The following is a 43,901-nucleotide window of genomic DNA, read 5'->3' as shown; positions in this document are numbered from 1 at the left end:
AAATTGGTTGCGCGGGATGCCGGCCGAGCCGGTGCTGATGCGAGCTGGTTACCGAATGGATCGGTCTGGCCGATCAGGCGAGCGAGTTCGGCAAGAGGATCGTTGTCGGTCTTTTGCTGGGCGTAGGTTGCGCGGGTCTCTTCGTCATCCGCCGGGAAGGGTCGGTCGTGGTATCGATCGGTCATGTGATGTCGCGTCCCATTCGGGAAAGCCGCCAAAACCCGCTTACGCAGACGATAAGCCGCTCTCAAAAGCCGCTACAGATCCCCAATCTGACCGGCCGTCCCCTATCGCATCTCGTCCGGCGCTGTGACGCCGAGAATGGCAAGCCCCGATGCCAGTACCGAGACGACGCCCTGAACCATCGCCAGTCGCGCCCTGCTAATCTCTGCATCATTATTGATAATGAAGCGTAAATGAGGCGCATCACGCCCGCGCGTCCAGTGTGCGTGAAATTCACTGGCCAGCTCGTACAGGTAGAACGCGACGCGGTGCGGCTCGTGCGCCAGCGCCGCGGCTTCCACGGTTCGCGGAAACAGCGCCAGCCGGCGAAGCAGATCGAGTTCGGCCGGGTCGGTCAGCCGCTCGACCGCGGCATCCTTCAGGAACGCAATCCGTGCATCGGTCGCCTCCGGTAGATCCGGGAACAGTTCGCGAGCATTGCGGAAGATCGAGTGGCCCCGGGCATGACCGTACTGCACGTAGAACACCGGGTTGTCCTTGGACTGCTCGATGACCTTGGCGAGGTCGAAATCGAGCACCGCGTCGTTTTTCCGGAACAGCATCATGAAGCGGACGGCATCCGAGCCGACTTCATCCACCACTTCACGAAGCGTCACGAAATCGCCGGCCCGCTTGGACATTTTCACGGGCTCGCCATTGCGTAGCAGGCGAACCAGCTGGACGATCTTGACGTCGAGCGTGCCCTTCCCGGCGGTAACGGCCTGCACGGCAGCCTGCATCCGCTTGATGTAACCGCCATGGTCGGCGCCCAGCACGTCGACCAGGGTCGGACAGCCGGCATCGAACTTCACCTTGTGATATGCGATATCGGAGGCGAAGTACGTATAGGAGCCGTCCGACTTCAGCAGGGGCCGGTCGACATCATCACCATACGCCGTGGCGCGGAACAGCGTCTGCTCGCGGTCTTCGTAATCGTCCACCGGCGCGCCCTTTGGCGGCGGCAGCCGGCCTTGGTACACGTCGCCCTTGGCGCGCAGGAAATCGATGGTGTCCGCAACCCGATTGCGCTCGCCTTCGATGAGCGACCTTTCGGAGAAGAACACCTCGTGGGTGATCGAAAGAGCGGCGAGATCGCCCTTGATCATCTCCATCATCATCGCGATCGACTTGGCGCGAACGATCGGAAGCCACTGCGGCTCAGGCATTTCTTTCAACGCCGAGCCGTGCTCGGCCTTCAGCGCCTGTCCGACCGGCACCAGGTAATCGCCCGGATACAGTCCTTCCGGAATCTCGCCGATAGTCTCCCCCAGCGCCTCGCGGTAACGCAAGAACGCGGAGCGGGCCAGGACGTCGACCTGCGCGCCGGCATCGTTGATGTAGTACTCGCGGGTGACGTTGTAACCGGCGGAGTCCAGCAGATTGGCCAGTGCGTCGCCGAACACGGCGCCGCGGCAATGGCCGACGTGCATCGGGCCGGTCGGATTGGCGGAGACGTATTCGATGTTCACCCTCTCGCCGTTTCCAATCCCGGAGCGTCCATAACCATCGCCAGCCGCCAGGACGTCCCGCAGCGCCTGTGCCCACACGGCCGTCTTGAGGGTCAGATTGATGAAGCCAGGGCCGGCAATCGCCACCTCGGCGATCTGCTCTTCAGCCCGCAGCTTCTCGGCGATCTTGTCGGCGAGATCGCGCGGCTTGGCCTTGGCGTCCTTGGCCAGCACCATCGCGGCGTTGGTCGCCATGTCGCCGTGGGAGGCGTCCTTCGGCGGCTCGACCACGATGCGCACAAGATCGATCCCGGCCGGCAGAGCCCCCTCGCCGATCAGTGCGGCGCAGGCCGCGTGCACGCGCGACAGAACATGGGCGAAGAGATGCGTGGACGTGGTTTGATCGGACATGTCTGCAATGGGATTGAAAGGCGGCCATTTGGCCGGTCCGGCGCCGCCTAACGCAATTCCGGGGTCGAGTCAAAGAGCCGCTGATGCTCGTTCAAGGCGTATCGGTCCGTCATGCCGGCGATGAAGTTGCGGATGCGGCGGAAGCGGTCAGCCTCGCACTCGGCCACAGGCCCGTCGGCCGGTAGCCAGTCGGACGGCAGATCGGCCGGATGGTCGCAATAGCGCTGGAACAGGTCTGCGACGATCGCCTCGGCATCGCGCATCACCGCCATCACCCGCTCGGCGCGATACATATGCGTCCAGAGGAAGGCCTTGATCTCCTTTTCGGCCGCCGTGATCTCCGCCGGGAATGCGACCATCGCGGTCGCGGCTTGGCGCACCTGCTCGGGCGATCGCGGCGCTGCCGCTGTCAGCCGCCGAATCGTCTCGGCCGTGACGGCCCGGATCAATTGCGAGATCAGTTCCCGCACCAGCTCGGCACCCCTCCGGCTCTCTGCCAGACCGGGATACCGACGATCGATATCGGCGATGATGTCGGCCGCCAATGGCACGGCGCGCACGTCGTCCACCCGGAACAGCCCGGCCCGCAGGCCGTCATCGATGTCGTGGGCATCATAGGCGATATCGTCGGCGATCGCCGCCACCTGGGCTTCGAGCGACGCGAAGCTCCACAGTTCGAGATCGACGCGCGCGTTGAATTCAGCGATCCCCGCAGGCACGCCACGCTCGGCGTAGCGCGGCAGCGGCCGGCCAGACCTGTCGGTCAGCGGACCGTTGTGCTTGACCACCCCCTCCAGCGTCTCCCAGGTCAGATTGAGCCCGTCGAACTCCGGATAGCGATGCTCCAGCGCGGTCAGCACCCTCAGCGTCTGGGCGTTGTGATCGAACCCGCCGTGATCGCGCAGGCAGGCATCCAGCGCGCGCTCGCCGGCGTGGCCAAACGGCGGATGGCCGAGGTCGTGCGCCAGCGCCAGCGTCTCGGTGAGGTCCTCGTCGAGCCCGAGCTGACGCGCGATCGCCCGCGCGATCTGGGCGACCTCGAGACTATGGGTTAGCCGGGTGCGGTAGTGATCGCCCTCGTGGAAGACGAACACCTGGGTCTTGTGCTTGAGCCGGCGGAACGCGTTGGAGTGGATCACGCGGTCGCAATCGCGCCGGAACGCGCTGCGGTTGCTGCTCGCCGGTTCGGCGAATTGCCGGCCGCGGCTGCGGTCCGGATCGCAGCCATAGGCTGCGCGAGGAGCTGCCATCCCGACCGACACGCTGAAGCTATCCCTGACCCGTTTGATTCTCGATTGCAGTGCACTTAACTATGGCTTGCATGGAAATCCAATGACGGCACAATCCCTGTTCGGGATATGGAGCAACAGATGACCGACACCAGCGTCACCATCAGCGAGCGCGCGGCGCGCCGGATCGGCGAAATCCTCAAGGGCGAAGGCGCCGGCGCGATGCTTCGCATCAGCGTCGAAGGCGGCGGCTGCTCCGGTTTCCAGTACAAGTTCGACGTGGATCGCGCCAAGACCGACGACGACCTCGTTATTGCGCGCGACGGCGCTGTGGTGCTGGTCGATTCCGCATCGGTCCCGTTTCTGACCGGCTCCGAGGTCGACTTCGTCGACGACCTGATCGGCGCATCGTTCCGGGTCAACAATCCCAATGCGACCGCGTCCTGCGGCTGCGGGACCAGCTTCTCGATCTGAGCGCGGCACCCCTCGCCCGCGGCTTCCGCACGTATTCGCCGGGAGACCTCGGTCAGAGATCTCCCGGCTGCAGATGGCCGAACGAGCTGGGTTGCGCCCGGCTTACCAACCCCGGCGGCTGCCTACGAGAACGTGCCCGTGGTGCCCGCCAGATTGGTACACATCGTTCCCTTGAACGGGCCGTTGGTCGGACCGACCTGATACTCCTTGAAGACGGCCAGGCCGCCCGGATTGCTGAGGTTGGTGATCGTCGTCGGCAGATCGAAGTTGGCGGCGTTGCCGGTCGAAATCACGCCGGTGCCGGCTTCGTTCTTCACCACCGCGTTGGGTGACAGCGCCGCCAGCAGCCCGTTGGAGGTCACGGCCTTCTCGACCAGACCGAACGTACCGTCGGCCAGCGAGCTCACCGCCATGTTCTTCACCGTCCAAGTGCCGTCGACATTGTAGGTCACGTTGAACGTCGTGAAGCCCGGCGTCGCGTCGCAGAGCGCGGCGTTGATCGACGAACTGGTGAAGTTCATCACCGTGCCGGCCGTGTAGCTGCCGGTCTGCACGTAGAACTTGATGATCGGCTGACAGTCGAGATTGTTGTTCGGCTGAACCGTCACGAAGTTCGACAGCGTGATCGCTCCGGACAGCGACTGAACCGCGGAGCCCGCATTGTAGTTGGTGAGCACCGGGTTGAAGGTCGGCGTGACGATACGAAACGATCCGGCCTGCGGGCCGGCGGTATAGGCTGGAACGGACAGCCCCAGCGACGGCGACACCGTCATGTTGGTCGTGTTGTTGGTCTGTGGACCGCCGGACGCCGAAGTGAGGTTGATGGCCTGGATCGCCGCCAGTTGACCGGACGGCTGCCCGACCTGCGGCGGCTGCACCTGCTGCTGGACGCCCGCATAGTACTGCAGGATCATCGTGAAGGTGAGGACCGCCCCCGATGTGCTGTAGGGCAGCAAGGCCTGACTATACAGGCTGTTGGTGTAGACCTGCTGACCGCCGGAATACGCGGCGGGCTGCTGGAAGAAGAAGAAGTTCTGCAGCACGTTGCTGTTGTTGGTGACGTTGATCGTAATCGTCGTCGGCATTTTGACCTCCTGCCGGATCGATCCGGCCCCAGGTTACCGCTGGCCTGAATCAACCAGCCACTACAACTTATGCGTGCATGTCGTGGCGAGCGAAGACTTCTTCTTGCGCTCGGGGCAACCGACAGCCGAGGTCGCTTGCGCCCGATGCAAGGAACACTAAGGACGCTTTTCCTGGATCAGAACGGACTGAACGAAAGCGGCGAGTAGCGCTTTGGACTGATCGCTCAAGGCCGCTTCGGCCTGTCGCATAGTTGAGAGAAATCCGGATTCTGGACGCCCTGGACATGTCGCATCCGACGCCGGAGCGCCGATGGCGCCGTCACCGTTCAAGAACCAATCAAGGGAAATATCCAGAGCGCGACACAGCAGCACGACGTGCTCGACGGACATCGGCGCGTTGTTTTTCCAGCGGGTGATGGTGCTTTCGTTGACGCCGATCGCAAATGCCAGCGCGTGCTGCTTGGTCATGCCGCGCAGCCGCATCGCCTGCACCATCCTCTCACCGCGGCTGGACATCCGACGCCCTGCAGACACATACGCCACAACCTGGACGTGCATATCCTATTCCGAGGCGAAATCAGACTCGTGAACATACGAGGATGCGGCAAGGCACCGTCGCCACCATACGCGGCTTCACCGATTACTCCGCCGCGGTCGCGTGAGGTCGGACATCCTCGCTGACATCTTCGAGTTGCGGCTCGAGCCCACGCTTCAGGCGACGATCGATCTTGTCGAGATAGATGTAGATCACCGGGGTGATGAACAGCGTCAGCAATTGCGACAGCAGCAGGCCGCCGACCACTGCGACGCCGAGCGGCTGGCGCAGTTCGGCGCCGGCACCCGCCCCCAATGCGATCGGCAGCGTGCCGAAGATTGCCGACAGCGTCGTCATCATAATCGGTCGGAAGCGCAGCAGCGCCGCCTCGCGGATCGCGAGTTCGGCCGACAGCCCGACGCGGCGCCGCTCCAATGCGAAGTCGACCATCATGATGGCGTTCTTCTTGACGATGCCGACCAGCATGACGATGCCGATCATCGCGATCACCGACAGCTCCATGTTGAACAGCATCAGCGTCAGGATCGCGCCGATGCCGGCCGACGGCAGGCCGGAAATGATCGTGATCGGATGGATGAAGCTCTCGTAGAGGATGCCAAGGATGACGAAAGCGGCGAACACCGCGGCGAGGATCAGCACGCCCTGCCCGCGCAGGCTCTCCTGGAACACCTGCGCAGTGCCGGAGAAGCCGGTAAAGATAGTCGCCGGCAAATTCGCCTCGCGCTCCACCTGGGTGATGCGATCGACCGCTTCGCCAAGCGAGTGGCCTTGCGCGAGATTGAACGAGATCGTCACCGCGGGCTGCTGGCCCTGGTGATTGATCTGCAGTGCGCCGATGCTCGGCACCATCCGCGCCACGGCTTCGATCGGAATGGTCTGGTTGTTGGCCGTCTTCAGATACAGCTTCGACAGATCGTTCGGATCGACGCGAAACTGCGGCTGCACCTCGAGGATGATCTGGTAATCGTTGGTCGGCGTGTAGATCGTGCCGATCTGCCGCGAGCCGTAGGCGTTATAGAGCTGGTTGCGGACCTGATCGACAGTGATGCCGTAAACCGCGGCTTTCTCGCGATCGATCTCGACGGTCATCTGCGGGTTGCGGATGTAGAGGTCGGTGGTGACGTCGAGCAGGCCCGGCAGCTTGGCGATCTTGTCGCGCATCTCGGGCGCGAGCCGATACAGCGCCTCAGTGTCGCTCCCCTGCATCACGTACTGGTATTGGCTCTTCGAAATACGTCCGCCGATGTTGAGGTTCTGGATGCTCTGGAAGAACGCTTGGATGCCGGGCACCTGAGCTGCCTGCTGGCGCAACCGCGAAATCACCTTCGGCGCGGGATCGCGTTCCTTGATTGGTTTCAGGCCGACAAACAGCCGGCCGTAATTGGCCGTGGGATTCGGACCGCCGGCGCCGACCGTGCTGTTGATGTAGTCGACCGCCGGATCTTCGCGGAGGATCTGCACCAGCGCGAGCTGCCGCTCCTTCATCGCCTCGAACGAGGTGTCTGTCGCAGCCTCGGTGACGCCGATCAGGAAGCCGGTGTCCTCCTGCGGAAAGAACCCCTTCGGCACCACCATGTACAGATAGATCGTGCCGCCGAGCGTCGCGAAGGTCACCAGCAGCATCAGGAATTTGTGCGCCAGCACCTTGTCGAGCGCCCATTCGTAGCCGCGCAGCCAACCGGCGAACATCGCCTCGAAACCGCGCAGCACGATGTTCTCACGCTTGGCCGGATCGTGCGCCTTGAGCATCCGCGCGCACAACATCGGCGTCAGCGTCAGCGACACGAAGCCGGACACCAGGATGGCGATCGAGATCGTCACCGCGAACTCGCGGAACACCCGGCCGACGATACCGCCCATCAGCAGCACCGGGATGAACACCGCGATCAGCGACAGCGTGATCGAGATGATAGTGAAGCCGATCTCGCGCGCGCCCTTCAGCGCCGCCTCGAACGGCCGCATGCCGTCCTCGATGTGCCGCATGATGTTCTCGAGCATGACGATGGCGTCGTCGACCACGAAGCCGACCGACAGCGTCAGCGCCAGCAGCGTCATGTTGTTGATCGAGAAGTCGAGCAGGTACATCACGGCGAAGGTGCCGAGCAGCGAGATCGGCACCGCCAGCGCCGGGATGAAGGTCGCCGAGGCCTTGCGCAGGAACAGGAAGATCACCAGCACGACCAGCACCACGGCGATCGCCAGCGTCTCCTGGACGTCGAACACCGCCTGCCGGACCGAAACGGAACGATCCATCGTCACCGTCATCTCGACCGACGGCGGGATCTGGGCACGTAGCGACGGCAACCGCTCGCGCACCAGATCGACCACCGCGACGGTGTTGGCGTCGGGCTGCTTCTGGATCGCCAGCACGATGGCGCGGTCGTCGTTGAGCCAGGTGGCGAGCCGGTCGTTCTCGACGCTGTCGTAGATCCGCGCGACTTCGTCCAGCTTGACCGGCGAGCCATTGCGCCATGCCACCACGATCTGGCGATAGTCGGCGGCCTTGTCCATCTGACCGGAGGCCTGCAGCACGAAGTCCTGCTTCGGACCGCTCATGGTGCCGACCGGGGTTGAAGAATTGGCGCGTGCGACGGCGGCACGAATGTCTTCGAGCGATAGGCCACGCGCGGCCGCCGCTTCAGGATCGGCCTGCACCCGAACGGCGAATTTCTGCGGCCCGTAAATCACCACCTGGGCGACGCCGGGGATCTGCGACAGCGCCTGGCCGATGGTGATGTCGCCGTATTCGTTGACGGCCGACAGCGGCAGCGTCGCCGAACTCAGCGCCACGAACAGCACCGGAAATTCCGCGGGGTTCACTTTGCGGAAGCTCGGCGGCGTCGTCATCTCGATCGGCAGGCGCCGCTGCGCGATGGTCAGCGCGGTCTGCACGTCGAGCGCGGCCGCGTCGATGTTGCGGCCGAGATCGAACTGGATGGTGATGACCGAGGTGCCTTGCGACGAGTTCGACGACATCGACGAGATGCCGGCAATGGTCGAGAGCTGGCGCTCGATAATGCCCGCGACCGACGCCGCCATGGTGTCCGCGCTGGCGCCCGGCAGCGTCGCCGTCACCGCAATGGTCGGGAAGTCGACCTTGGGCAGCGCCGACACCGGCAGCAGCCGATAGCCGAACAGGCCGAACACGATCAGCGACGCGGTGATCAGCGTCGTCATCACCGGCCGGCGGATGCACAGCTCGGAGAGCGTCATATCAGGCTCCGGCCTTGCGGCTGCGCGGCTCGACCTTGGTGCCCTCGGATAGCAGCAGCTGGCCATCGGTGACGACATTCTCGCCGCCCGACAGACCTTCGGTGATCACGCTCTCGCCCATGTGGGTCCGGCTGACGCTGACGTGCTGCACATGGGCCACGCCGTCGCGAACCACGAACACGAAGTTTCCGCTCTGGCTGCGCTGGACCGCCACGGTCGGCACTGTGACGGCGTCCTCGCTTCGCACCGTCAGTCTGGTGTTGACGAGGGTGCCCGGCCACAGCGTCTCGTTGCCGTTGTCCATGATGCCGCGAACCGTCACCATGCCGGTGGTCGCATCGACCGTGTTCTCGACCATCGCGACCGTGCCCTGCTCCGACCGGCCGCTACCGGGGATGGTGGCCGTGACGCTAGCCGTATTTGCCTTCATCGCATCGCGCAGATCGCCGAGCACACGCTGCGGCACAGCGAACGCGACGTAAACGGGGGCCATCTGATTGATGGTCGCGAGCGGCGCCGTATCCGCGGGACGGACGAAGTTGCCGACCTTCACGTTGGCTGCGCTGATGCGGCCGGCAAACGGCGCGCGGATCAGCGTGTAGCTCTTCTGAACCCGCAAATTGTCGAGCGCCGATTGTGCAGCTTTGATCGTGCCGGCGAGAATGTCTGCCTGGGTCTTGGCATTGTCGAGATTGACCTGCGTGGTCGCTCCCTTCCCGATCAGATCGTTGAAGCGGCGCAGATCACGTTCGGCGCCGGCAAGCTGGGCGCGATCGCGTGCGAGGTTTCCTTCCGCCTGTTCGATCTGGGCGTCGATCTGTCGCGCGTCGAGCGTGAACAGCAGATCGCCTTCGTTGACCCGCGCCCCATCTTCGAAATGCACACTGACGATCGTGGTCTCCAGCCGCGACTTCAAGGCGACGCTAGAGATGGGGACCACCATTCCGATCGCATCGACATCGACAGGAACGGACTTGCGCACGGCCTTGGCTGCATCGACGGCGACCACCCGGGCTGGTGGCGCCATCTTGGTCGCGGCTTGCTGAGACGACCAATAGGGCCGCAATTCGTAAGCTGCAAAGCCGCCGGCGGCGAGCAAGATGGCGATGATGATCCAGCGTCGCTTCGTCATGACACTCCGTGTCAGCCCGTTGCGGGGCCGCACCGTTGCCCGTCCCCGCTCCCTTGAATTTAGCACTCGATTTTACAAAGACTTATCACAGCGGGCGGCGCCATGGTATGCCAGCCGCCGGATATATTGCCACGGGTACCTTGATGCGGATTGCGACCTGGAACGTGAACTCGGTGCGGCAGCGGCTGGACCACCTGCTGACCTGGCTGCAGGACTGCCAGCCGGACGTGGTCTGCCTGCAGGAGATCAAATGCGTCGACGAGGCGTTTCCGCGCGAGCCGATCGAGGCCCTCGGCTACAACGTCGTCACCCACGGCCAGAAGACGTTCAACGGCGTCGCGCTGCTGTCGAAGCATCCGCTCGAAGAAGCCACGCCGCGGCTCGCTGGTGACGAATCCGACGTCCATGCCCGCTTCCTCGAGGGCGTCATCTCGCTGAAGCGCGGAGTCGTCCGTGTTGCCTGTCTCTATCTGCCTAACGGCAACCCGGTGGGGAGCGACAAATATCCCTACAAGCTGAGCTGGATGTCGCGACTTCTTCAGTACTCGAAGGAGCGGATGAAGACGGAAGAGCCGCTGATCCTCGCCGGCGACTTCAACGTCATCCCGCAGCCCGAGGACGTGCACAACCCGGCCGCTTGGGTCGACGACGCGCTGTTCCGGCCGGAGACCCGCGAGAGCTTCCAGGCCCTGCTCGGCCTCGGTCTCACCGACGCCCTCCGCGCCACTACGGACGCGCCGGGGCAGTACACTTTCTGGGATTATCAGGCGGGCGCCTGGCAGAAGAACTGGGGCATCCGCATCGATCACCTGCTGCTGTCGCCGCAAGCCGCCGACCGCCTGCAGGGCGTCGGCATCGATAGCTATGTGAGGAATTGGGAGAAGCCGTCCGACCATGTGCCGGTGTGGGCGGATCTGGATTTGGAGACGGCGTAAGGTGTCTGACCTGCCTTGACGTTCCCCGGACGCTGCGCAGCGCCGCTGTTGCGGCGTGGTGCGCTGCAGATACGGGGGCCTGGTTAGTTTAGGCAGCAACCGGGGTCCCGGATCTGCGGCGCAGCGCTTCGCGCTGCACCTTGTCCGGGACACGGTTGTTAGTTTCTGGACAGTTTAAGCGAGACGCGACGCCCTCGACCGCGGCCTCAGTCCCGTCGCCCCTGCACCCAGTGCTCGAGCATCTGCAGGGCCATGGCGCGATCGTCGTCCGAGGCCTTGGCGAAGGCGCGGTTGTAGCTGTCCTTGATCCAGGTCTCTTCCGGCGCGGCGCTGTCGCGCGCCAGGGTCAGCCACATCAGACCGCGAGCGGCCTGCCGCGGCAGCTTTTCGCCGTTGAACAACAGCTGCCCGAGCATCGCCTGGGCCTGATGCTGGCCCTTCTGAGCGGCGAGGCCAAGCCAGCGCGCCCCGTAGCGGAAGTCGCGCGGCATGCCGATGCCGTCGATGTACAGCCGGGCCAGATCGTATTGCGCGTCGGCATTGCCGAAATACGACGCGGCGTAGGAAAACATCTCCCGCGCCCGCTCCGGGTCGCGCTTGATCTTCGAGTTCGGGATGCCGTCGAGATAATAGCGGCCGAGCGCCACGAAGGCGTTGGCGACCACAGCGGCCTGCGGCGCCGACGGGCTGTCTTCGGCGTGGGCATTGGCGATCTTGCTGAAATAGTCGAACGCCCGCAGATCGTCCTGCGCGACGCCGTTGCCGTCTGCATACATCCGGCCGAGCCGCCATTGAGCGATCGGGTGACCGCCTTCTGCAGCGTATTGCAGCGCGGTCAGAGACGTCGTGGTGGTTTCGGCCGGGATCGCCTTCTTCAGCGCCGGAGCCGTGCCCGGCTGTGACGAGGCGACCGGGATCGCGGTATTCTCCGGGTTCACCGGGGTGCCCTCGAAGGCAGACGCCGGCGTCAGGGCAGCCGTAGCGCCCATCACCCACGCGACACAAACCGTACGCTTAAACATCCGCATAGCAATGCTTCTCGACCGCCCGGCCCGGACGGGTCATAGCGCCGACGAAGGCGGGTCCGACCTGCTGGGCATATTCCGAAAGCGCATCCGACGTCTCATCTGTCGCTCCAGCAGTCCATTTGGACGGGCACGGTGCGAAGGCGTCGGTCAAATTCGTGTCAACGGTTGCGTCTGGCGCAGTGCGAGAGGCCCGCGTGGCAACCGAGTCGTCATACGCGCGCAGGGGCGCAGAGACATCGCGCCCCAAGTGGCGGGCGGGCCCGGACGACGGCAGGTTCGACATTCCCGCGACCTTCACAATCGCACCTTCTGGCGCGAGATTTCCCTTCAGCCCGACGCGGCTGGTCAAAAGGACCGGACGCTGCGTCTGCCGCACCAGCTCTCGATGCGGAGTCCACGTCACGAACTTCAGATCTTCGAGGATCGTCCGGCCAGTGGTGGTCAGGCGGTCGCCGTGAAGGAAGTCATGATCAAGCTGGGTCTTCATCAGGAGCGGTATGCTGCCAACATCTGCTCTGTCTTTGGCGACATCACGGCCAGCCGGCTGCAAATCCGCGATATATGGTGTCTTTTTGAAGACTACGGCGGCAGCAGATCGGTCGGTGCTGATACGAAGTTGTCGAGCGGTCGCCTTGTGCTGCGTTGCAGCGTTAGATTGCGTAGCGGCGGATGACACGGGATCGCAGCCGAGCCCAGCGTGCACCGCCAATTCGGCGGTATACCGCTTAGCAAGCTTCGACCTGGGACCCGTCTTCGCGTCCATCCTTGACCCGCACCCCCGGCCGTTCTCGACCGACGCCAATACCGAAAAACCACCGACCTGAGCCCATGCCTTCATGAGCCTGTCTTGGGACGATGGTCTCATTGACCGGTGTGGCTAAAAAGCGGCGCGCGCAAGAGCCACCGTCAAAGACGGTTAAATGATCCGGAACTGTTGCGTAGCCGCAACAAACGTTGCGCGGGGGCCACCACTAATCGGTCGGCTAACGGAGGTTGGGACGGGCGCGCAGCGCTGCAGCCTCAGGCGTTCAGCACCTTGCCGTAAGCGTCGAGCACGGCTTCCTTCATCATCTCCGACAGAGTCGGATGCGGGAAGACGGTGTGCATCAGCTCCTCCTCGGTGGTCTCGAGGTTCATCGCCACGACGTAGCCCTGGATCAGCTCGGTGACTTCCGCCCCGATCATGTGGGCCCCGATCAACTGGCCGGTCTTCTTGTCGAAGATCACCTTCACCAGCCCCTGGTCCTCGCCGAGTGCGATGGCTTTGCCGTTGGCGGTGAATGGGAAGCGGCCGACCCGGATGTCGCGCCCCTGCTCCTTCGCCTTGGCCTCAGTGAGGCCCACGGAGGCAATCTGCGGGTTGCAGTAAGTGCAGCCCGGGATCAGGCTCTTATCGAGCGGATGGGGGTGCAGGCCCTTGATCGCCTCGACACAGACCACGCCCTCATGCTCGGCCTTGTGCGCCAGCATCGGCGGTCCGGCGATGTCGCCGATCGCGTAGATCCCCGGCACGTTGGTCTTGCCAAGCCCGTCAGTGACGATGGTGCCGCGTTCGATCTTCACCCCGAGCTTCTCCAGCCCGAGATTCTCGACATTGCCGACGACGCCGACCGCCGAAATCACCCGCTCGAATTCCTCGGTGAACGGCTTGCCGTCACCCGCATCGATGGTGGCGACGACGCTGTCGGCCTTCTTGTCGAGCTTGGTGACCTTGGTGCCGGACAAAATCCGGATGCCCTGCTTCTCGAACCGCTTGCGCGCCAGCGTGGCGATCTCGGCGTCCTCGACCGGCAGAATTTGCGGCAGCACCTCGACCACGGTCACCTTGGAGCCCATGGTGTGGAAGAACGAGGCGAACTCGATGCCGATCGCGCCGGAGCCGACCACAAGCAGCGACTTCGGCATCTTCTCGGGCACCATCGCCTCGAAATAGGTCCAGATCAGCTTCTTGTCCGGCTCGAGCCCGGGCAACGCCCGCGGCCGCGCGCCGGTGGCGATGATGATGTGCTTGGCCTGATAGCTGCCCGGGCCGATCGTGCCCTTCGGGGCTTCGGTCTTCGAGGCCGTGACGGTGATCTTGCCGGGCGCGTCGATCGTCGCCTGGCCCCAGATCACCGAAACCTTGTTCTTCTTCATCAGAAAGCCAACGCCGTCGTTGAGGCGCTTCGACACCCCGCGCGAGCGCTGCACCACGGCCTTCGGATCGTAGCTGATATTGTCGGCCGACAGCCCGTAGTCCTTGGCGTGCTGCATGTAGTGATAGATCTCGGCCGAGCGCAGCAGCGCCTTGGTCGGGATGCAGCCCCAGTTCAGGCAGATGCCGCCGAGATGCGTCTTCTCGACGATCGCGGTCTTGAACCCGAGCTGCGCCGCCCGGATCGCCGCGACATAGCCGCCGGGACCGGAGCCGATGATGATGACGTCGAAGGAGGTGTCGGACATGGCAGCCTTGGAAGCTTAGACGATCATCATCACGGGATTTTCGATCAGCGCCTTGAAGGCGCCGAGCAGTTCTGAGCCGAGCGCGCCGTCGACGGCGCGGTGATCGGTCGACAGCGTCACGCTCATCACCGTGGCGATTTCGATCTTGCCGGCCTTCACGACCGGACGCTGCTCGCCGGCCCCGACCGCCAGGATCGTCGCATGCGGCGGGTTGATCACTGCGGCGAAATCCTTGATGCCGTACATGCCGAGGTTGGACACCGCGGTCGAGCCGCCCTGATACTCTTCGGGCTTGAGCCGGCGATTGCGGGCGCGGGCGGCGAAATCCTTCATCTCGCGCGAGATCGTCGACACCGATTTCAGATGCGCGTCGCGCACCACCGGCGTGATCAGGCCGCCGGGGATCGACACCGCCACGCCGACGTCGGAGCCCTGATGCTTGAGCATCGCGCCCTCGGTCCAGGTGACGTTGGCGTCGGGCACGCGCTGCAGCGCCATCGCCAGTGCCTTAATGACGAAGTCGTTGACCGACAGCTTGTAGGCCGGCTTGCCGTCCTTGTCCTTCGGCGCCTGCGCGTTGATCTGCTCCCGCGCGAGCATCAAGGCGTCGAGGTTGCAGTCCATCGTCAGATAGAAGTGCGGGATGGTCTGCTTGGCCTGCACTAGGCGCTGCGCGATAATCTTGCGCATGCTGTCGTGCGGCACTTCCTCGTAGCTGCCGTCCTTGAAGAAGGCACGGATCTGCTGATCCGACATCGACGGCGCGATCGCCGGCGCCGTGCCGGAAGCCGGCGCAGCCGCAGGCGCCTTCAGGCCTCCCCCGGCCTTCGCCTGCTCGACATCGCGCGCGACGACGCGGCCGTGCGGGCCGGTGCCGTTGATCCGCGACAGCTCGATGCCGGCGTCCTTGGCGAGCCGCCGCGCCAGTGGCGACGAGAACACGCGCGCGCCGTTGCTCGTGGCTGCGTCCTTCGAGATGGGCGCTTTCGCACCCTCCTCAGGACGAGGAGCTGTATTTGTTGCTGGCTTCGTCGCAGTCGCTGTCTTGCCGCTCGCACTGCCCTCATCCTGAGGAGCCCGCGCAGCGGGCGTCTCGAAGGATGCCGCGGGCTTGGGCGCGTCGTCGGCTTTGGCCACGTCCTGCTTCGGCGCGGCTTTGCCGGCCCCTGCTCCCGCCGCCTTGACGTCCTCGCCGTCGCCGGCGAGCACCGCGATCACGTCATTGACGGGCACGTCCTGCGTGCCCTCAGGCACCAGGATCTTGGCGATCGTGCCTTCATCGACCGCTTCGACTTCCATCGTCGCCTTGTCGGTCTCGATCTCGGCGATGACGTCGCCGCTCTTGACCTTGTCGCCCTCCTTCTTCAGCCACTTCGCAAGGTTGCCCTTCTCCATGGTCGGCGACAGCGCGGGCATCAGAATGTTGATCGGCATGGCGAAACCTTATTGCGGCCGTTCGGTCGTGCTGCCCATGTCGGACGGGCGCGCGATCTCGGACTCGAACATCTCGACGATGCGCTCCAGCGCTTCGTCCTCGGTGTAGTTGCTCTCGCGCGAATAGGCGCGCGCGGCATGACGTGCGATGTCGACGAGCAGCAGCCCCCACATCTCGGGCTCCTCGAAGGCGCGCATGAACGCGATCGACAGGCCGCCGTCGAGCACAAAGGCGCGTAGCACCTCGGTGGCGTCCTCGCGGCCCTCGACGTCGGGCGGCAGCGGCTGTTGCTTCGGACCAGCCATCGGCGGTTACCGATAACAGACGGCCTTCGCCGCCTCGACGACTTCGGCCACGCTCGGCAGCGCCAGCTTTTCGAGATTGGCGGCGTAGGGCATCGGCACATCCTTGCCCGACACGCGCGTCACCGGCGCGTCCAAGTAATCGAACGCGTGCTCCATGATCCGGGCGGCGAGCTCGGCCCCGACGCCGTTCTGCTGCCAGCCCTCCTCGATCGTTACCGCGCGGCCGGTCTTCTTGACCGAGGCGACGATCGTCTCGGTGTCGAGCGGCCGCAGCGTGCGCAGATCGATCACTTCGGCATCGATCCCCTCGCCCGCCAGCTCCACCGCAGCTTTCAGCGCATAGGTCATGCCGTGCGACCACGAGATCAGCGTCACCTGCGAGCCCTCACGCACGACGCGGGCCTTGCCGATCGGAATCACGTAGTCGTCGAGCTTCGGCACTTCGCCGGATTGCCCGTACAGCATCTCGTGCTCGAGGAAGATCACCGGATTGGGATCGCGGATCGCGGCCTTGAGCAGGCCCTTCGCATCGGCGGCCGAATACGGCGCCACGACCTTCAGGCCGGGAATTTGCGAATACCAGGACGAGTAGTCCTGGCTGTGCTGCGCGGCGACGCGCGAAGCCGCGCCGTTCGGACCGCGGAACACGATCGAGCAGCCGAGCTGGCCGCCGGACATGTACAGCGTCTTGGCCGCCGAGTTGATGATCTGGTCGATCGCCTGCATGGCGAAGTTGAAGGTCATGAACTCGACGATCGGCTTCAGCCCCGCCATCGCGGCGCCGACGCCGACGCCGGCGAATCCGTGCTCGGTGATGGGCGTGTCGATCACCCGGCGGTCGCCGAATTCCTGCAGCAGACCCTGCGTGACCTTGTAGGCGCCCTGATACTCGGCAACTTCTTCGCCCATCACGAACACGTCGGCGTCGCGGCGCATCTCTTCGGCCATCGCGTCGCGCAGCGCTTCGCGGATGGTCTGCGTCACCATCTCGGTGCCGGCCGGAATGTCGGGATCGGCCGCGGCCGAGACGGTCGGCGCTTCCGGTGCGTGCTGCGCGGGCGCGGCAGCGGACTTCGCCTGAGCGGGTTCCGGCTCGGACGACGGCGGCGCCGACTGCGCGGCCTTGTTCTGCGCTGCCGGATCGGCGGCCTTGTCGGCGTCCGCTGCGCTTTCGCCGTCACCCAGGATGGTGGCGATCGGGGTGTTCACCGCGACGTCGTTGGTGCCTTCGGGGACCAGGATCTTGCCGAGCGTGCCTTCATCGGCGGCTTCGACTTCCATCGTCGCCTTGTCGGTCTCGATCTCCGCGATCACGTCGCCGCTCTTGACCTGGTCGCCTTCCTTCTTGAGCCATTTCGAGAGGTTGCCCTTCTCCATGGTCGGCGACAGCGCGGGCATCAGAATTTGAGTAGGCATCGGGGCTCCGCAGTCAGATCGTGCGCGGGATCGCCGCAAGGCGGCAGGAAAGCGTGGCCGGCGCGTGAACGCCGGCGCGACGGTCAGCGATACACATCGGTGTAGAGTTCCGAAGGATCGGGCTCGGGATCATTCTGTGCAAAGTCGGCCGACTCGTTGACGATCTTGCGAACCTCGGCGTCGATCTTCTTGAGATCGTCCTCGGTCATGTCGAGCTTCAGCAGGCGCTGGCGCACCTGCTCGATCGGATCCTGATCGTTGCGGATCTTGTCGACCTCTTCGCGGGTCCGGTACTTCGCCGGATCGGACATCGAGTGCCCGCGATAGCGATAGGTCTGCATCTCGAGGATGTAGGGGCCGTTGCCAGCGCGGCAATGCGCGACCGCCTTGTCGCCCGCTGCCTTGACGGCGCGGACGTCCATGCCGTCGACCTGCTCGCCCGGAATGTTGAACGACACGCCGCGCTTGGAGAAGTCGGTCTGCGCCGACGAGCGCGTCACCGACGTGCCCATCGCGTAGCGGTTGTTCTCGATGACGTAGACCACGGGGAGCTTCCACAGCTCCGCCATGTTGAAGCTCTCGTAAACCTGTCCCTGATTGGACGCGCCGTCGCCGAAATACGCGAGACAGACATTGCCGTTGTCGCGGTAGCGGTTGGCGAAGGCGATGCCGGTGCCGAGCGAGACCTGCGCGCCGACGATGCCGTGGCCGCCGTAGAAATGCTTCTCCATGCTGAACATGTGCATGGAGCCGCCCTTGCCTTTGGAGTAGCCGCCGCGGCGTCCGGTCAGCTCCGCCATCACGCCCTTCGGGTCCATCTCGCAAGCGAGCATGTGGCCGTGGTCGCGATAGCCGGTGATTACCTGATCACCCTCGCGCAGCGCCATCTGCATGCCGACGACGACGGCTTCCTGGCCGATGTAGAGGTGGCAGAACCCGCCGATCGCACCCATGCCGTAGAGCTGGCCGGCTTTCTCTTCGAAGCGGCGGATCAGCAGCATGTCACGAAACGCGTGCAGCTCCTGTTCCTTGGAGAAGTCCGGGACCCGCGGTTTGGTCGGCGCGGACGAATTGTCCAGCCCCGTCTCTTTCGCGGCGCTCTTCTTTGGTGCGGCCATGGCGTTTCCGATGAGAGAGTAGATCAGCCTCTCTACCGTAACTTATTCCGCTGTGAAAGGAGCCGCGTGCCGCAGCACGCAAATCCTTGTGCCGCAGTGCAACGACGTGAAATTTTCGCGATCGTTTATCTTGGTTTTTGGAATATGAGACTCAGCGGGTCGGATTCATCCGAACCAGATCCGCGGGATGCGCGAAGTCGAGCTGATAGCGCACGCGTTCGTCGAGCATATCGGGATCGAGTCGATCCGACCGCAGCAGCGCCACGCGCTTCTCGCCCTCGGCGCGCTCCGCCCGGAGCCGCACGAGTTCGGACGTCAGCGCGATGATTTCCTGGTCGAGCTCCTGCTGCGCCGTCAGTCCGTAACGACCCGTATAGGCGTTCATGCCGAAATACGCGATCGCCGCCGAGGCGATGGCGTACAGCGCGATACCGACCAGGATGGACTTGAGGCGACTGCGGGTAACCATGGGTCAACCATGCCCCGGCGCGGTTAATGTGGCACTAACAGCGCATCGCCGGCGGCATAGCCGATATACCGCGAACCGATCGGCGCGCGCCCGCATGGCAGGCGCACGCCCGTGATCGACTATTTGGATTGCTGCGCCACCCAGGCGGCGAAGGCGTCGATGTACTTCTGCAGAAATTCGCGCGTCGAATCCTTTACCAGATCGCCCTGCTCGTTGAAGGCATCGCCCATGCCGCCGACATAGGCCTCTGGCTGCTGCAACACCGGCATGTTGAGGAACGTCAGGCACTGCCGCAAATGGTGGTTGGCACCGAATGCGCCCATCGCCCCCGGCGAGTTCGACACCACGCCCGCCGGCTTCTTGTCGAACGCGCTCTGGCCGTACGGCCGCGAGCCGACGTCGATGGCGTTCTTCAGCACGCCCGGAATCGAACGGTTGTATTCCGGGGTCACGAACAGCACCGCGTCGGCGCTCTTGATCGTTTTCCGGAAAGCCACCCAGTCGGCCGGCGCCTGCGCTTCGAGATCCTGATTGTAGAACGACAGGCCGTGCAGCGTGACGATGTCGAGCTTGAGCGTCGCGGGAGCGAGCTTTTGGAGCGCCTCGCCGAGGCGCAGCGAGAAGCCGTTCTTGCGCAAGCTGCCGATGACGACGGCCACGCGATACGGATTGGGCATAGGTCTATCCTGATTGTGAACGAAGGTCCGGAGGGGTCGGAACCCTAGCGCGAGGTGGGCAGCGCGGGCACTACAACCTAGGCCCTCCGCGCTGAACTGACGAAGTTGTGATCCCTACTCCGCCGCGTCGGCAGACTTGCCCAGCACCTCGTCATTGTGCGCGCCAAGCTTCGGCGTGTTCAGCACCGGATGCGGCCGCTCGCCGTCGAACATGATCGGCAAGCCAGCGACTTTCAGGCCTGTGTCCGGCATGGTCCGGATCATATCGGCCGCTGCGAACTGCTCGGTCGCCGCGAGTTCGGGGATGTCGTTGACCGGGCTGACCGGCACGCCGGCGCGCTTCAGCGCGCTGAGCCACTCCGCCGACGACCGCGAAGCCATCACCGGCTGCATAAGACCGACCAGCTCGTGCCGGTGCGCGGCTCGGTCGCGTACGCGGGCAAACCGCGCATCCGTGCTCCACTCGGGATGGCCGAGCACGTCGGCGCATTTGGCGAACAGCCGGTCGTTGCCGGCGGCGATCACGATCGGCCGGTCGGCGGTCTCGAACACCTGATACGGTGCCAGCGTCGCGCTGGCGGTGCCGTGCCGCGGCGGCGCCTCGCCGGAGAACAGATAGCCGTTGAGTTGCGTCCCGACCCAAGAGATCGCGCTGTCGAACAGCGACGTGTCGATGACGCAGCCTTTGCCGGTGACGGCGCGCTGCTGCAGCGCCGCCAGCGCGCCGATAACACACCATTGCGCCGTCGCGCAGTCGTTGATCGCCGGCGCGCAGAACGCCGGCGGATCGTCCGGGCGGCCGGTCAGCGACATCACCCCGCCATAAGCCTGCAGCAGCGGATCGAAGCCGGGCTCCTTGCTCAGCGGCCCGGTCTTTCCGAACGCCCACACCGAGCAATAGATCAGCCGCGGGTTGATCGCGCACATCACGTCCGGCCCGATGCCGCAGGAGGCGACCACGCCGGAGCGCAGGTTCTGGATCAGGATGTCGGCGTCCTTCACCATCTCCTTCAGCCGCGCGACGTCGTCCGGGCTCTTGATGTCCAGCGTCACCGACCGCTTGTTGCGGTTGAAGCCGTGGAAGAACAGCGAGTCGCCCTCGACGAAGGGAGGGCCCCAGTGCCGGGCGTCGTCGCCGCCGTCGTGCTTCTCGACCTTGATCACGTCGGCGCCCATGTCACCGAGGATCATGCCGGCCATCGGCCCGGCGATCGCCTGAGCGATCTCGATCACCTTGATCCCGGCAAGCGGTCCAGCCATCTGCGTCTCCAAATTATACGGTCGATCCGTCGATCCGCGCGTGGCACTGTTTCCGTGCCCTGGATTGAAATTGCAAGCCTGTCGCAGCAGCGGGACCCTGCCATGATCAGTGCCGAATTCCTGCTCACCTCGTTGATCGTGGTCGCCTCGCCCGGAACCGGCGTGCTCTACACGCTTGCGGCGGGTCTCTCACGCGGACCGCGCGCCAGCGTCATCGCAGCGTTCGGTTCGACCATCGGGATTGTCCCGCATATGGCGGCTGCGATCCTCGGCCTCGCCGCCCTGCTCCACACCAGCGCCGTGGCGTTCCAGACCTTCAAATATCTGGACGTGGCCTATCTGCTGTATATGGCCTGGAAGACGCTCGGCGAACGCGGACCGCTCAGTGTCGAGACGGACGTCGGCGCGCCGTCGGCCTTGCAGATGACGGTAACCGGCGTGCTGATCAACATCCTCAATCCGAAGCTGTCGATCTTCTTCCTCGCCTTCCTGCCGCAATTCGTGTCCGCCGACGACGCGCATCCGCTCGGCCGCATGGTCGAACTGAGCGCCATCTTCATGCTGATGACCTTCTTGGTGTTCGTGATCTACGGCCTATTCGCCGCCTGGCTCCGCGACCACGTCATCACGCGTCCTCGCGTTCTGACCTGGATGCGCCGCAGCTTTGCCGCCGCCTTCGTGGCGTTGGGCGCGAAGCTGGCGACAGCGGAGCGCTGACGCCCGTTATTGAGCTGATCGCCTCACGGCCGTCATGCCCAGGCTTATCCCGGGCATCCACGTCCCACTGAAGTTCAATAGAGACAGGCGTGGATGGCCGGGATGAGCACGGCCATGACGAACGATAGGACAGTTACTATCGCTCGCGTTGTCAGGTCCGCGCGCGGATCTCGTTGAGCAGGAAATTGCCGACGCGCTTGCCACGGTTGCGTAGGACTTTCAGCACGCCCTGATCGACGAAGTACGTCAGCAGGATGCTGTCGCGCGTCTCAACGCCCGCCGGCACGGTGTCGGCCGAGTGCCAGGTGTGCTTGTCGACCGCGAAGGCATAGCCGGAATTCGGCGCGAACTTCATCTGCCGCGTCTTCGGCATCGAGCCGTCCGGCAGCACGTCGTGGAAGATCGTGCCGATGTCGGTGTGGGCTTCGTCGCGCGGCAGATAGAGCTGCACGGTGATGCCCTTCCAATGCGTATCCGTGTGCGGCGTGATCTTGTAGCCCGGGACGTCGCGCGTCAGGATCGGAATGGGAAACATCCCGACATCTTGGGCCTGTTGACCGAAGCGATGCTCCAGCGCCGGCGCCAGCTTGCGCCGGAATGCGTTCTTGACCGGCTCAGAGCACAGCGCATCGCCGACCATGCGCCAGATCGAGCGCTGATGCGGCGGCAGATGGCGGATATATTCCGGAAACAGATCGATCTTCACGCGGGTGTGGGTCCCGTCGGCAAGATCGTTGCCTTTGCTACGGCCGTGCATTGGCCGATAGTCGTTACTCCGCGGCAGCGCCTGAAGCATTGCGGCATAAACCAGTGCCGGAAAAATTCCGACAAATTCGAGGTGATAGAATGGCTCCATCACCACGGCCGCCTGCTCGATCGCGCCGACGATGTGGTTGATCAACGCAGCAGTCGCCTCCGTCAGTTCCGACGGACGCCGTTCAGCCATCTGATCCATGAAATCCCCGCTGGGCTGCTTCGCCTAGTTGAGACTAGCTAGCAACTGCGATCAGCACCAGCGGATTTCACGCTTTGATGGCAGCTATGCGTTCGGGGTGATCAGGAATTTCTCCCCCGTCGCCCGCTTGTTGTACGCGGCAACCGCGTCGAGGCTCAGCGCCTCCTGGAGCGACACGGTCCGGGTGTAATGGCTGGCGAAAGTCGTCTTGATCTCCGCCGCCACCCGCGCCCGCAGCTTCCCCGCGTCGGCTGCGCCGATCTTCTGCAGGAACGGAAACAGCAACCAGCCGCCGACGCCCCAGATCATGCCGAAGTTTCGGACGATCTCGGTCGGCCGGGTATCGAGGCCGCCATAGATGTAGACCTGCTTCATCACGCTGGAGCCGTAGCGGCTGTACGGTCCCGTCGCAGTCTTGGCGATCGCCGCTTCCATGCAGGACAGGATTTGCCCGGCAAGTCTGCCGCCGCCGATGGCATCAAACGCGATGGTGGCGCCGGTCTTCACCAGCGCATCGGTCAGGTCGTCCATGAAAGACGGCGCCGTCGAGTCGACTACGTACTTGGCGCCGATATCCCGCAGCAGCTTGGCCTGCGCGTCACTACGCACGATGTTGACCAGATCGATGCCGTCCTTGAGGCAGATCCGGTTCAACATCTGGCCGAGATTCGACGCAGCCGCGGTGTGAACCAGTGCCTTGTGACCTTCCCGCTTCATCGTCTCGGTCATCCCAAGCGCGGTCAGCGGATTGACGAAGCAGGACGCGCCTTCGGCCGCCGTCGTGCCGTCCGCGAGCTTCAGGCAATCGGCGGCCTTCATCGTCCTGTACTGCGCGTACATCGCGCCGCCGATCATCGCCACAGTCTTGCCGAGCAGCGCCTGAGCCGCCTCCGAGGTGCCGGCCTTGATCACCGTGCCGGCGCCTTCATTACCGACCGGCATCGACTCGTCGAGCCGGCCGGCCATCGCCTTCATCGCCGCCTGGGGCACCTTCGCGGTGATCACCGGCGCATCCGGCGTCCCCGACGCCTTGGCGGTGGACATGTCGGCGGCGCCGAACAGCAGGCCGAGATCGGACGGATTGATCGGCGTGGCTTCGACCCGAACCACGACCTCGTCGGGGCCGGGTTCCGGGATGCTCACCGGCACCAGCGAAACTTCGAGGTCGCCGCTCGCCTTGATCAGCGAGCGCAGTTGCAGTCCGGTCGTCTCACTCACGCGTTGTCTCCTGCTTGTCGTTAGCGCGGCCGCACCTTGGGGCAGCCACGTACGAGGTTCAAGACGAAGCAGGCCCGGCACCGATAAAAAGCCGATTGTGACCTCGATGTTACATACACCAGCGGGCGAAGCTGTCAGACTTTCCGGCATATTCGGTAGTTATTTTTTGAACGAGTTGTTTCGATGCTTCGGCTTGGGATCACAAGCTTGTTCGCATTATGTGTCGCCGGATGCTCGATCCATCCGCTGCCCGAAGACGTGACCGGCCGCGATTTTCGCACCAGCGAGATCGTGCATCACATCCGCTGCGAAGCCAGAGCCGCCATCAAGTCGGCGATCGTCGATTACTTCCACCACACCGGGCAACACGACCTTGCCGAGATCGCCCACCGCCTGAAATCAGGCGAAACGCCGTTCGAGCAATTCAGCCAACGGATCGCGAGCCTGCCCGAGCCGGCGCGTAGCAACATTGTCAAGTATCAGAACGCCGCGATTACTTATGACTTCACCTTCGACATCACCGAGCAGAATACACTCGGCGCGGAGGCCGACGTCGTCAGCGTGTTCAGCCGCGGCGTGTTCAGCGTCGGTCCGAAGGGCACGAACGACCTGCAGCGCCAGACCGTCAGGATCTTCCGCGCCAATGACACTTTCGGCGAATTGATGCTGATCCCGTCGCGGCGCTGCACCGACGACGGCTCTCCGGAAAATTTGCTCTACCCGGTCGCCGGCACCATCGGCCTTGCCGAGATGATCGAGACCTTCGTCGATCTCAATCAGTTCCAGAAGCTCACCGGCAAGGAAAACAAGGTCCCGACCCTCACCGACACGTTCAAGTTCCAGACCACTTTTGCCGGCTCGGTCGGACCGCAGGTGACGCTGGCTCCGCTCGGTCAGCGCACCTATCTGGCCGGAGCGTCCGTGACCGCGGCCGCGATGCGCAAGGACATCCACCAGGTCATCGTGGCACTGGCACTGCCGCCGCCGGCCCGTGGCGCGTCGCCGAGCCCCAGCCTGCTGGGCGGCGGACCGCAGCGCGCTCCCACCACTGCGATTGATCAAAGCAACGTCGCGGCCGACATCGCGATCCAGCGCAGCATCATCAACAAGCTGGGCAACTCACCCTGACCGAGCCGACAGGAGGCCTGTCATGACCGCCGCAGAAGATCCGTCCTACGACGTCGCGATTCAGAAAGTGCTCGAGGTCATGAAGGCGATCGTCGACGCCAAGCTCGAGCCGGAATTCCTGCACGAGTGTCTGACGCTCGAAGCCGACAGGTTCGTCATTGTCAGTCCGAAGATCGTCGGCCTGGTGAAGGATTTCCTTGCCCGGCACGGACTCGAGCACGACCTGCAGCACGATCCCAGGCTGTCTCGGTCAGCGACGAAATCGCTGACCGAAGAAACCTGCTTCGAGCACCGCAAGTAGCGGCGAGATAAGCGTTCGCGTCTTAGCGGAACGCCTTCAGGGCGGCCTTGCCAGCGTAGTGCGCGCTGGAGCCGAGTTCCTGCTCGATGCGCAGGAGCTGGTTGTACTTCGCGGTGCGGTCGGCGCGGGCCAGCGAGCCGGTCTTGATCTGCCCGCAATTAGTGGCGACGGCGAGATCGGCGATGGTCGAGTCCTCGGTCTCGCCCGAGCGATGCGACATCACCGCGGTGTAGCCGGCCTTGTGGGCCATTTCGACCGAGGCGAGCGTCTCGGTCAGCGTACCGATCTGGTTGACCTTGATCAGAATGGAGTTGGCGCGGCCGTTCTTGATGCCGTCGGCGAGCCGCGTGACGTTGGTGACGAACAGATCATCGCCGACCAGCTGGCACTTGGAGCCGATCAGATCTGTCAGTTCCTTCCAGCCGTCCATGTCGTCCTCGCTCATGCCGTCTTCGATCGACACGATCGGGTAGCGCGAAACGAGATCGGCCAGATACTTGGCCTGCTCGGAGCGCGAGCGCGTCTTGTTCTCGCCGCCATAGACGTAGTTGCCGTCCTTGAAGAACTCGGTGGCGGCGCAGTCGAGCGCCAGCATCACGTCGTCGCCGGCCTTGTAGCCAGCCTTGCCAATCGCCGAGACGACGAAGTCGAGCGCCGCATCCGCCGACGGCAGGTTCGGCGCGAAGCCACCTTCGTCGCCGACATTGGTGTTGTGGCCGGCCTTCTTCAGCTCGCCCTTCAGGGTGTGGAAGATTTCAGAGCCGGCGCGCAGCGCGTCCGCGAAGGTCGGCGCGCCGACCGGCCTGCTCATGAATTCCTGGAAGTCGATCGGATTGTCCGCATGCACGCCGCCGTTGATGATGTTCATCATCGGCACCGGCAGCGTCCGCGCCGAGGTGCCGCCGACATAGCGGTACAGCGGCAGGTCGTAAGACGACGCCGCGGCCTTGGCGACTGCGAGCGAAACGCCGAGGATGGCGTTGGCACCGAGCCGGCCCTTGTTCGGGGTGCCGTCGAGCTCGATCATGGTCTGGTCGATCTGCACCTGGGCTTCGGCGTCCATGCCGCCCAGCGCGTCGAACAGCTCGCCGTTGACGGCTTCGACCGCCTTCAGCACGCCCTTGCCGAGATAGCGGGCCTTGTCGCCGTCGCGCAGCTCGACCGCCTCGTGGGCACCCGTGGACGCGCCCGACGGCACCGCGGCGCGGCCGACCGAACCGTCCTCCAGCACGACGTCGACCTCGACGGTCGGATTGCCGCGGCTGTCGAGAATTTCACGGCCGATGATGTCGACGATGGCAGTCATGGATGCCTCTTGGGAGGTTGGGAGGGAGGGGATTTGGCGCCGCTTCTACAGCATGGGACCGGCTCGGAAAAGGCCGCCGGAGCGCTCGCGACGAACAGCCAAGCCGCCTTCGCGGTACAATTCCCCTCCGCCGGAAAATGCTTTAGAGGTCGCCCGAACGGAGCTCCCATGTCCAAGACCCCTCGCAAGACCTCGAAGCCCGCCGGGCTGCAGCTCGGCCGCGCCGTCGAATGGCCCGCCAGCCCGGATGCGGCCCAGCTCGACCGCGTTCCCAATCCGCAGGCGGGCACCGATTATCTGGTCCGCTTCACCGCGCCCGAATTCACCTCGCTGTGCCCGGTCACCGGCCAGCCCGACTTCGCACATCTGGTGATCGACTACGTGCCGGGTGCCTGGCTGGTGGAGTCGAAAGCGCTGAAGCTGTATCTCGCCAGTTTCCGCAATCACGGCGGCTTCCACGAGGACTGCACGGTGTCGGTCGGCAAGCGGATCGTGGACGCGATCAAGCCGAAATGGCTCCGCATCGGCGGCTACTGGTATCCGCGCGGCGGCATCCCGATCGACGTATTCTGGCAGACCGGCAAATTGCCGAACGGCGTCTGGGTGCCGGATCAGGGCGTGCAGCCCTATCGCGGCCGGGGATAATGGCCTCGTGCGCAGGCGCAAAGTGCCGCCTGGGCGGTGAGCTGCGCCCTGCCTTTGGCATTGCGCCACTGCGCCAGACGGCGTAATAAATCGCAGCTTCTTCTATCGTCTGAAGAGGCTGACATGAACGATTTGTATTCGTGGATTGCGGATCAGCACCACGGCCTGCACACCTTCAAATCCTTTCAGGACAAGCTCGCGCAATTCGCCGAGCATCAACCCGAGCAGCGTGGTCTATGCCGGGTTCTCACTCATCTCGTCCAGGGTTACATCGAAGCGTTCGATGAGGCGCCCGTCCCGGCCGCCATCGCCAGCGATGCCCATCACCGCCTGACGCAATTGGTGTCGAGCTTGGACCTGAATGGCGACGCCGACCGCCGTCTGTCGGACATCAATCGCGTTGCGAGTTGTGCGCTCTGGCCGGCGCCCGGCAGCACCGTATCGATAGGCCAGCGCCGGCCGGCCTGACCATCGTCGCTACCAGCTCTGCCAGCCTGGATAGGGCTGCGGCTGCGGGTAGGCATTGCGGCCGCCCCGCAGGCGGGGATTGCGCGGCTGCGGTTCGGGATCTTGTCCGAAGAAGAACGTGCCGAAGCCGCCATCGTCCCAGCCGTTGTCGCGATCGGCGACCAGCACATCCTGCGTCGGCTTGCGGGTGATGAACCCGCCCTGCGGCTGATGGCTCAGCACCGCGACGAACTCGGTGCGGTAGTTGGTTTCCGCGCTCAGCGGTTCGTCCGAGATCACGATGGAGCTGCGCGGCAGAACGGTCGGCCCGATCCGGTCCATCACGTCCTGCGGAAGGGTGATGCGATCGAGCGCCTCGCTCGCCGTGTCGGTGCCGTCGATGCTGACCGCGCTCCAGCGGAGATGATCGCCGCTGCGTGCCATCGCGGTGAATACGTGCGTCCCGATCGGCCGCTCAGGATCACGGATGGTGACCGGAACCTCGATCGATGTGTCGAACACTTCACCGCCGCCGTCCGGCGCCGGCTTGTGCGTATTGCGGCGGACGTACAGCTTCTGGGTGTCCCGGCTGATGTAGATCGAGACCGGCTCGAGGGCGAGCTTGGCGTCGGTCGCCAGCCGCTCGGCTTCCGTCTTTTTCGCAGCGGCCGCCTTGGCGGCGTCCTTGGTTGCCTCGGCAACTGCGCGCTTCGACTCGGCATCGGCCTTGGCCGTTTCGAGCTGAGCCGCCGCTTCGCCGGCCTGCTGCGCGGCCTTCTGCTGCAGCTCTTCGCTGCGCGCCCTCGCCTCGTCGGTCTTCGCTCCGGCGAGCAGCCGGTCGGCCCGCTTCAAGTCGGCATCGGCGCGGGCCTTCTGTTTCGTCAGCTTGGCGAGCGTCGCCTTCAAGGGCGCCACCTCGCGTGCGGCCGCGACTGCCGCCTTCTTGGCCTCCGCGGCTGCGGTAGCGGCCTGTTCGGCTTCTCGCGCCGACGCATCGACGCGTCCGGGCGCCGCCGCCAGCGCTTCGGGCTTCGGCTGCGGCAACGCCGGATGGGAGATCTCGACCGGGGCGGCGTCGCTTGGCGAGATGATCACCCGCATCCCGATCCGCGTCTTGTCGAACAGCTTATCGGCAAAACCGAACGGCATGCGGACGCAACCATGCGAGGCCGCATAACCGGGCAGCGGGCCTCCGTGCAACGCGATGCCGTTCCAGGTGATGCGCTGCATGTTCGGCATCCACGCATCGTCGTACATCGTCGAGTGGTGGTCCTTGTCCTTCTCGACAATGGCGAAAATTCCGGCCGGAGTCTCGCGACCGCTGGTGCCGGTCGAAACCGGCGCGCGGAAGATCCAGCCGTCGGCGTCGTAGAACGTCACCTGCTGCGACTTGATCGACACGATCGCCATGATCGGCTCGCCTGCTTCACGCGGCGCGACAGCTTCGATCGACGCAGCAGGCCGACCGCGCTTGGCGGCCTCCGCTGGTCCTGGTGCGGCCAAGATCGAGATCGCAACACCCGCAATCATCGCGGCTGTTGTGATCCGCAGCCGCGCACTCGCGAGCAGCACTGTCTTCGATCGATTCAACAAACGCGACCTCGATTGTTAGTGAGCCCGATTGCACGCTGTGCAGCATCACGTCCGATTCGGCCCGGACGGTTTGATTGTAGTCGCAATCCGCGCCAGACCGACAGCCACTTCGTCTCTGCATCAGGATCACGGACCGGCGAGGATCGTTGCCGGCGTACTAACCACATCCGTCTTTCCGATGCGTGAAGAAGTGATTGGCCCCCAATCTCTCTCTGCGACGTTCCGTCCCTCGATTTGCAGGAACCCCTCGGGCACGAGGACGTTGGCTGACCTTCATCCATTTTTCCATGCGGAGCGTGATCTTGAACCGGCGGCAAGTTTTGACCGGCCTTGCGGCCTTGCCGCTGCTGCATTCGGAAGCGGGCAAGAGCGCAGCCAATGCGTCCGATCCGTCCGATGCCTTCAGCCCGTGGATCGTTCGCCAATTGGCGCGCGACCTCGCCGGCAAGCCCTTCCAGCCACCAGACGGCCAGCTTCCGGCTTCGCTCTCGGACCTCGGATATGACGCCTATCGGACGATTCAGTTCAATCCTGAACGGGCGTTGTGGCGAGGTGAAGATCTGCCGTTTCAGGTGCAGTTCTTTCATCGCGGTTTTCTCTACAAGAACCGCGTGACGATCTACGAAGTGGCCGACGGACGGACGCGGCAGATTCCCTATCGTGCCGGAGACTTCCGCTTCGCCCAGACTCCGGCGCCCGCCGCCGACGCCGAGCTCGGTTTTGCCGGATTTCGCATTCATGCGCCGATTCAGGATCCGCACCGGCATGACGAGTTCTGCGTATTTCTTGGCGCGGCGTATTTCCGCGCGGTCGCGAAGGGCCAGCGTTACGGCCTGTCGGCACGAGGACTCTCGATCGACACCGGGCAGCCGTCCGGCGAAGAATTTCCTTTGTTCAAAACATTCTGGCTCGAACGTCCGGCACTGGGAGCATCGTCGGTGGTCGTTCACGCCCTGCTCGACAGCAAGAGCGTGACCGGCGCGTATCGATTCACCATCCGGCCCGGTGAAACGACGGTGTTCGATGTCGAGATGGTGCTGTATCCGCGCGTCGATCTGCAACATGTCGGCCTCGCGCCGATGACCAGCATGTTCTTCTTCGGCCCCAACGATCATGGCGATATCCCGGATTTCCGAAGTGCCGTGCACGACTCCGACGGGCTCGCGGTGTTCAACGGTCGCGGCGAACAGCTATGGCGACCACTCTCCAACCCGCGCGATCTGCAGATCAGCGCGTTCGCCGATCGCGATCCCCGCGGCTACGGCCTGATGCAGCGCGAGAAGAGCTTCGCCGCCTATCATGATCTCGAGTCCCGGTTCGATCTTCGTCCGAGCCTGTGGGCCGAACCGATCGGCGACTGGACGGAGGGCGCCGTCAAGCTGATCGAGATCCCCACCCGCGAGGAAGTCCACGACAACATCGCCGCGTTCTGGGAGCCCAAGGTGCCGCTGCGCGCCAAAGGCGAGCACAGCTACACCTATCGTTTGCACTGGGGACCGGACGCGCCAAAGCCGAGTTCGCTGGCGCGGTTCACCCGAACCGGCATCAGCGTGCGCGGCGACAATCACCGCCTCTTCGTGCTCGATATCGAGGGCGACAAACTCAACGAAGCGGATCTCGATCTCGTTCGGAGCGAAGTGTCGGCCGACAAGGGCGAGATCCGCAACATCGTCGTGCAGAGCAATCCCGTCTCGGGTGGCTGGCGGCTCAGTTTCGATCTGATGTCGGCTCCGCCTCCCGTCGAACTACGTGCGTCGCTGATGCAGGGCGACCAGGCGCTCACCGAAGTCTGGCTTTATCGATGGACAACGTGATCCGGCCGCACGCGCACGATCGCCGCCTGCTGCTCGATCCGTTGCCTGCCGATGCGCCTCTGGCGATGCCGACGCAATCGCTGTCGCAACTGCGGCCGCGCACTGGCGTTCGCGCGGCCGTGCGTAGCCCGGAATGGCGCCGCGTTCTGATCATGCTCGCAACGGCCGCACTGACGGCGGCTGGCGTCTACGAGATGGTTCAGGTGCTGAAGATCGGCGGCATCACGATTCTCGAAGGGATTATTCTGGCGCTGTTCACTGCGCTGTTCGCCTGGGTGTCCTTGTCGTTCGTCTCCGCCGTGGCCGGTTTCACGGCGTTGTGCTGCGGTTGGCGCGACGCGCTCGGCGTAGATGCGGAGGGCCCGCTGCCGAAGGCCCGCCATCGCGTCGCGATGTTGCTGCCGACCTATAACGAGGATCCGCACACCGTGTTCGCGCGGCTGCAGGCGACACGGGTCTCCGTCGATCTCACCGGCCAGGGAGAACAATTCGACTGGTTCGTGCTGAGCGACTCGACCGATCCGGCCATATGGGCCGCTGAGGAAGAATGTTTCCTCGCTCTCGCCGAGAGCAGCGAGCGCCTGTTCTATCGCCACCGACCGGACAATCGCGCGCGGAAATCCGGCAACATCGAGGATTGGGTGACGCGCTTCGGGGCCGCTTACGATTCCATGGTGGTGCTCGACGCCGACAGTGTGATGACGGGTCATGCCCTTGTCCGGCTCGCCGCTGCGATGGAGCGTCATCCCGAGGTCGGGCTGATTCAGACGCTGCCCGTCATCGTCAACGCTCGGACGCTGTTCGCGCGCGTCCAGCAATTTGCCGGCCGAATGTACGGACCGATGATCGCCGCAGGCGTGGCGTGGTGGTACGGCTCCGAAAGCAATTACTGGGGTCACAACGCCATCATTCGAGTCGAGGCCTTCGCCGCTAGCGCGGGTCTGCCGACACTGCCGGGCCGCAAGCCGTTCGGCGGCGACATTCTCAGTCACGATTTCGTCGAAGCCGCCCTGCTCCGCCGCGCCGGATGGCGCATCCATATGGCGCCGACGCTGTCCGGCAGTTACGAAGAATGTCCCCCGTCGCTGCTGGATTTCGCCGCCCGCGACCGTCGCTGGTGTCAGGGCAATCTGCAGCACGCAAGACTGCTGCCGGCGCGTGGCCTGCACTGGGTCTCGCGGCTGCATTTCCTCACCGGCATCGGCGCCTACGTGACCGCGCCGATGTGGCTGCTGTTTCTGACAGCCGGCATCGCGATTTCGCTGCAGGCTCAGTTCGTGCGCCCCGAATACTTCCCCAATGCATTCTCGCTGTTTCCGCATTGGCCGGCTCAGGACCCGATCCGCGCCGCCTGGGTGTTCGGCGCAACCGTCGCATTGCTGATCGTGCCCAAGCTGCTTGCGCTGATGCTGGTGTTGGTCCGCACGGACGCAAGACGACGATTTGGCGGCGGCTTGCGTGCTGTCTGCGGGGTCGTGGTCGAGACGATTGTGTCCGCGCTCACCGCACCGGTGATGATGGTGTTTCAATCGACGGCGGTTGCCGACATTCTGATGGGGCGCGACGCCGGCTGGCAGGTGCAGCACCGGGGCGACGGCGCAATCCCGCTTCGCGAGGTCGTACGCCGTTACGCCATGCCGACGATGCTCGGTCTCCTGATGGCGGCAGGGGCGTGGCTGGTCTCCTGGCCGCTGCTGCTTTGGATGACGCCAGTGATCCTCGGCCTGATCCTGGCCATTCCAGTCGCGCTGATCACGACGCGAACCGCGCGGCGACGAGACGGCCTGCTCGCGACGCCGGAAGATCGGGATCCGCCTGCCATTCTGCAGCGTGTTTCGGAGATCGCCGCGACGATGAACGACAAGGTCTGCGTCCGCGATCCGCTCGACGCGCTGCGGAGCCAGCTGCAGCTCCGAGACGTACACCTTGCCGGCTTGGCGCGGCATCCGGCGCGAAAGCGTGGATGTGTCGAGGCTGATCTGGCAGTCGCGCGCGCCCTGATCGACGACGCGCACACTTACGAAGAGGCGGCCGGCTGGCTGGGCCTGCGCGAGAAGCGCGCCTTGATGGGCGATGCCGAGACGCTGAAGCGCCTCTTGTCGATGAACTAGAGCGCCGGGGTGGCGCGGATCGCATCCGCCGGTGGCCGAGCCCGCAGGATGCGCGCCAGAACCAGGCCGAGCGCCAGCATCGTTGCCGCCGCCATCAGCATCGTCGGCACCTTGCCGGCGTGCGACAATCCAAAGCCATAGGCGATCGGTCCCGTCGTTTGGCCGATGAAGAAAAAGAACGAGTGCAGCGACATCGCAGTGCCGCGCGCCGTCTCGGTGAGCTCGCTGGCGAACACCTGGATGCACCCGTGCAGCATGTAGAAGCCCATGCCCATGGCAACGAAACACACCGCCTGCGCCTGCCATGGCGGGCCGAACGCGATGATCGCGAGTTGCAGGCCGACCAGAGCGCCGCCGGCGATCATCATGCCGTTGACGCCGAGCCGCGGCAGCAGCCGCCCCACGGTGAGCGTGTAGAGCAGCCCGCCGACCGCAAAGCCCGCGATCACCAGCCCCGCGATCGCAAGCGATTCCTGGCCGAGTTCGTGCAGGAACGCGGCGACGTAAGGAAATGTGCCCATCACACAGGTGCCCTCGATCAGCACCGCCGTGAAGCAGATCGCTGCGTTGGGATTGCTGAAGATGGTCCGATAGCTGCGGCGCAGTCCGGCAAAATCCATCGGTGCGCCGGCACTGATCGGCTTGCCGCGGAAGCCGAACGCCACCGCCAGCGCGGCGACGATCACCAGCAGCCCGAGCACGATCAGCACACCGCGCCAGCCGAGCACGTCGCCGATCACGCCCGACGCTGTCGCGCCGAGCAGATTGCCGGTCATCGAGCCGCCGAGCACGCGGCCGATCGCGACCTGCCGCCGCTCCGGTCCGACCAGATCGCCGGTCAGTCCCAGCGCCACCGGAAACACCCCGCCGGCCCCGATGCCGGCGAGAATGCGGCACAGGAACAGCAGCTCGAACGATGTCGCTATCGCGCCAAGCAGGCTGGACAAGCCGAGCAGCGCCAGACAGACGATCATCAGCCGCGCCTTGCCGAACATGTCGGCCAGCGCCCCGATGGCGGGCTGCACCACTGCGAAGGTAAAGGCGGAGACCGCCGCGAGTCCGGCGGCTGTCGTGATCGAAACGGTAAATTCGGATGCGATGCGCGGCAAAACCGGATCGAGCGCACGCGTCGACAGGCTGGCTGCGAACCCCGAAAGCGCGATGATGTTCAGTGCAGGCGGCAGACCCGCCGGAGCGTCCCTGCCACCAGTTTGCCTCATCAGACCGTGCCGGCGCCCGGACGCTTCTTGGCGAGCGCGTCGAACTCCATCAGGGTCCGCAACAGCCCCTCGAATTCGCGCAGCGGCACCATGTTCGGCCCATCCGAAGGCGCGTGATCCGGGTCCGGATGAGTCTCGATGAACACCCCCGCCACGCCGACCGCGACGGCGGCGCGCGCCAGCACCGGCACATATTCGCGCTCACCGCCCGAAGACGTTCCCTTGCCGCCCGGCTGCTGCACCGAGTGCGTTGCGTCGAAGATCACCGGCGCGCCGGTGGTCTTCGCCATGATCGGCAGCGCGCGCATATCGGACACCAGCGTGTTGTAGCCGAAAGAGGCGCCGCGCTCTGTGACAAGCACCTTCGGATTGCCCGCATGGATGATCTTGGCGACCACATTGCCCATGTCCCAGGGCGCGAGGAACTGGCCCTTCTTGACGTTCACCACCCTGCCGGTCGCGGCGGCGGCCAGCAGCAGGTCGGTCTGCCGGCACAGGAACGCCGGGATCTGCAGAATATCTACGGCCTCAGCGGCACGCGCGCACTGCTCGGCCTCGTGTACGTCCGTCAGCACCGGAAGTCCGATGCTGTCGCGGATCTCCGCGAAGATCGGCAGCGCCGCGTCCAGGCCAATGCCCCGCGCGCTTGCCGCGCTGGTGCGGTTGGCCTTGTCGAACGACGTCTTGTAAACGAGGCCGATGCCGAGCCGATCGGCGATCTCTTTCAAAGCGCCGGCGACTTCCAGCGCATGCGCGCGGCTCTCGAGCTGGCATGGACCGGCGATCACCGACAACGGCAGCGCGTTGCCGAATTTGACGTTCCCCGCGGCCACGACGGGCGCGGGCGCAATGCTCTTGTTCAACGGACCGTTCCTTGTTCGAAGATCAACGTCGCGCCGTAAAGATCTGGCACGACCAGTCGGCCGCCATGGCGCGCCGCCGAGAGTGTGTTTTGCAGCAAGCGTTCAACCACGGCCAAGTCCTCAACCGCAATGCGCAATCCGGCGAACCGCGCCCCCGCCGGATCGGCAGCGACGCGGACTCCGTACAAATCGTGGAAAGACACAGGTTCCACAATCGCCACGTCGCCGCGCGGCGTCCGCGCCGTCACACCGATCGAGGTCGCGTGGAGGTCGCGCTGCCCGGTGAAAGCACTCAGAAAGATATGATGATCGGTCGGGCTGTCCGCCACCATCACCGCTCCATTCACCGAACGGGCGCCGTTGGCGTGGTGCTGAAACGCCGAATTCCAGAAGTTCTCAGGATGGTGATGCTGACACACCGCAAAGCCAGCGCTCGGCGACTGGGGCTCGCGAGCAAAAGCCAGTGAGAATCCAAGCTCGGCGACACGGCCGTCCGGCCGCAGCCCCTGCCGTTCGAAGGTGAACACACCGTCGTCGCCAATGCCGGCCGCGGCGTAGGTCCGCGCGTCGACCGCCGCGTCGGCGCTGGCAAGCAGCAGCATCGACAACCCTTCCCGGCTGGACAGATAATCCCGCTGAAAAGCGCCGAATGAAAACGCGCCGGAACGGTGCGGCTCAATCTTCTCCGGCTCTGCGACAGTGAGGATCTCAACGAAGAAACCGTCGAGCTGCACGATACGATTATGCGTGCCCCAGGGATGTCGGTTACGCGCACCGACCGTGAATCCGAGGCGCTGATACGTCTCGGCCGCCGCGTCGAGATCGCGCACTGCATGGACGATGTGATCGAGGCCTTCGGGCATGGTTACTTAGTTATCCAACATCAGCGTTCGACGGCCGACATGAGACAGCGCGCCGTGTTCCGCCCTACAGAACAGCTTGCATGTTTCATTTTGCTTGGGAGTTAGCACGCGGACCATGGCAGCACGTCACTTCATCGTCGAGAAAGCCGTTGGCGTCAGCAACTGGTTGGCGATGTTGTCGACGATCTGGCCGTCTTCCTCGCTCTTCGCGCGAGCACTCAGCCACTCCGGATCAGTGACGAACGCGGTCCACTTCTGGTCACGCTCCGCAAGACTTTCCCAGACCAGAAAATAGGTGAGCTCCTGGTTGGAGGCACCGACCAGCGTGGTGAAGAAGCCGGCGGGGCGAATGCCGTGCTTGTCGAACAGCTTCAGCGTGACCGTTTCGAACCGCTTCAGCAGCGCGGGCAGCCGGCCGGGGACGCAGCGATACGTCCGGGACTCGTAGATCATGCAACGCCTCCTGTCACCGCTGCGGCGGGTGCCGTGTTGTGGCAACAATTGGCGAGAAGGTCAAAGCGGCCCGGACGCGGGCCGCACCGCGCCCGCCGCATGGCATGCGCGCGCGAGGCCGCCACGACTGATTGAAAAGCCGTCTATCGCAGCTTAGGAGGCGGAATTTCGCCGGCCGAGTTGGCGATGTGCGGATCGACCAGATTGACCTTGGCAGCGGGGTCGGCTCCGAACAGCTGCCGGAAAGCTTCAGGCCCGAGCAGCCTTGCGGCTTCGTCTATCAGTTCCTGATTACGCGTATTCAATGCCAGGGCGCTCGGCTGACCCGAGCCGGGCCAGGCGCGCGCGGCGAATTGCTGGACCTCGGCTCGCAGCTGCAGCAGCCGGCCGAGTTTCGCCGGCTCACCGGCGAGTAGCGCTACTGCCCGTTTCTCGAATTCGTCGGGTTCGGGCACCGGCTCGTCGCGTGACATCCTCAATCCCTCCGGTCGTCCCGGTCCTGCGGCCAACTGTTGAGCCGTACAGGATGCAATCTTGCTCGACCACGCGGTCTGCTGAAGCCCGTAGGTGCCGTAGATGAAGCTGCTCAGCAGATAGCCGCGGGCGTTATGCACCGTCAGCGGCGTCACGCCGCCAAGCCCGCTCGCATACAACACCTGATTGGCCAATTGGTGGCAAACACCATCGACGCCGTAGTGATAGATCGTCCCGCGCGCCAGCGAGGTGGTCCGCGAATCGAGATTGGGGCGGACCAGACATTGCGCGACTGCGAGATCGCCGGGCTGCTGTCCCAACGCCCCGCTCTTGTTCACCGGTGTGCCCCCGACCGCATGAAACGAACCCCAGCAGTACCAGAAGAACTGATGATCCCCGACCACCTCGGTGATCGTCGGATAAGCGTGAATGCGATTGTCGTAGCTGGTGACCCACGTGTGATCGACGGGCGACTCCGAGTCCCATGCGGGAATCGCCCATGCGAACAGCGTGACCGGCTGTGCCATTTCGGGACCCTCGATCGCTCTGCGTTGCTAGCACGTTTTAGTTGACGTCAGCAGCATCATCCACCCTCGATCGAATGTCTGTCCGGGAAGTGACAAACAGACGTTCCAACATCGTGAAAATTCGAACCGCTCTTCTAGGATGCGACACAACTGCTGGTCAGCCGTTACCTTGAAGACGACATACGTTCGCTGCAGTCTGGATGGAGCCCATGATGAGAATGATCCCTGCCCTCGCCCTGCTGATCTTCGCCACCGGTCCGGCGGCGGCACAAACGCCGGGCGTCGTCACCGGCGGCAGCGACAACGTGACGGTCAACGGCAAGCCGGCGGCGCGCGCGGGTGACACGACTTCCGATGGATCGATCGTGGAAGGCTCCAGCAATGTGTTCATCAACGGCAAGCCGGCCGCGGTGATGGGCGGCAAGACCAATTGCGGCGGAGCCGTCATCGGCGGCGGCAGCAACGTTTTCATCAACGGCAAACCGATGGCACGCGCAGGCGATGCCACCTCGGGCTGCAAGTAGCGTTCGCGCGCCTTCACCTGGTCGTCATGTCAGTTCCGTTCAGGCTACACCGCGCAGTGAAATCCCGTTTTGCCCCCCTCGTTCTCGCCGCCCTCATCGTCACGCCCACAATGCCTGCGCTCACGATCGCAGACGCCAGCGCGCAACAGCGCGGTGCGCCGACGGAGCGCGAGCTGGTCGCGAAGATCAACGACGCGTTCCGTACGCTGCAGGCGGGTGACCGGGACGGCGGCCGTCAGCGTCTCACTGCGGCGCTCCGCGCAGTACGAGACAGCAATTATGATGCACTGACGATTCAGGCCTATCTCAACGCCGTTACCTTTTTCGAGCGCCGACGCGACACGGCGACAGCGTCGGAGCTGTTTGCCGAAGCCGCAAACAGCCGCGCCGGGCGTCAGAACAGTCCGAACGCCACGACGCTGTGGTTCGAATATGCCCGTTTCCTCGAGCGCACGATCCAATACGAGCAAGGCATTCCGGTTGCGGTCGAGGCTCGCAAACGCATGCGCGAGAGCTATGGCCCCAACACCGCGCAGGACATCGCCGGCAGCGACATCCTCGCCACGCTGCTGACCAACAACGGCGCCGTGGCAGCGGGCCTCAATCTGTCCGAAGAGACTTATGTCGGCGCCCGCCAGGCGCTCGGCGACAAGGAGCCGCTGACCTGGCGCACCGAAAACAACTACGCCGAAGCGCTGCGCATGGTCGGCCACCCCGATCTCGCCGCCAGGATCGACGCGCCGCTGCTGAAGAAGCGCATCGCGCATTACGGAGTCGGCAGCATCCAGGCGCTGGTCAGCGCCAGCAATCTCGCGCTCGATCATCTGGCGATGGGCAACGAGGCCGAGACCATGCAGGCACTGGCGCTACAGAAGCGCTGCGCCGCAGAACTCGCCGACCCGACCTCCGAGCATGTCGCCCAGGCCGACACCTGGATCGCCTATGCCAAAGCGTATTTCCATCCGGACCGCGCGCTGAGCACGGCCGAGCTCGAAGCGATGGCGCGGGTAAAAGATTGGAACGGCGCACCGGACCTGCTCCGCATCAAATCCGCGCAGCTCGCCGCCGACCACTACGAGCGTCGCGGCGACAGCGCGCGTGCGCTCGCGCTGCGGATCGACGCGTATCACCGCTCGCAAGAAACCATTGCTCGCCAGCATCCGATTACGTTCGACGCCCTGCTCGGCGTCGCGGTGACGCGCTTGAAGCGCGGTGATCCTGATGCGCTGGCGACCTTCAAGGATCTCGAGCAGCAATCGTTTCGCTGGATGCTGCGCGAGGTCGGCACCGCCGGCAACCGCTATGTCGCCGAGACGATGCGCAAACTTGCCGACGACATTCTCTACGAATATGGTCGCTCCGCGCTGATCGATCCGGCGGCTGCGGTCGCCTATGCGGATGCCGTCTCGCGCTGGAAGACAATGGAAGACGGCGAGCGCACGCTGCTGCGGCTTACCCTCGACCGCCTGCCGGACGAGCCGACGCGCGAGCTGGCCCGCACGGTGCTGAGGCTGTCCGGCCAGCGCCAGGAGATGCTGTCGTCCGGCAAGCTCGACGACGATGCCCGCGACGTGCTGAAACGGCTGAGTGAGGCGCGGCAGGACCTCGCCGCACGCGCCGGCGCAAAGCCAACCGCGGATGTGAAACTGCCGGCGATTGACGATAAGCTGGCGGCCAGCGACGCACTGGTCGACTTCTTCGTCAGCGGTCGCGGCAGCCGGGTCAATCCGATGGAGCCGAAACCGGCCGCGCGGCTGCAGGCGGTGCTTCATCGTCACGGCACACCGCCCCAGGCGATCGACCTCGGCTTGCTCGAGAGCTTCACCGCCCCGAGCGTTGACGAAGCCGACCGCGGACAGCCATTCCGGCGGCTCTACGACACGCTCATCGGCCCGCTCAAGCCGCAGCTTGCCAATATCACGCGACTGTTCCTGGTCCCCGATGCCGACCTTTACAGCCTGCCCTTCGCGATGCTGCAGGACGGCAATGGCCACTATCTCGATGAGATCTACGATACCCGCATCCTGACCCGTGCCGACGCCATCGTGTTCGCGAGCCAGGACGACAAACTCGTCGCGGGCAACAAAGCGGTGCTGGTCGGCGGGCTCAACTACGCCGGCGCCGCCAGTCAACTGCCCTCGACCAAGACCGAGATCGACCGCATCGCGCCAGATCTGCAGCGCCGCGACATCGCCAGCATCAAGATGACCGGCGACGCCGGTGAAACCGCGATCCGCGGCAAGGCGGAAGGCGCCGCACTGCTGCATCTTGCCACCCACGGTTTCTACAAGGCCGCGACCGACCGCACCGACGCGCTGTGGCGCAGCGGCCTCGTCGCCGCGCATCCGGAGCTCAGTCGCCCGCCCCGCCGCGACGGCGAGGACGGCGTGATCTATGCCCGCGAATTGATGGACTGGAATCTGTCGGCTGCCGATCTCGTCGTGCTGTCGGCCTGTCAAACCGCGCTCGGTGACCCGAGCCGGATCGGCAGCGTCCGCGGTCTGCCGACCGCTCTGGCGATTGCCGGCGCGCGGCGCTCGTTGCTGACGCTATGGGAAGTCAGCGACGAAGGTACCGCCAACTTCATGGCGCGGCTGTACCAGGTACTCGCCGACGAAAACCTCGACTACGCGTCCGCCCTGCGCAAAGTCCGCATCGAGGCGATCCACGGCAAGATCAAAGCCGCCGAAGATCCGTCGGTATGGGCTGCGTTCGTGCTGTTCGAGAATTGAGACTGATCCTGCACGCGAAACCTCATGGTAAGGAGGCGCGTAGCGCCGTCTCGAACCACGGGCCGCACGTACCCGCGGCCCATTCTTCGAGACGCCCGGCTTCGCCGGGATCCTCAGGATGAGGAATCGGCGTGCGTCGAATGCACTTGCCCGCTGTCATGCCCGGGCTCGTCGCGGGCATCCACGCCTTGCTGACTGAGATGGGGAAACAGCGTGGGTGGCCGGGACAAGCCCGCCCATGACGAAAGTGGAGTACCAACTAAGCAGATCGAAACCTAAGCCCGGAGCCCGAATAGCTCTCCAGAGACTACACCAGCCGGCTCTGCACCAGCGCCGCACCAACGAACGACGCGAACAGCGGGTGCGGTTCGAACGGGCGAGACTTGAGCTCGGGGTGGAATTGCACGCCGATGAACCAGGGGTGCTCTTCGTACTCGACGATTTCCGGCAGCAGGCCGTCCGGCGACATCCCGGAGAAGCGCAGGCCGTGCTGCTCGAGCCGGTCCTTGTAGGCGGTGTTCACCTCGTAGCGGTGTCGATGCCGCTCGGAGATCTCGGTCGCGCCGCCATAGACGCCCGAGACACGGCTGCCGCGCTTAAGCGTCGCCGGATAGGCGCCGAGCCGCATCGTGCCGCCGAGGTCGCCGGCATTGTGGCGCTTCTCCAACTCGTTGCCGCGCATCCATTCGGTCATCAAGCCAACCAGCGGTTCGTCGGTCGGGCCAAACTCCGTCGAGTTGGCGTGCTCGATGCCGGCGAGATTCCGCGCCGCCTCGATCACCGCCATCTGCATGCCGAAGCAGATGCCGAAATACGGCACGTTGCGCTCGCGGGCGAAACGCGCCGCCTCGATCTTACCCTCGGCGCCGCGCTGGCCGAAACCGCCAGGGACGAGGATGCCGTTGACGTGTTCGAGGAACGGCGCCGGGTCCTCGTTCTCGAACACCTCGCTCTCGATCCAGTCGAGATTGACCTTCACCTTGTTGGCGATGCCGCCGTGAGAGAGCGCCTCGATCAGCGATTTATAGGCGTCCTTCATCCCGGTGTACTTGCCGACGATGGCAATCGTCACGGCGCCTTCGGGATTGCGGACGCGCTCGTTGATCTCGTGCCAGCGCGCCAGCTGCGGCGGCCCCTTGGCGGCGATCGCGAATGCCGCAAGAACTTCGTCGTCGAGCCCGGCGGCGTGATACGCCTCGGGCACAGCATAGATATTGTCGACGTCGCGCGCTTCGATCACCGCGCTTTCACGGACGTTGCAGAAAAGCCCGAGCTTGCGCCGCTCTTCCTTGGGTATCTCGCGATCCGTGCGGCACAGCAGGATGTCGGGCTGGATGCCGATCGAGCGCAGCTCTTTGACCGAATGCTGGGTCGGCTTGGTCTTCAGCTCGCCGGCGCTCGGAATGTAGGGCAGCAGCGTCAGGTGAATGTAGATCACGTCGCCGCGCGGCAGATCGTTCTTGATCTGGCGGATCGCCTCGAAGAACGGCAGGCCCTCGATATCGCCGACGGTGCCGCCGATCTCGACCAGCACGAAGTCGTAGCCGTCATTGTCGCTGACGATGAAGTCCTTGATCGCGTTGGTGACGTGCGGGACCACCTGGATGGTGGCGCCGAGATAGTCGCCGCGGCGCTCCTTGGTCAGGATGTCCTGATAGATCCGACCGGTGGTGATGTTGTCCTGCTTTGTCGCAGGCCGCCCGGTGAAGCGTTCATAGTGGCCGAGATCGAGATCGGTCTCGGCGCCGTCATCGGTCACGAACACTTCGCCGTGCTGATACGGCGACATCGTTCCGGGATCGAGGTTGAGATAGGGATCGAGCTTGCGAAGGCGGACTTTGTAGCCTCGCGCCTGCAGCAGGGCACCGAGTGCCGCTGAAGCCAGACCCTTGCCGAGCGAGGAGACCACGCCGCCGGTGATGAAGATGTACCGCGCCATGGGACTTTACCTTTAAGGCCCCAGGTCCGATTCGCAAAAGCGATTCGCATCCCGCGGGGAGTTTTCCAAACGCCTGTGGGTGACGCTGAAAGCTCAGCGCCGTCATAGAATTACGAGCGGAGGCTCAGACGTTGTCCGAGCTTCCGCCGATGCATGCCGGCAATGCTTATTTCGACTGCGGCGGAGCTGGAGCCGCCGGGGTCTGGCTTTGCTGCTGGTCCGACTGTTTCAGGCTGTCGAGCAGACCACCGCCCTGCGAGGTAGGCGGCACCGGAGTACCCGGCGCGGTCTGGGCCGGAACGGCGGTCGGCAGGATCGAGGTCGGCTTGCGGTTGTAGGTCGCGAGCCAGCCGAGCAGCAGGCTGGTGACGAAGAACCCCGCCGCCATGATCGCAGTGGTGCGCGTCAGGAGATTCGCGGTGCCGCGACTCGACATGAAGCCACCACCGCCGCCACCGCCGACGCCAAGGCCGCCGCCTTCGGACTTCTGCAGCAACACAGCGCCGATCAGGCCGAGGACCAACATCAGGTGGATGACGATAATGACAGTCTGCATAGCACCCTTCCATCACAAGCCCGGACCGCCGAAAGGCCGGCATGGCGCCGGCGCGAGCTGTTCGACAGGCTTGCGGGATCAAACGAAGTCGCGCGGTCTGTACACGATCGCCGGGGGCATTGTCACCCCCGGACGGCCCCAGACCGCAGCCGATAAAGCCTTTGGTTCGCCCTCAGTTAGGGGCAGCCGGCGGCGATCGCAAGGAAGTCCGACGCCTTCAGGCTGGCCCCGCCGACCAGCGCGCCGTTGACGTGCGGCACGGCCAGCAGCTCCCGGGCATTCGACGGCTTCACCGAGCCGCCGTACAGCAGCCGCATGCGCCCACCTTCGACGCTAAAGCGCTGCGTCAGGGTCTGGCGGATAAAGCCATGAACTTCCTCGACATCCTCGACTGTCGGGGTCATGCCGGTGCCGATCGCCCAGACCGGCTCATAGGCAACCACCAGATTCGCCGCGGTCGCACCGTCCGGCAACGAGCCGGCGAGCTGACCGGCGACGACATCGAGCGTATGGCCGGCATTGCGCTCGCCCTGCGTCTCGCCGACGCAGACGATTGCCACCAGCCCTGCCCGCCATACTGCCTGCGCCTTGCTGCGGACGATTGCGTCGGTCTCGGCATGGTCGGCGCGGCGCTCGGAATGGCCGACGATGATGGCCCGG

At 64.6% G+C, this 43,901-nt stretch carries 39 protein-coding genes and 1 pseudogene; 11 read left to right on the top strand and 29 right to left on the bottom strand.

The annotated features are described in order from the left end of the window. From ACOJTD_RS19165 to ACOJTD_RS19155, 3 genes and pseudogenes are all read right to left on the bottom strand, one after another. Window positions 1–185: pseudogene (locus ACOJTD_RS19165) on the bottom strand (SPOR domain-containing protein); the annotation flags it as partial. Between the two features lie 102 nt (window positions 186–287). Next, entirely contained in the window at window positions 288–2,081 is a 1,794-nt protein-coding gene (argS, locus tag ACOJTD_RS19160) for an arginine--tRNA ligase (RefSeq protein ID WP_420134459.1), read from the bottom strand. Window positions 2,082–2,128: 47 nt separating this feature from the next. Then, complete coding sequence (locus tag ACOJTD_RS19155; RefSeq protein WP_420134458.1) at window positions 2,129–3,343, bottom strand: deoxyguanosinetriphosphate triphosphohydrolase; 1,215 nt, start codon at window positions 3,341–3,343, stop codon at window positions 2,129–2,131. A 108-nt stretch (window positions 3,344–3,451) separates the two neighbouring features. Between ACOJTD_RS19155 and erpA the strand changes: the two genes are divergently transcribed. Beyond that, window positions 3,452–3,784, top strand: a complete 333-nt coding sequence (gene erpA, locus ACOJTD_RS19150) for an iron-sulfur cluster insertion protein ErpA (RefSeq protein WP_420134457.1) — start codon at window positions 3,452–3,454, stop codon at window positions 3,782–3,784. 122 nt (window positions 3,785–3,906) lie between these two features. Here erpA and ACOJTD_RS19145 read toward each other — a convergent pair whose 3' ends face one another. The 4 genes from ACOJTD_RS19145 to ACOJTD_RS19130 all read right to left on the bottom strand — a co-directional run bounded on the left by ACOJTD_RS19145 (window position 3,907) and on the right by ACOJTD_RS19130 (window position 9,770). Next, window positions 3,907–4,869, bottom strand: coding sequence for a hypothetical protein (locus ACOJTD_RS19145; RefSeq protein WP_420134456.1), 963 nt, complete (start codon window positions 4,867–4,869; stop codon window positions 3,907–3,909). 156 nt (window positions 4,870–5,025) lie between these two features. Further along, window positions 5,026–5,364, bottom strand: coding sequence for a helix-turn-helix domain-containing protein (locus tag ACOJTD_RS19140; protein ID WP_420134455.1), 339 nt, complete (start codon window positions 5,362–5,364; stop codon window positions 5,026–5,028). A 145-nt stretch (window positions 5,365–5,509) separates the two neighbouring features. Next, window positions 5,510–8,638, bottom strand: a complete 3,129-nt coding sequence (locus ACOJTD_RS19135; protein WP_420134454.1) for an efflux RND transporter permease subunit — start codon at window positions 8,636–8,638, stop codon at window positions 5,510–5,512. A 1-nt stretch (window position 8,639) separates the two neighbouring features. Continuing rightward, window positions 8,640–9,770 (bottom strand): efflux RND transporter periplasmic adaptor subunit, encoded by a 1,131-nt coding sequence (locus ACOJTD_RS19130; RefSeq protein WP_420134453.1) that lies wholly within the window; start codon window positions 9,768–9,770, stop codon window positions 8,640–8,642. Window positions 9,771–9,913: 143 nt separating this feature from the next. Here ACOJTD_RS19130 and xth point away from each other — a divergent pair, with 143 nt between their 5' ends. Further along, window positions 9,914–10,705 carry an exodeoxyribonuclease III gene (xth, locus tag ACOJTD_RS19125; protein ID WP_420134452.1) on the top strand — a complete coding sequence of 264 codons (792 nt, stop codon included), beginning with the start codon at window positions 9,914–9,916 and terminating at the stop codon, window positions 10,703–10,705. 206 nt (window positions 10,706–10,911) lie between these two features. Here the strand turns inward: xth and ACOJTD_RS19120 are convergent, their stop codons facing one another. The 10 genes from ACOJTD_RS19120 to ACOJTD_RS19075 all read right to left on the bottom strand — a co-directional run bounded on the left by ACOJTD_RS19120 (window position 10,912) and on the right by ACOJTD_RS19075 (window position 20,855). Beyond that, window positions 10,912–11,733, bottom strand: a complete 822-nt coding sequence (locus ACOJTD_RS19120; RefSeq protein WP_420134451.1) for a sel1 repeat family protein — start codon at window positions 11,731–11,733, stop codon at window positions 10,912–10,914. Beyond that, complete coding sequence (locus ACOJTD_RS19115; protein ID WP_420134450.1) at window positions 11,720–12,571, bottom strand: dihydroxy-acid dehydratase; 852 nt, start codon at window positions 12,569–12,571, stop codon at window positions 11,720–11,722. Before ACOJTD_RS19115 ends, ACOJTD_RS19120 begins: the two co-directional genes overlap by 14 nt. 182 nt (window positions 12,572–12,753) lie before the next feature. Then, a complete protein-coding gene (lpdA, locus tag ACOJTD_RS19110; RefSeq protein ID WP_420134449.1) occupies window positions 12,754–14,175 on the bottom strand; it encodes a dihydrolipoyl dehydrogenase in 1,422 nt (473 codons plus the stop codon). A gap of 15 nt (window positions 14,176–14,190) precedes the next feature. Further along, window positions 14,191–15,609, bottom strand: coding sequence for a pyruvate dehydrogenase complex dihydrolipoamide acetyltransferase (locus tag ACOJTD_RS19105; protein WP_420134448.1), 1,419 nt, complete (start codon window positions 15,607–15,609; stop codon window positions 14,191–14,193). A gap of 9 nt (window positions 15,610–15,618) precedes the next feature. Continuing rightward, window positions 15,619–15,915: a DUF5076 domain-containing protein gene (locus ACOJTD_RS19100; protein WP_378391382.1), complete on the bottom strand. Its 297-nt coding sequence runs from the start codon at window positions 15,913–15,915 to the stop codon at window positions 15,619–15,621. 6 nt (window positions 15,916–15,921) lie between these two features. After that, window positions 15,922–17,331, bottom strand: a complete 1,410-nt coding sequence (locus tag ACOJTD_RS19095) for a pyruvate dehydrogenase complex E1 component subunit beta (protein ID WP_420134447.1) — start codon at window positions 17,329–17,331, stop codon at window positions 15,922–15,924. An 83-nt stretch (window positions 17,332–17,414) separates the two neighbouring features. Beyond that, on the bottom strand, window positions 17,415–18,449 hold the full coding sequence (gene pdhA, locus ACOJTD_RS19090; protein WP_420134446.1) for a pyruvate dehydrogenase (acetyl-transferring) E1 component subunit alpha: 1,035 nt from the start codon (window positions 18,447–18,449) through the stop codon (window positions 17,415–17,417). A 151-nt stretch (window positions 18,450–18,600) separates the two neighbouring features. Continuing rightward, window positions 18,601–18,918, bottom strand: coding sequence for an FtsB family cell division protein (locus tag ACOJTD_RS19085; protein WP_420134445.1), 318 nt, complete (start codon window positions 18,916–18,918; stop codon window positions 18,601–18,603). A gap of 119 nt (window positions 18,919–19,037) precedes the next feature. Beyond that, window positions 19,038–19,595 (bottom strand): NADPH-dependent FMN reductase, encoded by a 558-nt coding sequence (locus ACOJTD_RS19080; protein ID WP_420134444.1) that lies wholly within the window; start codon window positions 19,593–19,595, stop codon window positions 19,038–19,040. A 114-nt stretch (window positions 19,596–19,709) separates the two neighbouring features. After that, window positions 19,710–20,855 (bottom strand): CaiB/BaiF CoA transferase family protein, encoded by a 1,146-nt coding sequence (locus tag ACOJTD_RS19075; protein ID WP_420134443.1) that lies wholly within the window; start codon window positions 20,853–20,855, stop codon window positions 19,710–19,712. Between the two features lie 102 nt (window positions 20,856–20,957). On the opposite strand from ACOJTD_RS19075, the gene ACOJTD_RS19070 reads away from it, so the two are divergent. Further along, on the top strand, window positions 20,958–21,572 hold the full coding sequence (locus tag ACOJTD_RS19070; protein ID WP_420134442.1) for a LysE family translocator: 615 nt from the start codon (window positions 20,958–20,960) through the stop codon (window positions 21,570–21,572). A gap of 151 nt (window positions 21,573–21,723) precedes the next feature. Here ACOJTD_RS19070 and ACOJTD_RS19065 read toward each other — a convergent pair whose 3' ends face one another. Then, window positions 21,724–22,527, bottom strand: a complete 804-nt coding sequence (locus ACOJTD_RS19065) for a hypothetical protein (protein WP_420134441.1) — start codon at window positions 22,525–22,527, stop codon at window positions 21,724–21,726. 84 nt (window positions 22,528–22,611) lie between these two features. Continuing rightward, window positions 22,612–23,745: a zinc-binding dehydrogenase gene (locus tag ACOJTD_RS19060; RefSeq protein WP_420134440.1), complete on the bottom strand. Its 1,134-nt coding sequence runs from the start codon at window positions 23,743–23,745 to the stop codon at window positions 22,612–22,614. 207 nt (window positions 23,746–23,952) lie between these two features. Between ACOJTD_RS19060 and ACOJTD_RS19055 the strand changes: the two genes are divergently transcribed. Next, complete coding sequence (locus tag ACOJTD_RS19055) at window positions 23,953–24,873, top strand: hypothetical protein (protein ID WP_420134439.1); 921 nt, start codon at window positions 23,953–23,955, stop codon at window positions 24,871–24,873. Between the two features lie 22 nt (window positions 24,874–24,895). Continuing rightward, window positions 24,896–25,174, top strand: a complete 279-nt coding sequence (locus ACOJTD_RS19050) for a hypothetical protein (protein WP_420134438.1) — start codon at window positions 24,896–24,898, stop codon at window positions 25,172–25,174. 22 nt (window positions 25,175–25,196) lie between these two features. On the opposite strand, the gene eno is transcribed toward ACOJTD_RS19050, so the two are convergent. Beyond that, complete coding sequence (eno, locus tag ACOJTD_RS19045; RefSeq protein WP_420134437.1) at window positions 25,197–26,480, bottom strand: phosphopyruvate hydratase; 1,284 nt, start codon at window positions 26,478–26,480, stop codon at window positions 25,197–25,199. Window positions 26,481–26,648: 168 nt separating this feature from the next. On the opposite strand from eno, the gene queF reads away from it, so the two are divergent. Continuing rightward, window positions 26,649–27,125, top strand: coding sequence for a preQ(1) synthase (gene queF, locus ACOJTD_RS19040; RefSeq protein WP_420134436.1), 477 nt, complete (start codon window positions 26,649–26,651; stop codon window positions 27,123–27,125). A 36-nt stretch (window positions 27,126–27,161) separates the two neighbouring features. Next, a complete protein-coding gene (locus ACOJTD_RS19035; protein ID WP_420134435.1) occupies window positions 27,162–27,593 on the top strand; it encodes a hypothetical protein in 432 nt (143 codons plus the stop codon). 9 nt (window positions 27,594–27,602) lie between these two features. On the opposite strand, the gene ACOJTD_RS19030 is transcribed toward ACOJTD_RS19035, so the two are convergent. Then, entirely contained in the window at window positions 27,603–29,102 is a 1,500-nt protein-coding gene (locus ACOJTD_RS19030) for a L,D-transpeptidase (protein ID WP_420134460.1), read from the bottom strand. A 365-nt stretch (window positions 29,103–29,467) separates the two neighbouring features. Here ACOJTD_RS19030 and ACOJTD_RS19025 point away from each other — a divergent pair, with 365 nt between their 5' ends. Next, the gene (locus ACOJTD_RS19025; protein WP_420134434.1) at window positions 29,468–30,979 is read left to right on the top strand and encodes a glucan biosynthesis protein G; all 1,512 of its coding nucleotides are present in this window, start codon (window positions 29,468–29,470) and stop codon (window positions 30,977–30,979) included. Continuing rightward, window positions 30,967–33,090 carry a glucans biosynthesis glucosyltransferase MdoH gene (mdoH, locus tag ACOJTD_RS19020; RefSeq protein WP_420134433.1) on the top strand — a complete coding sequence of 708 codons (2,124 nt, stop codon included), beginning with the start codon at window positions 30,967–30,969 and terminating at the stop codon, window positions 33,088–33,090. Before ACOJTD_RS19025 ends, mdoH begins: the two co-directional genes overlap by 13 nt. Here mdoH and ACOJTD_RS19015 read toward each other — a convergent pair. The 5 genes from ACOJTD_RS19015 to ACOJTD_RS18995 form a co-directional block, all read right to left on the bottom strand. Beyond that, complete coding sequence (locus ACOJTD_RS19015) at window positions 33,087–34,310, bottom strand: MFS transporter (protein ID WP_420134432.1); 1,224 nt, start codon at window positions 34,308–34,310, stop codon at window positions 33,087–33,089. The genes mdoH and ACOJTD_RS19015 overlap by 4 nt on opposite strands. After that, window positions 34,310–35,173: a 3-deoxy-8-phosphooctulonate synthase gene (gene kdsA / locus ACOJTD_RS19010; protein ID WP_420134431.1), complete on the bottom strand. Its 864-nt coding sequence runs from the start codon at window positions 35,171–35,173 to the stop codon at window positions 34,310–34,312. Before kdsA ends, ACOJTD_RS19015 begins: the two co-directional genes overlap by 1 nt. Further along, window positions 35,170–36,036, bottom strand: a complete 867-nt coding sequence (locus ACOJTD_RS19005) for a VOC family protein (protein ID WP_420134430.1) — start codon at window positions 36,034–36,036, stop codon at window positions 35,170–35,172. Before ACOJTD_RS19005 ends, kdsA begins: the two co-directional genes overlap by 4 nt. A gap of 126 nt (window positions 36,037–36,162) precedes the next feature. Then, window positions 36,163–36,489: an NIPSNAP family protein gene (locus ACOJTD_RS19000; RefSeq protein WP_420134429.1), complete on the bottom strand. Its 327-nt coding sequence runs from the start codon at window positions 36,487–36,489 to the stop codon at window positions 36,163–36,165. Window positions 36,490–36,632: 143 nt separating this feature from the next. Next, the gene (locus ACOJTD_RS18995) at window positions 36,633–37,490 is read right to left on the bottom strand and encodes a hypothetical protein (RefSeq protein WP_420134428.1); all 858 of its coding nucleotides are present in this window, start codon (window positions 37,488–37,490) and stop codon (window positions 36,633–36,635) included. 212 nt (window positions 37,491–37,702) lie between these two features. On the opposite strand from ACOJTD_RS18995, the gene ACOJTD_RS18990 reads away from it, so the two are divergent. Both ACOJTD_RS18990 and ACOJTD_RS18985 read left to right on the top strand, forming a co-directional pair. After that, the gene (locus ACOJTD_RS18990) at window positions 37,703–38,014 is read left to right on the top strand and encodes a PAAR domain-containing protein (RefSeq protein WP_420134427.1); all 312 of its coding nucleotides are present in this window, start codon (window positions 37,703–37,705) and stop codon (window positions 38,012–38,014) included. 110 nt (window positions 38,015–38,124) lie between these two features. Further along, on the top strand, window positions 38,125–40,746 hold the full coding sequence (locus ACOJTD_RS18985; protein ID WP_420134426.1) for a CHAT domain-containing protein: 2,622 nt from the start codon (window positions 38,125–38,127) through the stop codon (window positions 40,744–40,746). 307 nt (window positions 40,747–41,053) lie between these two features. Here ACOJTD_RS18985 and ACOJTD_RS18980 read toward each other — a convergent pair whose 3' ends face one another. From ACOJTD_RS18980 to ACOJTD_RS18970, 3 genes are all read right to left on the bottom strand, one after another. Continuing rightward, window positions 41,054–42,685 (bottom strand): CTP synthase, encoded by a 1,632-nt coding sequence (locus ACOJTD_RS18980; protein WP_420134425.1) that lies wholly within the window; start codon window positions 42,683–42,685, stop codon window positions 41,054–41,056. 166 nt (window positions 42,686–42,851) lie between these two features. Then, on the bottom strand, window positions 42,852–43,241 hold the full coding sequence (secG, locus tag ACOJTD_RS18975) for a preprotein translocase subunit SecG (RefSeq protein WP_420134424.1): 390 nt from the start codon (window positions 43,239–43,241) through the stop codon (window positions 42,852–42,854). Window positions 43,242–43,417: 176 nt separating this feature from the next. Further along, window positions 43,418–43,901, bottom strand: a 484-nt coding sequence (locus ACOJTD_RS18970; protein ID WP_420134423.1) for a triose-phosphate isomerase, incomplete at its 5' end; no start/stop codon positions are given.

It is taken from the genome of Rhodopseudomonas sp. (assembly GCF_048594845.1).
GTDB lineage: Bacteria > Pseudomonadota > Alphaproteobacteria > Rhizobiales > Xanthobacteraceae > Rhodopseudomonas.
This window is presented reverse-complemented; position numbering and strand designations above follow the sequence as displayed.

What these genes read in the sequence shown, in the direction of transcription:
- argS (WP_420134459.1), bottom strand. Translation starts at nt 2,081, where the DNA reads ATGTCCGATCAAACCACGTCCACGCATCTCTTCGCCCATGTTCTGTCG.
- erpA (WP_420134457.1), top strand. Translation starts at nt 3,452, where the DNA reads ATGACCGACACCAGCGTCACCATCAGCGAGCGCGCGGCGCGCCGGATC.
- ACOJTD_RS19145 (WP_420134456.1), bottom strand. Translation starts at nt 4,869, where the DNA reads ATGCCGACGACGATTACGATCAACGTCACCAACAACAGCAACGTGCTG.
- ACOJTD_RS19140 (WP_420134455.1), bottom strand. Translation starts at nt 5,364, where the DNA reads ATGGTGCAGGCGATGCGGCTGCGCGGCATGACCAAGCAGCACGCGCTG.
- ACOJTD_RS19135 (WP_420134454.1), bottom strand. Translation starts at nt 8,638, where the DNA reads ATGACGCTCTCCGAGCTGTGCATCCGCCGGCCGGTGATGACGACGCTG.
- ACOJTD_RS19130 (WP_420134453.1), bottom strand. Translation starts at nt 9,770, where the DNA reads ATGACGAAGCGACGCTGGATCATCATCGCCATCTTGCTCGCCGCCGGC.
- xth (WP_420134452.1), top strand. Translation starts at nt 9,914, where the DNA reads ATGCGGATTGCGACCTGGAACGTGAACTCGGTGCGGCAGCGGCTGGAC.
- ACOJTD_RS19120 (WP_420134451.1), bottom strand. Translation starts at nt 11,733, where the DNA reads ATGCGGATGTTTAAGCGTACGGTTTGTGTCGCGTGGGTGATGGGCGCT.
- ACOJTD_RS19115 (WP_420134450.1), bottom strand. Translation starts at nt 12,571, where the DNA reads ATGAAGGCATGGGCTCAGGTCGGTGGTTTTTCGGTATTGGCGTCGGTC.
- lpdA (WP_420134449.1), bottom strand. Translation starts at nt 14,175, where the DNA reads ATGTCCGACACCTCCTTCGACGTCATCATCATCGGCTCCGGTCCCGGC.
- ACOJTD_RS19105 (WP_420134448.1), bottom strand. Translation starts at nt 15,609, where the DNA reads ATGCCGATCAACATTCTGATGCCCGCGCTGTCGCCGACCATGGAGAAG.
- ACOJTD_RS19100 (WP_378391382.1), bottom strand. Translation starts at nt 15,915, where the DNA reads ATGGCTGGTCCGAAGCAACAGCCGCTGCCGCCCGACGTCGAGGGCCGC.
- ACOJTD_RS19095 (WP_420134447.1), bottom strand. Translation starts at nt 17,331, where the DNA reads ATGCCTACTCAAATTCTGATGCCCGCGCTGTCGCCGACCATGGAGAAG.
- pdhA (WP_420134446.1), bottom strand. Translation starts at nt 18,449, where the DNA reads ATGGCCGCACCAAAGAAGAGCGCCGCGAAAGAGACGGGGCTGGACAAT.
- ACOJTD_RS19085 (WP_420134445.1), bottom strand. Translation starts at nt 18,918, where the DNA reads ATGGTTACCCGCAGTCGCCTCAAGTCCATCCTGGTCGGTATCGCGCTG.
- ACOJTD_RS19080 (WP_420134444.1), bottom strand. Translation starts at nt 19,595, where the DNA reads ATGCCCAATCCGTATCGCGTGGCCGTCGTCATCGGCAGCTTGCGCAAG.
- ACOJTD_RS19075 (WP_420134443.1), bottom strand. Translation starts at nt 20,855, where the DNA reads ATGGCTGGACCGCTTGCCGGGATCAAGGTGATCGAGATCGCTCAGGCG.
- ACOJTD_RS19070 (WP_420134442.1), top strand. Translation starts at nt 20,958, where the DNA reads ATGATCAGTGCCGAATTCCTGCTCACCTCGTTGATCGTGGTCGCCTCG.
- ACOJTD_RS19065 (WP_420134441.1), bottom strand. Translation starts at nt 22,527, where the DNA reads ATGGATCAGATGGCTGAACGGCGTCCGTCGGAACTGACGGAGGCGACT.
- ACOJTD_RS19050 (WP_420134438.1), top strand. Translation starts at nt 24,896, where the DNA reads ATGACCGCCGCAGAAGATCCGTCCTACGACGTCGCGATTCAGAAAGTG.
- eno (WP_420134437.1), bottom strand. Translation starts at nt 26,480, where the DNA reads ATGACTGCCATCGTCGACATCATCGGCCGTGAAATTCTCGACAGCCGC.
- queF (WP_420134436.1), top strand. Translation starts at nt 26,649, where the DNA reads ATGTCCAAGACCCCTCGCAAGACCTCGAAGCCCGCCGGGCTGCAGCTC.
- ACOJTD_RS19030 (WP_420134460.1), bottom strand. Translation starts at nt 29,102, where the DNA reads ATGATTGCGGGTGTTGCGATCTCGATCTTGGCCGCACCAGGACCAGCG.
- mdoH (WP_420134433.1), top strand. Translation starts at nt 30,967, where the DNA reads ATGGACAACGTGATCCGGCCGCACGCGCACGATCGCCGCCTGCTGCTC.
- ACOJTD_RS19015 (WP_420134432.1), bottom strand. Translation starts at nt 34,310, where the DNA reads ATGAGGCAAACTGGTGGCAGGGACGCTCCGGCGGGTCTGCCGCCTGCA.
- ACOJTD_RS19005 (WP_420134430.1), bottom strand. Translation starts at nt 36,036, where the DNA reads ATGCCCGAAGGCCTCGATCACATCGTCCATGCAGTGCGCGATCTCGAC.
- ACOJTD_RS19000 (WP_420134429.1), bottom strand. Translation starts at nt 36,489, where the DNA reads ATGATCTACGAGTCCCGGACGTATCGCTGCGTCCCCGGCCGGCTGCCC.
- ACOJTD_RS18995 (WP_420134428.1), bottom strand. Translation starts at nt 37,490, where the DNA reads ATGGCACAGCCGGTCACGCTGTTCGCATGGGCGATTCCCGCATGGGAC.
- ACOJTD_RS18990 (WP_420134427.1), top strand. Translation starts at nt 37,703, where the DNA reads ATGAGAATGATCCCTGCCCTCGCCCTGCTGATCTTCGCCACCGGTCCG.
- ACOJTD_RS18985 (WP_420134426.1), top strand. Translation starts at nt 38,125, where the DNA reads ATGCCTGCGCTCACGATCGCAGACGCCAGCGCGCAACAGCGCGGTGCG.
- ACOJTD_RS18980 (WP_420134425.1), bottom strand. Translation starts at nt 42,685, where the DNA reads ATGGCGCGGTACATCTTCATCACCGGCGGCGTGGTCTCCTCGCTCGGC.
- secG (WP_420134424.1), bottom strand. Translation starts at nt 43,241, where the DNA reads ATGCAGACTGTCATTATCGTCATCCACCTGATGTTGGTCCTCGGCCTG.